Origin of the sequence: Streptomyces sp. NPDC058683, from assembly GCF_042716195.1 — a bacterium.
Taxonomy (GTDB): Bacteria; Actinomycetota; Actinomycetes; order Streptomycetales; family Streptomycetaceae; genus Streptomyces.
Genome location: NZ_JBHXSK010000005.1, coordinates 57,672 through 115,342 on the forward strand (window position 1 = coordinate 57,672; position 57,671 = coordinate 115,342).

The following is a 57,671-nucleotide window of genomic DNA, read 5'->3' on the forward strand; positions in this document are numbered from 1 at the left end:
AGAAGGAGGTCCCCCACCGTCGGTCACTCCTTCGCGGACTCGACCGCGTGGCCGCCGAACTGGTTGCGCAGGGCCGCGATCATCTTCATCTGCGGGGAGTCGTCCTGGCGGGACGCGAACCGCGCGAACAGGGAGGCGGTGATCGCCGGGAGCGGCACCGCGTTGTCGATGGCCGCCTCGACGGTCCAGCGGCCCTCGCCGGAGTCCTGCGCGAAGCCCTTCAGCTTGTCCAGGTGCTCGTCGTCCTCCAGGGCGTTGACCGCGAGGTCGAGCAGCCAGGAGCGGATGACGGTGCCGTCCTGCCAGGAGCGGAAGACCTCGCGGACGTTGTCCACCGACTTGACCTTCTCAAGAAGCTCCCAGCCCTCCGCATACGCCTGCATCATGGCGTACTCGATGCCGTTGTGGACCATCTTGGAGAAGTGCCCGGCGCCGACGCGGCCCGCGTGGACATAGCCGTACGGGCCCTCCGGCTTGAGCGCCTCGAAGATCGGGTGGAGCCGCTCGACGTGGTGCTTGTCGCCGCCGACCATCAGGGCGTACCCGTTCTGCAGGCCCCACACCCCGCCGGAGACACCGGCGTCGACGAAGCCGATGCCCTTGATGCCCAACTCGGCGGCGTGCTTCTCGTCGTCCGTCCAGCGGGAGTTGCCGCCGTCGACCACCGTGTCGCCCTCGGACAGCAGGTCCTTGAGCTCGTCGACGACGGACTGGGTGGCGGTGCCGGCCGGGACCATCACCCAGATCGTGCGTGGCGCGTCGAGCTTGTCGACCAGCTCCGCAAGGCTCTTGACGTCGGAGACGTCGGGGTTGCGGTCGTAGCCGATGACGGTGTGGCCCGCGCGGCGGATCCGCTCGCGCATGTTGCCGCCCATCTTGCCGAGACCGATGAGTCCGAGCTGCATGTCATTCACTTCCTAAGCGTGCGGTACGTCGAGACGAGAGCGCTGGTGGACGGATCGAGGCCGGGGACGTCCGCGCCCTCGGTCAGGGCGGGCTCGATGCGCTTGGCGAGGACCTTGCCGAGCTCCACGCCCCACTGGTCGAAGGAGTCGATGTTCCAGACGGCACCCTGGACGAACACCTTGTGCTCGTACAGCGCGATCAGCTGGCCGAGCACGGACGGGGTCAGTTCACGGGCCAGGATCGTCGTGGTCGGGTGGTTGCCCTGGAAGGTGCGGTGGGTGACCTGCTCCTCCGCGACGCCCTCCGCGCGGACCTCCTCCGCCGTCTTGCCGAAGGCCAGGGCCTGGGTCTGGGCGAAGAAGTTCGCCATCAGCAGGTCGTGCTGCGCCTTGAGTTCACCGCTCAGCTCGGCGACCGGCTCGGCGAAGCCGATGAAGTCCGCCGGGATCAGCTTCGTGCCCTGGTGGATCAACTGGTAGTAGGCGTGCTGCCCGTTGGTGCCGGGCGTGCCCCACACCACGGGACCCGTCTGCCAGTCCACCGGACGGCCGTCCCGGTCCACCGACTTGCCGTTGGACTCCATGTCCAGCTGCTGGAGGTAGGCCGTGAACTTGGAGAGGTAGTGCGAGTACGGCAGCACCGCGTGCGACTGGGCGTCGGAGAAGTTGCCGTACCAGATCCCCAGCAGGCCGAGCAGCAGGGGCGCGTTCGCCTCGGCGGGGGCGGTGCGGAAGTGCTCGTCGACCAGGTGGAAGCCGTCGAGCATCTCGCGGAAGCGGTCCGGGCCGATCGCGATCATCAGCGAGAGGCCGATGGCGGAGTCGTAGGAGTAGCGGCCGCCGACCCAGTCCCAGAACTCGAACATGTTGTCCGGGTCGATACCGAAGTCCGTGACCTTCTCGCCGTTCGTGGACAGGGCCACGAAGTGCCGGGCGACGGCCTTCTCGTCACCGTCGAGACCGTCCAGCAGCCACGTGCGCGCCGAGGTCGCGTTGGTGATCGTCTCGATCGTCGTGAACGTCTTCGAGGCGACGATGAACAGGGTCTCCGCCGGGTCCAGGTCCCGGGTCGCCTCGTGGAGGTCGGCGCCGTCCACGTTGGAGACGAAACGGAACGTCAACTCCCGGGCCGTGAAGGCCCGCAGGGCCTCGTAGGCCATCGCCGGGCCCAGGTCGGAGCCGCCGATGCCGATGTTGACGACGTTCCTGATGCGCTTGCCGGTGTGGCCGGTCCACTCGCCGGAGCGGACGCGGCCGGCGAAGCCGCTCATCTTGTCCAGGACCGCGTGCACCTGCGGTACGACGTTCTCGCCGTCGACCTCGACCACCGCGCCGCGCGGGGCGCGCAGGGCGGTGTGCAGGACCGCCCGCCGCTCGGTGATGTTGATCTTCTCGCCGCGGAACATCGCGTCCCGCAGGCCGAAGACGTCGGCGGCGGTGGCCAGTTCCTGGAGCAGGGCGAGGGTCTCGTCCGTGATCAGGTGCTTGCTGTAGTCGATGTACAGGTCGCCGACGCGTACGACGTACCGCTCGGCGCGTGCCGGGTCCGTCGCGAACAGCTCACGCAGGACCGGCAGTCCCTGGGCGCGGTGGTCCTCCAGGGCGGCCCACTCGGGCCGCCGGGTGAGCCGGGGGGTGTCAGACATCGGAAGCGGTCTCCTTGGTGCCCTCGCCGCGCAGGGCGATGGCGTACATCTCGTCGGCGTCGAGGCGGCGCAGCTCCTCGGCGATCAGTTCGGAGGTGGGCCGGACCTTCAGCGCGAGGGTGCGCGGCGGCTGGCCCGGCAGGGTCAGGGTGGCCAGCGGGCCCTCGGGGCGGTCGATGACGATCTCGCCGGTCGCGGTGCCGAGCCGTACCTTCGTGACGACCGGGCCGGGGGAGACCACGCGGTCCACCTTGACGGCCAGGCGGGCCTCCAGCCAGCGGGCGAGGAGTTCGGCGCTGGGGTTGTCCGCCTCGGCCTCGACGGCCGCCGAGGTCACGGCGACCCGGGCCTGGTCGAGGGCGGCCGCCAGCATGGACCGCCACAGGGTGAGCCGGGTCCAGGCGAGGTCGGTGTCGCCGGGCGCGTAGTTGCGGCCACGGGCCTCCAGGACCTCCATCGGCCGCTCGACGGCGTACAGGTCGGTGATCCGGCGCTGGGCGAGGGCGCCGAGCGGGTCCTTGGACGGGTTGTCCGGGGCCTCCACCGGCCACCACACGACCACGGGGGCGTCCGGCAGCAGCAGCGGGAGCACCACCGAGTCGGCGTGGTCGGAGACGTCGCCGTACGTCCGCAGCACGACCGTCTCGCCGGTGCCGGCCTCGGAGCCGACCCGGACCTCCGCGTCCAGGCGGGAGGAGGTGCGGTCGCGCAGGGTGCGCACATGCCGCTTGATGACGACCAGGGTGCGCGAGGGGTGCTCGTGCGAGGCCTCCTCGGCCGCCTTGATCGAGTCGTAGGCGTTCTCCTCGTCCGTGACGATCACCATCGTCAGGACCATGCCCACCGCAGGGGTTCCGATGGCGCGGCGACCCTGCACCAGCGCCTTGTTGATCTTGCTTGCCGTGGTGTCGGTCAGGTCGATCTTCATGGCCTGCGCCAGCTCCGTCCGTCTCGTGCGAGCATCTCGTCGGCTTCCTTCGGTCCCCAGCTGCCCGACTCGTACTGCGCGGGCTTGCCATGCTTCGCCCAGTACGTCTCGATCGGGTCGAGGATCTTCCAGGACTCTTCCACTTCCTGGTGACGGGGGAACAAATTGGCGTCACCGAGCAGCACATCCAGGATGAGCCGCTCGTACGCCTCGGGGCTGGACTCCGTGAACGACTCGCCGTACGCGAAGTCCATCGTCACGTCCCGGATCTCCATGGACGTGCCCGGCACCTTGGAGCCGAACCGGACGGTCATGCCCTCGTCGGGCTGGACGCGGATGACGATCGCGTTCGCGCCGAGTTCCTCGGTGGCCGTCGAGTCGAAGGGGGAGTGCGGGGCCCGCTGGAAGACCACGGCGATCTCGGTGACGCGGCGGCCGAGCCGCTTGCCGGTGCGCAGGTAGAAGGGGACGCCCGCCCAGCGGCGGTTGTCGATCTCGACCTTGACCGCGGCGTAGGTGTCGGTCTTCGACTTGCGGTCGATACCGTCCTCCTGGAGGTAGCCGATCACCTTCTCGCCGCCCTGCCAGCCCTCGGCGTACTGGCCCCGCACGGTGTGCCTGCCCAGGTCCTCCGGGAGCCGCACCGACTTCAGGACCTTCAGCTTCTCGGTGAGCAGCGCGTCCGCGTCGAACGCGATCGGCTCCTCCATGGCGGTCAGCGCCATCAGCTGGAGCAGGTGGTTCTGGATGACGTCACGGGCCGACCCGATGCCGTCGTAGTACCCCGCCCGGCCGCCGATGCCGATGTCCTCGGCCATGGTGATCTGCACATGGTCGACGTAGGAGCGGTTCCAGATCGGCTCGTACATCTGGTTGGCGAAGCGCAGCGCCAGGATGTTCTGGACGGTCTCCTTGCCCAGGTAGTGGTCGATGCGGAACACCTGGTCCGGGTCGAACACGTCGTGCACGACCCGGTTGAGGTCCTGCGCCGACTCCAGGTCGTGGCCGAACGGCTTCTCGATGACCGCCCGCCGCCAGGACCCGGCCGGCGGGGTGGCCAGGCCGACCTTCTTCAGCTGCTGCACGACCTTCGGGAAGAACTTCGGCGGCACCGAGAGGTAGAAGGCGAAGTTGCCGCCGGTGCCCCGGGAGCCGTCCAGCTCGTCGACGGCGGTCTTCAGCTGCTTGAACGCCGTGTCGTCGTCGAAGTCGCCGGGGATGAAGCGCATGCCCTCGGCGAGCTGCTGCCAGACCTCCTCGCGGAACGGGGTCCGGGCGTGCTCGCGCACCGCGTCGTGGACGACCTGGGCGAAGTCCTGGTCCTCCCAGTCCCGGCGGGCGAAGCCGACGAGCGAGAAGCCCGGCGGCAGCAGACCCCGGTTGGCCAGGTCGTAGACGGCCGGCATCAGCTTCTTGCGGGACAGGTCACCGGTCACCCCGAAGATGACCAGGCCGGACGGCCCGGCGACCATCGGCAGCCGCCGGTCGCCGGCGTCCCGCAACGGGTTGTCCCAGTCGGCGGCGGGCACCACCGGCACCCGCACCTCCTTTTCCTTCTTGCTCATCACGCGTCAACTCCCTTGCTGTTCAAGGACTTCGTGACGGCGTCCAGCAGCTCCTGCCAGGCCACCTCGAACTTGGCGACGCCCTCGTCCTCCAGCTTGCCCACGACCTCGTCGTAGGAGATGCCGAGCCGCTCGACGGCCGCCAGGTCGGCGCGGGCCTGGGCGTAGCCGCCGGTCACCGTGTCACCGCGGACGTCGCCGTGGTCGGCGGTGGCGTTCAGCGTCGCCTCCGGCATGGTGTTGACCGTGCCGGGCGCGACCAGCTCGTCGACGTAGAGGGTGTCCTTGTACGCCGGGTCCTTCACGCCGGTGGAGGCCCACAGCGGGCGCTGCTTGTTGGCCCTGGCACCGGCCAGCGCGGTCCAGCGCCCGCCGCCGAAGACCTCCTCGTAGGCCTCGTACGCGAGTCGCGCGTTCGCCAGCGCCGCCCGGCCCTTGAGAGCGAGCGCCTCGTCGGTGCCGAGGACCGTCAGCCGCTTGTCGATCTCGGCGTCGACGCGGGAGACGAAGAAGGAGGCCACCGAGTGGATCGTGGAGAGGTCCAGGCCCTTGGCGGCGGCCTGCTCCAGGCCGGCCAGGTAGGCGGCCATGACCTCGCGGTAGCGCTCGAGGGAGAAGATCAGCGTGACGTTGACGCTGATGCCGAGGCCGATCACCTCGGTGATCGCCGGCAGGCCCGCCCTGGTGGCCGGGATCTTGATCATCACGTTGGGGCGGTCCACCAGCCAGGCGAGCTGCTTGGCCTCGGCGACCGTGGCCGTCGTCTCGTGGGCCAGCCGGGGGTCGACCTCGATGGAGACCCGGCCGTCCCGGCCGTCCGTGGCGTCGTACACCGGGCGCAGCACGTCGGCGGCGGCCCGCACGTCCTGCGTGGTCATCATCCGCACGGCCTCCTCGACCGTGACGCCCCGCACGGCCAGGTCGGCGAGTTGCTCCTCGTACCCCTCGCCGGAGCCGATGGCGGCCTGGAAGATCGACGGGTTCGTGGTCACGCCCACGACGTTCCGGTCCGCGACGAGCCCGGCCAGGTTGCCGGTGCTGATCCGCTTGCGCGACAGGTCGTCCAGCCAGATCGAGACGCCCTCGTCGGAGAGACGCTTGAGTGCTCCCGCGGTGGCGGTTGCTTCGGTCACAGTGATCATCTTCCTCTACTGAACTGTTTCTGGCTGGTGGATCAGGCGGTACGGGCGGCGGCACGCGACTCGCGGGCCGCGGCGGCCACGTGCTCGGCGGTGAAGCCGAACTCGGCGAACAGGGTCTTGGCGTCGGCGGAGGCGCCGAAGTGCTCCAGGGAGACGATCCGGCCGGCGTCGCCGACGAACCGGTACCAGGTCAGGCCGATCCCGGCCTCGACGGCGACCCGCGCCTTCACGGCCGGCGGCAGGACGCTCTCGCGGTACTCGCGCGGCTGCTCCTCGAACCACTCCACGGACGGCATCGACACCACCCGGGTGCCGATCCCCTCGGCCTCCAGGAGGTCCCGCGCCCCGACGGCGAGGTGCACCTCGGAACCGGTGGCGATGACGATCACCTCCGGGGTCTCGGTCGACGACTCGCGCAGTACGTAGCCGCCCTTGGCCGCGTCCGGGTTCGGCGCGTACGTCGGCACGCCCTGCCGGGTCAGCGCGAGCCCGTGCGGGGCGGGGTGCGTGGCGTGCCTCTTCAGGATCTCGGCCCAGGCCGTCGCGGTCTCGTTGGCGTCGGCCGGGCGGACGACGTTCAGGCCCGGGATGGCGCGCAGCGAGGCAAGGTGCTCGACCGGCTGGTGGGTGGGGCCGTCCTCGCCGAGACCGATGGAGTCATGGGTCCAGACGTAGGTCACCGGGAGCTGCATGAGCGCGGCCATGCGGACGGCGTTGCGCATGTAGTCGGAGAACACCAGGAAGGTGCCGCCGTAGATCCGGGTGTTGCCGTGCAGCGCGATGCCGTTCATCTCGGCGGCCATCGAGAACTCGCGGATCCCGAAGTGGACGGTACGGCCGTACGGGTCGGCCTCGGGCAGCGGGTTGCCCTTCGGCAGGAAGGAGGACGTCTTGTCGATGGTGGTGTTGTTGGAGCCGGCGAGGTCGGCGGAGCCGCCCCACAGCTCGGGCAGCACCGGGCCGAGCGCCTGGAGGACCTTGCCGGAGGCGGCCCGGGTGGCGACGGACGTGCCCTCCTCGAAGACGGGGATCTCGGACTCCCAGCCCTCGGGGAGCTGACCGGCGACGACCCGGTCGAAGAGCTGCGCCTGCTCCGGCCGGGCGGTGCGCCACTCGGCGATGCGCTTGTCCCAGGCGGCGTGCGCCTCGGCGCCCCGGTCGAGCGCCCGGCGGGTGTGGGCCAGCACCTCGTCGGCGACCTCGAAGGTCCGCTCCGGGTCGAAGCCGAGGACGCGCTTGGTGGCGGCGACCTCGTCGGCGCCGAGCGCGGAGCCGTGGGAGGCCTCGGTGTTCCGCGCGTTCGGCGCGGGCCAGGCGATGATCGTGCGCATCGCGATGATCGACGGCCGCCCGGTCTCCGCCTGCGCCGCCTTCAGGGCCGCGTACAGGGCGTGAACATCGACGTCACCCTCGGTGGTCGGCTCGATGCGCTGGGTGTGCCAGCCGTAGGCCGCGTACCGCCCCAGCACGTCCTCCGAGAAGGCGGTCGCGGTGTCGCCCTCGATGGAGATGTGGTTGTCGTCGTAGAGGAAGACCAGGTTGCCGAGCTTCTGGTGGCCGGCCATCGAGGAGGCCTCGGCGGAGACGCCCTCCTCCAGGTCGCCGTCGGAGACGATCGCCCAGATCGTGTGGTCGAAGGGGGAGGTGCCCTCGGGGGCCTCCGGGTCGAAGAGGCCGCGCTCGTAGCGGGCGGCCATCGCCATGCCGACGGCGTTGGCGACACCCTGGCCGAGCGGGCCGGTGGTGGTCTCGACACCGGCCGTGTGGCCGTACTCCGGGTGACCGGGCGTCTTGGAGCCGTGCGTCCGGAAGGCCTTGAGGTCGTCCAGCTCCAGCTCGTACCCGGCGAGGAACAGCTGGGTGTAGAGGGTGAGCGAGGTGTGCCCGGGGGAGAGGACGAAACGGTCCCGGCCGGTCCACTCCGGGTCGGCCGGGTCGTGCCGCATCGCCTTCTGGAAGATCGTGTACGCGGCCGGGGCCAGGCTCATCGCGGTGCCGGGGTGCCCGTTGCCGACCTGCTGCACGGCGTCGGCCGCGAGCAGGCGCGCGGTGTCCACGGCACGCCGGTCCAGGTCGGTCCACTCGAAGCCGTCTGATGTCTGCGTGCTCATCTTCAAGAAGTCCTCGTTAGAAGCGTTCTGGCTGGCCTGACGCGTTCAAAACTAAAAGTCTGACTTTTGGGAGGGAAGGTTGGAGTGTGTCAGCCTGTGGTGAAAGTGGGACACGGATCTTCGACAGGGACGGCACGAGAAGGACATGGCGGACAGAACGCCCGAAGGGGCAGGCGACGGTGACGGAATCAGAACCTTCCCCTTCCCGGTGGATCTGAGCGTCGGCGGTGTCGGCATACAGGTCGGCCCGATGGGGACCGAGCGCATGTGGCACGCCGATGCCCCCCTGGAACGCGTCCACCGCATCGACTTCCACGTGGTCATGCTCTTCACCGAGGGCCCGGTCCGCCACATGATCGACTTCGCCGAGTACCAGGCACAAGCCGGTGACCTGCTGTGGATCCGGCCCGGGCAGGTGCACCGCTTCTCGCGGACCTGCGAGTACCGCGGAAGCGTCCTGACCATGCAGCCCGGCTTCCTGCCGAGGGCGATCGTGGAGGCGACCGGCCTCTACCGCTACGACCTGCCGCCTCTGCTCCGCCCCGACGCACCGCAGCTCACCGCGTTGCGGGCGTCGCTCGCCAACCTGCAACGCGAGTACGAGGACACCGCGACCCTCCCCCTGAGCCTGCACACCTCGGTCCTGCGGCACTCGCTCACGGCGCTCCTGCTGCGGCTCGCGCATCTCGCGGCCAGCTCGGCGGAGGCGGCCCGCCGCCAGGCCGATACGACTTTCACCCTTTTCAGGGACGCGGTGGAGGAGGACTTCGCCACCAACCACAGTGTCAGCGCCTACGCCGACGCCCTCGGCTACTCCCGCCGCACCCTGGTCCGCGCGGTCCGCGCCGCCACCGGGGAGACCCCGAAGGGATTCATCGACAAGCGGGTCGTCCTGGAGGCCAAACGCCTGCTGGCCCACACCGACCTCCCGATCGGCCGGGTGGGCGCGGCGATCGGCTTCCCGGACGCGGCGAACTTCTCCAAGTTCTTCCACCTGCACACGGGCCAGACGCCGGTGGCGTTCCGGGCGGAGCTGCGCTGACACGGCGACGGCGCCGGAGAGAACTCCGGCGCCGCGTGCTCGACTCCCGTGTCAGTGCCCGAAGTCGAACCAGTTCACGTTCACGAAGTCCGCCGGCTGGCCGCTGCTGAAGGTCAGGTAGACGTCGTGGGTGCCGGTCACCGCGCTGATGTTGGCCGGGACCGTCGTCCAGGTCTGCCAGCCGCCGGTGTTGCCGACGGAGAAGCTGCCGACGGGGGCGTTGGACGGGCTGTCCAGGCGTACCTGGACCAGGCCGCTCACGCCGGAGGCCGCGCCGCTCGCCACCCTCGCGTAGAACTGGGTGGCCGCCGTGGACCCGAAGTTGACGCCCTTGTACAGGGCCCAGTCGCCGTTGGCGACGTACCCGATGTCCTGGCCGCCGCCGGTGTCGGTGGTGGTCTCGGTGGTGACGCCGGACTGGCTGTCGTACGACTCGGCCTGGATCGCGCTGTAGGCGTCCCGGTTGCCGGTCGGCGGGGTGGTGGTACCGCTCCCACTGGACTGGAGCACCTGGACGTAGTCGACGACCATCGGGTGGCCGGACTCGGTGGCGCTGGTCGGGCCGCCGCCGAACGCGGCCGGGAAGCCGCCGCCCATCGCCACGTTCAGGATCACGAAGAAGCCGTGGTTGGTGGCGTTCGCCCAGGTGGTGGCGTCCACCTGACTGGCCGTCACCGTCTGGTAGTTGACGCCGTCCACGGAGAAGCGGATCGCCTCGGGGCTCACCGAGCGGTCCCACTCCATCGTGTAGGTGTGGAAGCCGGACTGGCAGGTGGTGTTGGGGCAGGCGGTGGAGTTGCCGATGCCGGTGGTCTCGTTGCAGGGGCCGCCGGGGCTGGTGCCGCAGTGCATGGTCGCCCAGACAGTGTTCAGACCCTGGACGTTCTCCATGATGTCCAGCTCGCCGACGCCCGGCCAGTTCTGGTAGTTGCCCCGGTAGGGCGCGCCCAGCATCCAGAACGCCGGCCAGTAGCCGAGGGCGGCGTTGCCGGTAACGTTCGGCATCTGGATCCGGGCCTCGACGCGCAGCTTGCCGCCGGCCGGGGGCTGGAAGTCGGTGCGGGTGGTCTCGATCCGGCCCGACGTCCAGTTGCCGGACGCGTCGCGGACCGGGGTGATCTTCAGGTTGCCGCTGCCGTCGAGGGCGACGTTGGCGGTGCTGGAGGTCATCGTCTCGACCTCGCCGGTGCCCCAGTTGGCGGGGCCGCCGGGGTAGGAGGTCCCGGTGTCGTACTGCCAGTTGGAGGTGGAGACGCCGGTGCCGGCGGTGCCGTTGAAGTCGTCGAGGAAGACCTGGCTCCAGCCGGACGGCACACCGGGTGCCGAGGCGCTGGCGGGGAGGGTCGCGGTCGTGGCGGCGACGGCCGCCAGACCGATCGTGGCGAGTACGGCGACGAGGGCACGGCGGAAGGAGCGCCGTCGTCTGTGGTGCGCAGGGGGTATACCGGAGGTTTCACTCATGGGGTGCCTCTCGGGTACGGAGTGGGGGTGCGCGGGATGCCTTCGAGAGCGCCGGGAGGCGTTGCTGAGAGCGCTCTCAAAGTGGGCCCAATGTGCTCTCCGTGCCTGCGGTCGTCAAGAGTTAAAACAAAGAATCTCCTTGATTCCCGGGGGAGTTCAGGCGGTGAAGGCGCCCAGGGGTCAGACCGCGCTGCCGGCCTTCCAGTCCGACCAGGACAGGTTCCAGCCGTTGAGGCCGTTGGAGGCCTCGACGGTCTTCTCGCCGGAGTTCTTGACGATCACCACGTCGCCGAGCATCGAGCTCTCGTAGAACTTGTAGCCGGCCACCGAGGAGTCGCTCGCGCCCTTGGCGTCGTGCAGGCCGACACAGCCGTGACTGGTGTTCTGGCTGCCGAACACCGAGGTGGACGCCCAGTAGTTGCCGTGCACGAAGGTGCCGGAGGTGGTCAGGCGCTGGGCGTGCGGGACGTCGGAGATGTCGTACTCGTCGCCGAGGCCGACCGTGGAGGACTCCATCCGGGTCTGCTTGAACCGCTCGCTGATCACCATGATCCCGGACCAGGTGGTGTGGTCGGAGTCGCCGCCCGAGACCGGGTAGCTGGCGTACGTGGCGCCGTCCCGCCTGACCACCATCTGCTTGGCCGACAGGTCGACCGTGGAGATCTGCTCCCGGCCGATGTGGAAGGTGACGTCCTTCGACTGCGTGCCGTAGACACCGTCCGTCCCCTCGACGTCCTTGAGCCGCAGACCGAGGGTGATCTTGGTGCCGGCCGCCCAGTAGGTCTCCGGGCGGAAGTCGAGCCGGGTGTCGCTGAACCAGTGCCCGACGATCTCGACCTCCGGCTCGGCCGTCACCGTGATCGCCTTCTGGACCGCCGCCCGGTCCGCGACCGCGTGCGTGAAGTTGATCGACACCGGCATGCCGACACCGGACGTGGAGTCCGCCTCCGGCGTGAAGTAGCCGAGGAAGGTCTCACCCGGGGACTTCGTGGTGAAGGTGGCCACCGTCTCGTCGGTCGCGCCCTGCGCCTTCGCCGTCACCGTGTACTTCGTGCCGGAGTACGGGTTCTTCGCCGACGTCCACTTCGTCTTCGCGTCGTCGAAGGTGCCCGACAGCGCCGAGCCGTCGTTGCCCGCGACGGTCACGGAGGCCAGCGTGCCGTCGGTCACCGTGACCTCGACCGGGCTGGTGAAGTCGGCCTTCCTGGTGCCGGAGACCGGGGTGACCGTGATCGTCGCCTTCTTGGTCGCGGACTTGACCGAGGCCGTCGCGCCCTTGCCGGCGGTGGCGGCCGAGGCGTCCGCGGAGGAACCGCATCCGGCCAGTGCGGCCCCCGCGGGCACCGCGCCGAGAGCGGCGAGGAGCCCGCGCCGGGTCCACCTCTGCGACTGCCGACCGGACCCGTTCGATATGTGCTGGACGCCCACGACACGCCTTCCTGACTGTCCACCTGTGTCAGGGCATCCTGCGCCGGTTGTATGGGTGGTTCCTTTGAATGGCGGGGATGATCCCTGAGATTCCGATGAGGAGCGCCGGGCGTCCGCGGGCGTCGCCTCGCGGAGGCGGAACGAGTCGACCGGAACCCCGGTTGTCCCCGCCTCCGTTCGTGAACAGAGTATGAACGCCCGACCGGCGGCCTGATTTTCCGGTGAGATCCCCCTCCCGGGATGGCTTTCCCACCTGTCCGATCGGAATAGTTCGGAACAGTGAGGAAGCAGTCCGCCGATCCCTCGCCGGAGGTAATCCGTGACCGACGTCCGCAAGCGGCAGAGCGTGGCCATCGTGGGAGCCGGAGCGGCGGGCACCCTCACCGCCGTCCAGCTCTGCGAGACGGCGCACCGCCGCCGGACCCCTCTCGACCTCGTCCTGATCGACCCGGCCCCGGAGGCGGGCCGGGGCACCGCCTACGCCACCCACGACCCCCGGCACCGCCTCAACGTGCCCGCCGGCAACATGAGCGCCTACCCGGACGACCCCGGGCACTTCCTCCGCTGGCTGTGCCGGCACGGCGAACCCGCCGTCACCGGCGCCGACTTCGCCACCCGCTACCGCTACGGCGCCTACCTCGCCGACACCCTCGGCCAGGCCCTCGTCCGCGCGCACGGCACGGTCGCGGTCCGCCGCATGCGCACCCGCGCGGAGTCCTGTACCGGCACCGCCGACGGCCGGGTGGAACTCCACCTCGCCGACGGGGAACCCCTGGTGGCGGACAGCGCGGTCCTGGCCACCGGCCCCGCCGGGACCACCGCCGGCTGGGCCCCGCCCGCCCTGCGCGCCTCGGACCGATTCGTCGGCACCCCGTGGGCGCCGGGTGCCCTGGATCCCGTACGGGACAGCCCCGAGGACGTCCTGCTGGTCGGCACCGGCCTGACCGCCGTCGATCTCGCCCTCACCCTCGACCGCCCCGGCCGTACCGTGCACGCCCTGTCCCGCAGCGGGCTGCTGCCCCAGCCGCACGCCCTCGGCCCGGCCGGCGCCATGCCCGCCCCGGAGGGCCTCGACGACACCTCGCTGGGCCGACTGCGCCGCGCCGTCTACCGCCATGTGAGCCGCTCGGTGCGCACCCACGGCGACTGGCGCCCGGGCCTGGACAGCCTGCGCCCGCACACCGCACGGCTGTGGCGCAGTCTCTCCCCGCAGGAGCGGGAGGAGTTCCTGGCCCGCGAGGGCGCCCTGTGGAACACCCACCGCCACCGGATGGCCCCCGCCACCGCCGAACACGTCTCCCGCGCCCGCACCGCGCGCCGCCTGCACGTCCACACCGGCACGGTCGCCCGCGTCACGGCCGCCGAATCCGGCGGTCTCGCCGTCGAGCTGTCCAACGGCCATGTGGTGGAGGCCGGCTGGGTGGTCGACTGCACCGGACCCGGCCGCCGTCTCGACACACCGTTGTGGCAGGCCCTGTTCACCGCCGGCCTCGCCGTTCCCGGACCGCTGGGCATGGGCGCCGCCACCCACGACGGACGGCTCCTCGACGCCCAGGGCCGCGCCGCGGTGCCCCTGTTCACGCTCGGTGCTCCGCGCCGGGGCGAGCTGTGGGAGACCACGGCGATCCCCGAGATCCGCGTCCAGGCCGCCGAGCTGGCCCAGCGGCTGCTGCCGCTGCCCGGGCGCAGGCGGGCGTCCCGGCGTCCCGTCGACGGCCACGGGCTGCCCCTGTCCACGCACGCCGAGGCGGCCGCCGCCTACCGCGGCGGTCTCGACCGGGTCCTCAAGGTGCGCTCCGGCGCCGAGGACGCGTTCGCCCGCGCGGTCGCCCTCGACCCCGGCTTCGCGCTCGGCCACGCGGCCCTGGCCCTGCTGGGGCACGAGTGCGCCGCCGCCGTCGACGTGCCCCGCGCCCTCGCCGACGCCCAGCGCTCGGCCCGCGAGCGTGCCGACGAACGCGAGCGGTCCTTCGTGGACGTGGTCACCCGCCGGGTGAGCGGTGACGACGGGGACGAGGCGCTCGTACGGCATCTGCGGGAGCACCCGGGGGACGCGCTGGCGCTCGCGGCGGCCGTGCCCACCATCGCGTTCTCCGGGGTGAGCGACCTGCAGGACGACGACGCCCTGCGGCTGCTCGACCTGACCTCGCCCGCGTACGACGGGCACTGGTTCCACACCTCGCTGCTGGCCTTCCTGCGCCAGGAGCAGGGCCGGCTGCACGAGGCGGGGGAGCTGGCCCACCGCGCGCTGGCCGACGAGCCCGCGTCCGGGCACGCGGTGCACGCCCTGGCGCACGTCCACTACGAGTCCGGGGCGCACGAGGCGGGCCGGGACTGGCTCGACGGCTGGGTCTCCGGGCGCGGGCGGGGCGCGGTGCACCGGGCGCACTTCTCCTGGCACATCGCCCTGCACGAACTCGCCCTCGACGACCCGGCCGCGGTCCGCCGCCGCTGGTTCGCCCAGCTCGCGCCGGGCCGGGTGCGCGGGATGCGGGCGCTGGTGGACTCCGGTTCGCTGCTGTGGCGGGCCCGGCTCAGCGACAGCTGGGACGGGTACCTGCCGGCGGCGGACGTCCTGGGCTCGGTGGCCCGGGAGGTGCTGGAGCGGCCGGCGACCGCGTTCACCGCGCTGCACGCGGCCGTCGCCCTCACCGCCGCCGGCGACCTGCCCGCGCTGCGCAGGCTGCGCGACCACGCGGCGGCCGCCGACCCGGTGCAGCGGGAGGTGATCGCGCCGCTGTGCGAGGCGTTCGCCGAACTCGTAGAGGAGCGCTTCCACGAGGCGGCCCGGGGGCTCGACGCCCTGCTGCCGGTGCTGCGCAGGGTCGGCGGCAGCGCGGCCCAACGGGAGGTCGTGGAGGAGACCTTGCTGTACGCCCTGGTCGCGGGCGGCCGCTGCGACGCCGCCCGGCGCCTCCTGGACGCCCGCCTCGACCGCAAACCGGCGCCCCGCGACCGGCGGTTGCGCGCGGCACTGCCCGCCTGAGCCGACGGCTCGGACCCGGTCCCCGTCCCCGCCGGACACCCGGCAGGGCGGGGACCGGTGCGTTTTGCCCGGATGCGGCTCCGCATCCCCGGACGAGAGGACGCCGGGTCCGTCTGTGATCATTCTGAGGCCGTGAAAGGGGAACCTCCGACCCCGGGATTCCCTCTCACGAGTCGAAACAGAGCGTTCACAGCGTGTGCATGGTCCTGGACGGATGGTCGCCGTCACCATCGGTCCAGCAGCACGCACCGCCGTCACACCGGGGGAACCCCTATGCCCAGCCGCCGCCGTTTCCTCACCGGGGCCGCCGCGGCGCCCGTCGCGCTCGCAGCGGTCACGGCGTGCGAGGACGGGGACGCGGCTCAGCCCGCCCGGCACACCGTCGAGCCGGCCGTGGCGGCACCCGCCGCGCGGACCCCGTCGAACCGGCTCAACTTCGTGGTGGTCCTCGCCGACGACCTCGGCTACGGCGAACTCGGCTCCTACGGCCAGCAGCTGATGCACACCCCGCGCCTGGACACCCTCGCCGCCGAGGGCCTGCGCTTCACCCAGGCCTACGCGGCCGCCCCGGTGTGCGCGCCCTCGCGCTGCTCACTCCTCACCGGCCTGCACAGCGGGCACGCGACCGTACGCACCAACCCCTGGGGGCCGGGCGGCCAGGGCGCCCTCACCGACCGGGACTTCACCTTCGCGGAGGCGCTCGGGGCGCTCGGCTACCGCACCGGCCTGATCGGCAAGTGGGGCTTCGGACCCAACGCCCCCGACCAGCCGAGCCACCCCAACTCCCGCGGCTTCGAGGAGTTCTACGGCTACCTCACCCACCACCACGCCCACGACTACTTCCCCGAGTACCTGTGGCACAACGGCACCCGCGAGGAGATCCCGGCCAACAAGGGCGGCGCCCAGCAGGTCTACGCCCCCGACCTGATCTCCGAACGCGCGCTCGGCTTCCTCCACACCCACCGCGACGAGCCGTTCCTGCTCTACCTCGCCCCGACCGTGCCGCACGCGCCCAGCAAGGACCCGCACCTCGGCGAGTACGCCGACCGCCCCTGGACCGGGCCCAACAGACGGCACGCCGCCCAGGTCACCACCTTGGACACCCTCGTCGGCGACATCACCGACAAGCTCACCGCGCTCGGCCTCGCCGACCGCACCGTCGTACTGGTCACCAGCGACAACGGACCGCACGAGGAGGCGGGCACCGACCCCGAACTCTTCGACGGCAACGGCCCGTTGCGCGGCTTCAAGCGGAACCTGTACGAGGGCGGCATCCGCGTCCCGCTCATCGCCTGGTCCCCGCGGCACGTCCCGACCGGCACCACGGACCGGCCCACCCCGCTCACCGACCTGCTGCCCACCCTCGCCGACCTCGCGGGCGCACCCGCCCCCACCGACGTCGACGGCCTCTCCATCGCCCCCCTCCTGCGCGGCTCCGCGCACCCGGCCCGCCACGACAGCCTGTACTTCTACCGCAACCACGCGGGCGTCACCGCGCGCCAGAACACCGTCGACCACGGCCGGGGCGACCGGGTCGCCGAGGCGCTGCGGCGCGGCGACCTCAAGGCGATCCGGTTCGCGCCGGGCCAGAGCCGGCGGGCCCCGGACGACCAGTGGGACGTGGAACTGTACGACCTCGCCCGGGACCCCGGCGAGGAGCACGACCTCGCCGCCGCCCGCCCCGCCCAGGCGGACGCCCTGGTGAAGCTGATGCGCGAGTCGTGGGCACCGGTGTACCCGCGCAAGCCCTTCGGCGTGACCCTCGAAGTCACCGGCGGTGGGGCCGAGTTCACGGTCACCGCGACGCTCGCCAACGGCTCCGCCCGGCCCTGGAACGCCGCCCGGCTGACCCTCGACGTCCCGAGCGGCTGGGTGGTGCACGCCCGGGACGCGGCCACCACGGCCCGCCTGGACGCGGGCGAACACCTCACGGCTCACTGGCAGCTCACCCGCCCCCAGGTCTCCACCGTCACGACGCTCACCTGCCGGGGCACGGCCCACCACGCGGACGACGAGGTGACGTACACGGCGACGGCGACGCTCGGCTGACCTCGCGTCTCCGTCAGGGCACCGGTTCGATCACGTGTCGGAAACGGCTCCCGTCGGCCGTCGGCCGGCGGGGCAGCCTGAGGGCATGGGGGACGACAGACCGCGGGACCATCGGCTCGAGCGGACCGTGCGCCGTGGCGGACCGGGCCCGCTCATACCGGAACACCGGACGGCCAGGGGGAGTTCGCTCGGGAAGGGCGGGGTCGCGGGCGGTCTGTGGAACTGCTGCCTGGCCGTGCTGGTGGCCGCTCTGCTGGTGGTGTGCGGCTGCTGGGTGTGGGTCGGTGCCATCGCGCCCGCCCACTACCGGCAGCAGGCCCGCGACGCCATGCGGACCTCCGCCGCCGAGACCGCGATCCGGCTGCGGAAGTCCGCTGCCGACGGCACCCTGCTCGGCACCGAGATCGACCGTGACGTCATCAGCGGCGGCCCGACGACGAGCGGCGCCAAGGGGGTGTACCGGCAGGGTCGTACCGTCACGGTGATCGCCGAGTTCACCGGCATCGCACCGGCGGCGATCATGGGGACCACCGAGGTCACCGGCTGCTACGAGTTCGACGTCCGGCCACCCGCCGTCTCGATGCGCGGGGTTTCCGACCAGAGCTGCCGCGACCTGGCCGCTCAGGTGTACCGGCCGCCGGCCGAGGTCGCCGCCGACGTGGTCGCCGAACTGCGTGCCGCCTTCGGCCGGGGCGGCCCGGCGGCTGCCTCCGACGCCGAGGTGTGGTCGACCCGGGGTATCCGACTGACGGCGAGGAAGACGGCCGGAGGCCTGCTGACCGCCCGCGCCCTGCTGCTGAGGGCCGGAGCCGCCGGGCCGGACTGCTACGAGTTCCGGGCCCGCGCCGGGTCCGTGACCGCCAGGAAGCTGAGCCGCCAGGCCTGTTACGACTCCGTCTGACCCCGGACATGCGCCGGCACCGCCCACCACTGGTCCGGCAGGTCCACGACCGGGGCGTCCGGACCGGTGTCCAGGTAGCGGGCGAGACGCAGCAGGTACGCCGCGATGCCCGCCGCGCCCTGCATCCATGCCGTGCCCGGCGGCAGCAGCGGGGTGTCGATGCGGTGCTCCACGAACCGCCAGCGGGCGCCCGCCCCGTCCCTGACCGCCCGCTCCACCAGCGCGTCACCCATCCGCACCGCGGCGCCGGCCAGCGTGTTCGCCCTCGGCGTCCCCGCGCAGTCCTGGGCCGCGTCCAGGAGGATGTCCCCGACGCCCGCGGTGCCGCAGCAGCGGCCGTCGTTGTCCCAGAAACCGGGGCGCAGGCGCTCCGGGACCCCCGAGGCGAGGACCGAGGTCAGGCAGCGCTGTCGCAACGCGTCGACGTCGTACCCCGCCACCTCGGTCACGCCCGCGTGGGCGAGCGCCGCGAACAAGTGCGAGGTGCCCGCCGGGCCGTGGCACCACGTGTACGTGACCGGTTCCACCTCCCGTGTCGACGGCGGGATCGTGTGCGGGACGACGAAGCCGTCGTCCGTCGGCGAGCCCACGGACAGTACGTGTCGGGCCCCTTCCACGGCGGCCGCGACGAAGTCCTCCCGGTGCAGCGCCGCACCCGCCACCGCCAGCGCTGTAGCCACCCCGGCGGTGCCGTGCGAGTAGTTCGGGTATCGCCTCTGCGTGCTCGGCGCGATCCCCCAGTCCAGGCCCGCCGCCGTACGGTCCGCCGCGCCCAGCAGAGCCTCGCAGCCCGTTGTCGCGATCGCCTCCGCGTGCTCGCCGCCCGCCCAGACCGCTGTCAGCACCACGCCCGCGCTGCCCATGATGATGTCATTGAGGGGCGTGTCGGAGCCCGGTTCGAAGGCGATGGTGGACTTCCAGCCCTCCGGGGTCGCCAGCTCCGCCAGCCGCCGCAGCGCGACCGACTCCCGGCCCGGGGCGAGGAGCCGGAGCGCCACCGCGTAGCCCGCCAGACCGTCGGCGTACAGCGCCGGTTCCGTCCGGCCCGGCGCGACCGCCGACAGTCTGCTCACGATGCCGTTCGCGAGGGCCCGTTCCCGGTCGCTCGGCTCCCGGTACCGCGCGATCTCCGCCAGCACCGGGGCGAGTCCGGCTGTCCCGGAGTACAGCGAGTCGCGGTCCTTCGCGGGGGCCGGGTCCGGGTCGTTCTCCGGCACGTTCTCCGGCAGCCACGGGCCGTCGTCCTCCCGCACCTGATCCAGCACCCACGACCAGGCAGCCTCGCCCAGCTCCCGATACGTCGCACTCGTCGTCACCCGGTCACGCTACCCGGCCTGTTCCGGCCGTTCCGGCCGCCAGCCCAGCGCCCGGGAGATCCCGCGGGCCGCCAGCCGTACCGCCGGGAGCAGCGCCGGTACCTGGGCGTCGGTCTGGGGCACCACCACCGAGACGGCCGCGACCACCCGCCCCGCCGACCCGCGCACCGGAGCCGCCACCGACAGCGCGTCGTCGGTCACCTGACGGCTGCTCACCGCGGCACCCGTGCGCCGCACTTCGGCCAGCGAGCGGCGCAACCGGCCCGGATCCGTGATGGTGTACGTCGTGAAGGCGGCCAACGGCCCCGCGCAGTACTCCTGTTGGAACCCGGGCGCTTCGTGTGCGAGCAGGGCGAGGCCCACCCCCGTCGCGTGCAGCGGCCAGCGGGCGCCCACCCGGATGTGCACGCCCACCGCCGAACGCCCCGACAGCCACTCGATGTAGACGACCTCGGACCCGTCCCGCACCGCCAACTGCACGTTCTCATGGGTCGCTTCGTACAGGTCCTCCAGGTACGGCAGCGCGATCTGGCGCAGCGCGAGCCCCCGGGGTGCCAGCGCGGCCAGCTCCCAGAGCCGCAGCCCCACATGGTAGAAACCGTCCGCGTCCCGCTCCAGCGCGCCCCAGGCGGTGAGCGCGCCGACCAGGCGGTGCGCGGTGGTCAGGGAGAGGCCGGCCCGGCGGCTGATGCCGCTGAGGCTGAGGGCCGGATGCCCGTGGTCGAACGCGGCCAGCACCGCCAGCAGCCGGTCGGGCGCGGAGCGGGCGGCGGCGGTCATGGCCGGTCGGCGACGCGCAGCAGCAGATGGTGGAGCGTCCGGCGCTCGGTGGGGTCGAGCGGGCCCAGCAGATCGTTCGTGACCCGCTGGCCCGCCTCGTCGGTGTCCCGCAGGAAGGCGCCGCCGGCCTCGGTGAGGACGACGATCCGGCTGCGGCGGTCGTCGGGGGAGGGGCGCCGCTCGGCGAAGCCCAGCTTCTCCAGGTCGTCGACCAGGCCGACGATCGCGCTCGGGTCGTAGCCGAGCCGGGTGCTCAGCTCCCGCTGGAGGGCGCCCTCCGAGGTGGCGAGGAAACGCAGCACCGCGTAGTGGCGCAGCCGCACCCCCGACTCCTGCAGGAACGTGTTGAAGAGCTGCCCCGAGCGCAGACCCAGGCGGTACAGCAGATAGCCCGTGTCCGCGTGCAGCCCGCGCATCCACGGCTCGTCCGCGTCGATCGAGGTCGGGTTCTCGGTGTGCTGGCGGGTGATGGCCGTCTCCCTGGTCCGGGCCCCGGCGGCGGGGCGGTCTGTGGCGCAGATTCCAGCATGGCGCACCCGTGGGTGGGCAACAACTATTGACGACAACAATTATTGCTCTTAGCTTCGATCTCAAAGCCGCACCCGTCGCATCCGGGAAGCCGCAGCCGCCGTACCTGCAAGCCGCACCCGTCGTACCTGCAAGCCGCACCCGCCGTACCTGCAAGCCGCACCGCACCCGTCGTACCCGAAGGGACATCGCCCGTGCCCAGCATCGATCTCACCGGCAAGGCCGCCGTCGTCACCGGCAGCGGCCGGGGCCTCGGCCTCGCCTACGCCCACGCACTCGCCGCCCACGGTGCCTCCGTGGTCGTCAACGACGTGGACGAGGCCGTCGCCGAGCAGGCCGTGAAGTCCATCACCGCGGCCGGCGGCACCGCCGTCGCCGAGGTGGTCCCGGTCGGGACGAGCGAGGCCGCGGACCGGCTGGTCGCCCGGGCCGTGGCGGAGTTCGGCCGCCTCGACGTCCTGGTCACCAACGCGGGCATCCTGCGCGACAAGGTGCTGTGGAAGATGACCGACGACGACTTCGACGCGGTGCTCACCACCCACCTCAAGGGCACCTTCACCTGCGCCCGCGCCGCCGCCGTCCGGATGCGCGAGCAGGGCGAGGGCGGCACCCTGATCCTGGTCGGCTCCCCGGCCGGCCAGCGCGGCAACTTCGGCCAGACCAACTACGCCGCCGCCAAGGCCGGCATCGCCGCCATGGCCCGCACCTGGTCGATGGAGCTGGGCCGGGCAGACATCACGGTCAACGCGATCGTCCCGGTGGCCGCCACCGCGATGACCGAGACCATCCCCGCCTTCGCCCCGTACGTCGAGGCCATGAAGAACGGCGAACCGCTCCCGGACTTCCTGCGCAAGGGCGAGGGCTTCGGCACCCCCGAGGACTGCGCGGCCCTCGTCCCCTTCCTCGCCTCCGACGCCGCCCGCTCCGTCACCGGCCAGGCCATCGGCATCGGCGGCGACAAGGTGGCACTCTGGTCGCACCCCCAGGAGATCCGGACCGCCTACGCGGACGGCGGCTGGACCCCGGAGACCCTGGCCGACGCGTTCCCCACCTCGGTCGGCGCCGAGCTCCAGACGGTCGGCATCCCGGCGCCCGCGTTCCCGGAGGCGTGATGGACATCGAGGCACTCACGGCGATCGACGTCCACACGCACGCCGAGGTCTCCGCCAAGGGGCACTCCTCCCTGGAGGACGACCTGCACGAGGCCTCCTCCGCCTACTTCAAGGTCGAGGGCAAGCGGAAGCCGACCATCGAGGAGACCGCCGCCTACTACCGCGAGCGGAACATGGCCGCCGTGATCTTCACGGTGGACGCCGAGTCCGCGACCGGCACCGCACCCATCCCCAACGAGGAGATCGCCGAGGCCGCCGCCGCCAACGCGGACGTGCTGATCCCCTTCGCCTCCGTCGACCCCTTCCGCGGCAAGGCCGGTGTCCGCCAGGCCCGCCGGCTGGTCGAGGAGTACGGGGTGAAGGGGTTCAAGTTCCACCCGAGCATCCAGGGCTTCTTCCCCGACGACCGTGCGGTGGCGTACGGCCTCTACGAGGTGATCGAGGAGACGGGCACCATCGCCCTCTTCCACACCGGCCAGACCGGCATCGGCGCCGGCGTCCCGGGCGGCGGCGGGATCAGGCTGAAGTACTCCAACCCACTGCACGTGGACGACGTGGCGGCCGACTTCCCGCACCTGAAGATCATCCTGGCGCATCCGTCCTTCCCCTGGCAGGACGAGGCCCTTGCGGTCGCCGGCCACAAGCCGGGCGTGCACATCGACCTGTCCGGCTGGTCGCCGAAGTACTTCCCGCCGCAGCTGGTCCAGTACGCCAACACGCTGCTCAAGGACAAGGTGCTGTTCGGCTCCGACTTCCCCGTCCTCACCCCCGACCGCTGGCTCGCCGACTTCGCGAAGCTCCCGGTCAAGGACGAGGTCCGGCCGAAGATCCTCAAGGAGAACGCCGCCCGTCTGCTCGGGCTGACCAAGCCGTAAGGGGCCGAGATGCGCAACGAGGGACTGGGGTCGTGGCCCGCACGCCGGGCCCGCAAGACCCCGCACCGCACGGCGCTGGTACACGGTGAACACTCCACCGACTACCGCACGTTGTACACGCGCACCACCCGCCTCGCCCACGCCCTGCGCGCCCGGGGCGTCCGCCGCGGCGACCGCATCGCCTACCTCGGCCCCAACCACCCCGCCTACCTGGAGACCCTCTTCGCGGCCGGCACCCTCGGCGCGGTCTTCGTCCCGCTCAACACCCGCCTGGCCGGCCCCGAGATCGCCTACCAGCTCGCCGACTCCGGCACCAGGGCACTGCTCTACGGCCCCTCGCACGCCGGTCTCGTCGCGGGCCTGCCCGGCACCACCGACGTCCGGACGTACGTCGAGGTCGGCGCCGAGTACGAGGAGGCGCTGGCGTCGGCGGCGGACGACCCGATCGACGAGCCCGTCACCCCCGACGACACCTGCATCATCATGTACACCTCGGGGACGACCGGCCGCCCCAAGGGGGCGATGCTCACGCACGCCAACCTGACCTGGAACGCGGTCAACGTCCTGGTCGACACCGACCTGATCGCCGACGAACGCGCCCTGGTCTCGGCCCCGTTGTTCCACACGGCGGGCCTCAACATGCTCACCCTGCCGGTCCTCCTGAAGGGCGGCACCTGTGTCCTGGTGGAGACCTTCACCCCGGAGACGACCCTCGACCTGATCGAGGAACACCGGATCACCTTCATGTTCGGGGTGCCGACGATGTTCGACCAGGTGGCCCGCCACCCGCGCTGGCCGGACGCCGACCTCTCCTCCCTCCGCATCCTCACCTGCGGCGGCTCCCCGGTCCCGACCCCGCTGATCGCGGCGTACCAGGAGCGCGGGCTGACCTTCCTCCAGGGCTACGGCATGACGGAGGCCGCGCCCGGCACCCTCTTCCTCGACGCCGAGCACGCGATCAGCAAGGCGGGCTCGGCGGGCGTGCCGCACTTCTTCAGCGATGTACGCGTGGTGCGGCCCGACCTGACCCCGGTCGACGTCGGCGAGCCCGGCGAGGTCGTGCTCCGCGGCCCCCATGTCATGCCCGGCTACTGGGGGTTGCCGGAGGAGACCGCGGCCTGTTTCGCGGACGGCTGGTTCCGCAGCGGGGACGCGGCCCGGGTCGACGCGGACGGTTACGTCTTCATCGTCGACCGGCTCAAGGACATGATCATCTCCGGTGGCGAGAACATCTACCCCGCCGAGATCGAGGACCTGCTCCTCACCCACCCCGACATCGTGGAGTGCGCGGTGATCGGCGTGCCGGACGACAAGTGGGGCGAGGTGCCCCGGGCGGTGGTCGTCCCCCGCGAGGGCGCCGTCCTCGACCCCGACGAGGTGCTGGCCTCCCTGTCCGGCCGGCTCGCCAAGTACAAGCTCCCCAAGTCGGTGGTGCTCGCGGACGAGCTCCCGCGCACCGCCTCCGGAAAGCTCCTCAAGTCCCGTGTGCGCAAACGCTACGGCTCCGCCACCTCATAGCTAAGGAAAGCGACATGAGCGTCACCGTCAACGGCCTCGACGAACTGAAGAAGCTCTCGGGCAGCGACCTGGGCACCAGCGAGTGGATCGAGGTCACCCAGGACCGCATCGGCACCTTCGCCGACGCGACCGGCGACCACCAGTGGATCCACGTCGACCCCGAGCGCGCGGCCGCGGGCCCCTTCGGCGCCCCGATCGCCCACGGCTACCTCACCCTCTCCCTGTTCATCCCCCTGTTCACCGAGCTGCTGGACGTCCAGGGCGTCACCACCAAGGTCAACTACGGCCTGAACAAGGTGCGTTTCCCGTCCCCGGTGAAGGCCGGCTCCCGTATCCGCCTGGCCGCCCGGCTGGCGGAGGTCGAGGAGGTGCCGGGCGGCGTGCAGATCGCCGTCGACGGGACGATCGAGATCGAGGGCGGCGCCAAGCCCGCCGCCGTGCTGCAGAGTCTGTCGCGGTTCTACGCCTGATCAGGTGGGCCTGCGCAGGGCCCGGATCCGCTGCTGCGCGGCACTGGCCGCGTTCTTGAGCTCGATACGGGCGTGTTCCTGCGCCATCGCGGCCGCCAGCTGCGTGTTGAGCGCGGTGATCTCGACCCTTCCGGCGGCCGGCACCGCGGGCAGCACCGTGGGCAGATAGCGGTCCAGGCGCTCCACGACGGCCTGGAGTTCGGGGCGGATCGCCTCCGTCGCCTGCGCCGCGTCCTCGAGGAGGTGGCGCAGGCCGTGCAACGGCTCGAAGTCCGCCGCGCGACACGGCTTGTGGGCCCATCCGCACAGCATCTCGACGAGCCGCCTGAGGTAGGTCGAGGCGTCTTCGAAGTCCTGGGCGTCGTCGTCGGCCCTGCGCATCCGCTTCACCCAGGCCAGCGCCTTGCGGTGGTGGAGCAGCGCGAGGATGCCGAGAGCGGCCGCGGCCGCGCCCGAGGCGGCGCTCACCAGGACGGTGCCCGTGCCGGCGGCGGCCAGCGCGGTGGAACTGAACATCATGGCGGTGATCCGTTCATGAAAACGCACGAACACCCTTCGGGGAGGGGCTGGCAACGTTCGCGGCGTGGGGACGGGTGAGCGGGTCGGGCGGGGGGCTACGAGCGCGCGGCGACGGTGCGGAGCAGCGGAAGGTCCGTCACCACGAACTGCCGGTACCCGCTGCGCAGGATGCCGTCCGTGGGCAGACCGCTGTCCTTGTCGGGGGTGCGCAGCCGGCGGAGTGTGTTCTCCACGGTCGAGACACCGAGCAGCAGGGCGTCCGCGATGTCCTTCTGGCTCGGGCCCAGGATCGTGATGTGGCCGGGGGCGGCGGAGTCGGTCGTGCCGGCGATCTCGGCGAGATGGACGAGCAGCGCGCCGACCCGCGCCAGCGGCGTCCGGGTCATGGTGCCGTAGATCTTCTCGTCGGTGCGGTTGCGGTCCTCCAGGCTGCGCAGCAGGGCCAGTTGGATCTGCGGGCGCTTGCGCAGCAGGAGGTTCATGCGCTGCACGGGGCAGGGCATGACCCACGTCGTGGTGAGGCAGGTCGTCCTGACCTCGGAGCCCGGCTCGATGAGCTTGGCCTCGCCGAGCAGTTGGCCGATGCCACGGAAGCGGGTGATCCTGGGCGCGCCCTCGGCGGCGCCGAAGGGGTGGCGCTCCTGGCGGACGCAGCCGCCGAGGACGATGTGCACCTGTTCGTCCGCCGGCCCGATGGGCAGTTCCTCGTCGCGCTCGTAGACACGGCTGACCGCGCCCCACTCGCTGACCAGCAACGGCCAGTCGCCGCCGGGGAGATGGGCGAGAAAGCTGCCGAGAGGCATGGGCTGGCGTCCGTTGAGGACGTCGCCGGTGCGGAAGGCGTCGACCCTGGGGACCATCGGTCAGGCCCCGGTCACGCGGGCCGCGGTCACGGGCGGGCGGCCGGGCCGCCGTACCGGGTCGTGGTCGTCACGCAGCGTCAGATGCGACGCGATGTCCCGGTGCGGGCGCGGGACGGGAGGGGTGCCGAAGCCATCGGCGATGGCGGTGTTCATCGGTCTGAGGTCCTTCTTTAGTGCGGTTGGGATCCCGGGCGTGACGCTGGCTGCGGCACACCCGGACGACGGGTCCAGGTCCTCTCCCTCGCGTTGTCGGCCCGGGTGGTAAGTCCGGGCTGCGAGGCGAAGACTTTTGACAAGCTACCCCCCTGCCCGAGGAAATCGCCAGTCACGGATGACAGAGAGCAAAGCTTCCTGTCGCGGCTCCCCGGGAAATCGTCGCCCTCACGAGAGGGAGTTCCCGTACGGGGTTGGAGAGGGCTGTGGTCTCCATCACACCGGCCTGGGGGAGGGTGATCGAAACGGGTTTTTCCGAGGGTGAACCATTGAAAGCCTATGCGGCACCGCGTACGAATATTTCCCGCAGATGAGCGGCGACCGGCCCAGGTGTAAACGCGCGGAAAAATGAGGAGGCCCCGGGGAACCACCCCCGGAGCCTCCCGGAAAGGACCTGGACCCGTCGAGGTTCAGACCGTCACCCAGTAAACACCACGTGCTAGGAAAAGGTCACACGGGGTGGCAACTCCCCGGGTCGGAGCCCCCATGGGGAGGGGTTTGCCTCGTCGACTTGCGTGGCGGGGCCGACGGCGCCGCAGGGGCCGTCCTGTCGGACGAAAGGTCTGCATTGCCGCTTTGATGCGGTTATGCTCCGCCTCTTGTGTCGTTCGTCGTGTGGGTAAGTGCGTGAGTGGTGAATGACGATCGCTTGAGGATCGCTCCAGACCGCTCGATGAGGGGTCCGCTTGCCGCGGAGCGCTTCCGTCCGCGCGTTCGATGTATGCAGTATGTGGTCGCCCGCTGCATAAATCTACGCGACGGAGGGGGCGGTTTTCCGGCGTACATTCGGTTGCTTTCTGTCGCCCCGAACGGCCTCGGCCGCTTTTCCCGGGACTTCGGCCCGCTTTGTTGTGAATGCAGGTCCTGGGAATTTGTCGACCTTATTACGGGATCCGTCCCGCGTTCCCGGAATGACGTCCCGCCGGGAATCCGCAATGTTCCCCGTGCTGCCCGGCCGGCGCCGAAACGGCGGTGCCGGGACACCGCAGGCAATCGTTCTCCAACTCTGTGTAGCGAGTCGGACACGATTCACGCATGCCTGCCATGCCCCGGCGGTCACGCAAGGTGAGCAAATGGACGACGAATCGTCAGGAACCCACGACGTCCACGAAGATGGGGTTGGAATAGAACCACGTGTCCGCCCACGGGTCGCCGTTCCCCGGCTCGTGGGGGACCGGGCCGTGCGGGTCGATCGACGCGCCCAGGTAGCCCGCGCCGTTCCGCTTGCCGTCGCTGCCCCGCAGCCGGACGTAGAAGGACTCGTCCCCCGCGGTGAGCGGGATGCGCAGGGTATAGGTGCCCTTGCGGCCGGACACGTCCTTCGTCTGGACGACCCTGGTGTCGGGCGCCTGCCAGGTGTCACGGTCGCCCACCCGGCCGCGCACCGCGCCCCGGATGACGTCGACGTGCGCCAACTGGGGCAGGATGCCCTGCGCGTTGACCCGGGACGCGGTCGTCACCGTCACGTTCAGGGTGATCCGCTCGCCCTTGCGGACCCGCAGCCGGCCGCCGAGGGTGACGCCGTTGCCGTGGTCGCAGTCCCGCTTCAGACGGACGTCCAGCCCGTCCAGCAGATGCCCGTGGTCCAGCCAGACCCGGCCCGCGCGCAGGCCCGCCATCACCGCGCGGTACCCGTAGCGGGTGACACCGACGTGCGTGCGGCTGAACTCGCCGGGCCAGAAGTCGCTGCCGGGCTGCGGGGTGTCGGTGTTCACCGGGTCGGGCAGCTTGCCGGTGTTGTCGAAGTTCTGCCCCGGCAGCCAGTCGCCGTTCTTCCAGGTGTCGAAGACCGTGCGGTGATTGTCGGAGTTGGTGGTGATGGTGAACAGGCGACCCTCCGACAGCATCGCGTCCCACAGGCCGCCCACCGTCGCCGTAGCCCAGTCGAAACCGCCGTACGTCAGGTACGCGTCCGCCGGGTAGCCCGCCCAGGACTGGGCGGAGGGCTTGTTCTCGTACTCGCCGCGGATCGAGGTGGCGCCGCGCCAGCCGGGGATCGCGGCACCCTGGGCGCCGGGCGCGCCCTCCATGCCGATCATGATCTCGGGGGCCGCGTCCCGCCAGTCGCGGATCTCGTACGGCGAGTCGATGCCGAGCCGCAGCGGGTGGTTGGCGAGGACGAGGATGTCGTCGACATAGCCCGTACGGCGCTGCTCGGCCAGCCACTTGATGGCCTTGACGGCGTGCGCCTGGTTGCGCGCGGTGTCCGCGTCGGCCACGCCGCCCTTGTCGTAGCCGAGCAGCTTGCCGTCGTAGGCCAGCTCGAACCGGGTGAGCAGGTCGGTCTCGTGGCGGCCCGGCGCGGCGAACACGGTGGCGTGCTCGGCGGCCGGGATGTACCACTCCAGGCCCTGGAAGATCAGCTGGCGCGGGTTCTCCCGGCGGGCCTTGAGGATCTCCGCGTGCTCCAGCTTCGCGCCGTAGGAGGCGTGCCCGAAGTTGGAGTGCTCGTTGAACACCATCCAGTCCAGGCCGTACTTCGCGGCGGCCTGCGCCTGCTGGGAGAACGTGTACTTCGCGTCGTGGCTGTACACGGAGTGGACGTGGTGGTCGCCGACCAGGTAGGCGAGGCGGGGGTCGTCGCCGCCGAGGCCCCGCCCGGTGGACGCCAGCGCGGGGGTGGCCGCCGACCCGAGCGCGAACGCGGCGCCGAACAGGCCGGCGCGGCGCAGGAGTCCGCGTCTCGACATGCCCTGGGCGTCCAGGTCGGCGGGGGAGACGGCAGGATCGGCCCAGCTGGGCAGCTGCTGCTCGGTCATGATGATGATCCTCGTAACGGGCGTCAGTGGGTCATGAAGGAGGAGACGGGCAGCGCCCGGGAGACGATCCGGACGTCGCCGAGGCGGCCGTGCAGGATCTGGTCGATCCGGTCCGCGTACTCGTAGCCGCCGAGCAGCCACGGCTTCCCCGACGAGGCGATGCCGATCGCGGCGGCGTGCGGGTTGCGGGCCACCGGGCAGCCCTGGACGTACATCGTGGTGTGCCGTCCGTCGTTGACGACGGCCAGGTGCCACCAGGTCTCGCGGGCGGTCTCGTCACCCCAGTTGGTGACCAGCTGCTGCTGGTTGAGCGGGTGCATCGCCCACTGCGGGCCCGGCCCGTCGGAGATGGACAGGGTGGCGAGCGGCTCGTCGGGGTCGTCGGTGACCGTGCCGACCGAGCCGTTGCGGCCGGTCCGGCTGACCAGGCCCGACCAGGCGTTGTGCGAGGCGTCCCAGTCGGCGGGCAGCCGGTAGAACACCTCGATGGTGTAACCGTCCTTGAACGTCGCCGAGTTGAGCGGGGCGCCGTCGATCGTCCGCAGGTACGCGCCCTTCAGCGGCGACTTGAAGCCGGTGAACTCCAGGCTGCCGTGGCCCGGCTGGTCCGGGTGGTGGTCCGCCGACCAGCCGAGGGTCCCGCCGCCCACCGAGACCACGGTGAGGTCGTTGCCGTGGCCGGACAGGTCACGGACCGTGCCGGAGACCGCCGAGTCGAACCGCCAGTAGGCGGCCGTGCCCCGGACCAGCAGCTGCGAGGCGGGCCGCGCCGGACGGGCCGGCACCGGGGCGAAGCCGGCGAAGCGGTCCTCGAAGTCGATGTCGACGGAGAAGCGGTCGCCGTCGCCGCTGAGCTCCGTCTCCTGCCGCTCCAGCTCGTTGAGGCCCTTCTTGGCCCTGCCGAGGATCCACGGCGACACCGTCTCCACGTCGATGACGTTCCGGTCCAGGTCGAAGTGGTAGAGGCGGATCATCGCGGCGCCGCCGAAGTAGCGGTTCTGGTAGTTCGTCAGGTGCAGGTGGACGTCGTGGCCGGCCGCGTTCTTGCGGGTGGCGCGGCGGGCCGGCCAGAAGTGGCCGTTCAGGGTGAGGAAGATCTGGTCGTGCTCGTTCACCAGCTGGTCCCACAGCTGCTGCCCGTAGTCCGACAACGTGTCGTCGTCGACGACCAGTTCGTGCGTGGTGAGGATGACCGGCGCCTTCGGGTGCTGTGCGATGACGTCCTTGGCCCAGGCGTAGCCCTTCGCGGACAGCCGCCAGTCCAGCGCCAGCACCAGCCACTCGCGCCCGGCCGCCCGGAACAGGTGGTAGGTGTTGTAGCCGTCCGAAGAGGCCCCGCCGAAGGTCGGCTTGTCCTTGAAGCGCTGCGGCCCGAAGGCGTCCAGGTACGGCGACGGGCCCCGCTGGTCGTCCGTGGACGACCTGATGTCGTGGTTGCCGGCCAGCACGCTGTAGCCGACCCCGCGCCGGTCCAGGATCCCGAACGCCTTGCTGATCGCCGCGAACTCCGCCTCGGCGCCGTTCTGCGTGAGGTCGCCCAGATGGCTCAGGAAGACGATGTTCTCGTCGGACTCACCGCCCTGCTCCAGCAGATACCGCAGCGACGCCTCGATCGGCGCCGGGTTGATGCTCGGCCCGTCGAAGAGGTACTGGGTGTCGGGCATCACCGCGAGGGTGAAGCGACGGCTCTCCGGGTCGGGACGCCGGGCGGAGCCGGAGGACGCCTCGGCGACGGCCGGCAGCGCGACCCCGGCGGTGGCGGCGGCGCCGAGGAGCGCGGTGGCCCTGAGGAAGTTGCGTCTGCCGGCTCCGGCCTGCGCGGCCTCGCCCTGGACGTGGTCATGCGACGTACACACGTGTGCTCCGTGGATAAGGAGAAGTGACGGCGAAGGGCGTGGGGGGATCTCAGAGGACGCGCAGGGTCCAGCTCCAGCGGTGGACGCCCGGTGCGACGAGGTAGGAGGGGAAGGTGTCGGGGCCGCACGAGGCCGTACCGAGGCCCCGGTGTGCGGCGTCGATGTGGACCACACAGCCGGCCCGGGGCACGAGTTCGTCGTGGTGGGTGACGGCGGTGAGGTCCTCGGCGCGGTAGCGGGTGACGGATACCTGGCGGGGCTCGTCCAGCTCGACCGCGAGTCCGGTGGCGTCCGGCGCCGACAGCGTGAACCGTCGTACGCCATGGCGGCCGCCGCTCTCCTGGGGCCGCAGATACGGGGTGAACAGCTCGTCCACCGGGAGGGAGTGGTGGCCGACGGGGGCACCGGCGGCACGGTCCGGGTACGACTCCCAGGGACCCTGACCGAACCACTCCAGCAGATCCAGCCCGGCGACCGTCTCGAAGACCGAGCCGACCCGGGCCACGTCGTCGAACTCCTCGGGCAGCTCGGCCGACTCGTCGACCCGGATGCCGCCCTCGACCGCGGTGAACTCCTGCCGGTGCCGCACCACTCCCGTCGTACCGGCGTACTCGGAGACCACGGCCACCCTCCCCCAGCCTTCGGCCGGGGGGACCCCCATCTCGCTTCGCTCGTGCTCCTGCCGCACCGAGACCACCTTGCGCACCAGGCTGTCCAGACCCCAGGCCCGCCAGCGCAGCGCGATCCCGCCCAGCTCGTCGTTGTCCGTGGGCGCCCGCCACAGCGAGAGCGCCGGCGCGGCCGTCAGCAGCGGGTGCAGCAGCAGACCCTCGCCGTCCACCTCGACGGCGGGTCCCGCAGGCACCGGCCGCCTGGGCGTGTCCGCCGCCCGGATCCTGATCTGCGGTGCGCAGATCTCCGTACCGGCCGGCGCCCAGGCCTGGTCCTCGGCCGTGGTCACCCGCAGCGTCAGCCATGCCTCGCCGCCGTCCGCCGGCACCTCGAAGGGCAGCGGCACGGCCGCGGTCTCGCCGGGGCACAGCTCGGGCAGCTCGGCCGGCCCGGTCAGGGTGCGCCCGTCGGCCAGCGCCAGCTCCCAGCTGCCGGCCAGCCAGTCGAAGCCCCGGAAGTGCTGGTGGTTGGCGAGCACGATGCCCTCGTGCTTGAAGCACCGGATGCGGACCGGCGCCGCGATCTCCCGGTGCTCGTACATCGCGGGCTTGGGGGTGCGGTCGGGGAAGACCATGCCGTCCGCGACGAACGCCCCGTCGTGCAGGGCCTCGCCGAAGTCGCCGCCGTACGCCCAGCGGTGGCCGGGCGCGGTGACACCGTTGTCGTACAGTCCGGCGCCCGTGCGCCCGACCGGTCTGCCATCGCTCACCCGCTGGAGAATTCCGTGGTCCCAGAACTCCCAGATGAACCCACCCTGAAGACCCGGAGTGGACTCGATGGCGGCCCAGTGGTCGGCCAGCGTGCCGTTGCTGTTGCCCATCGCGTGCGAGTACTCGCACTGGATCAGCGGCTTCGTCTGCTCTCCCGACAGCGCGTGCGCCACGCAGTCCTCCAGCGGCGCGTACATCGGGCAGGCGATGTCGGAGGCGACGTCCGGGTCCGCCCAGCCGCGCTTGGCCGCCCCCTCGTACTGGATCGGCCGGGTCGGGTCGTGCCGGCGCACCCAGCCGGCCGCCGCGTCGTGGTTCGCCCCGTAGTCGGACTCGTTGCCCAGCGACCAGATGATGACCGACGGATGGTTCTTGTCCCGCAGCACCATGCGCGAGACCCGGTCCACGAAGGCGTTCAGATGGCGCGGGTCGTCCGCGATCTCGTGCGCGTGGTCGTGGGACTCGATGTCGGCCTCGTCGACGACGTAGAAGCCCAGCTCGTCGGCGAGGTCGTAGAGGGCGGGGTCGTTCGGGTAGTGCGAGGTGCGGATCGCGTTGAAGCCGAACCGCTTCAGCACCACCAGGTCCGCGCGCATGTCGTCGTACGACACCGTCCGCCCGGTCAGGGGGTGGAAGTCGTGCCGGTTGACGCCCCGGACGAACACCCGCTCGCCGTTGACCAGCAGGTCCCGGCCGGCGATCTCGACGTCCCGGAAGCCGACGCGGTGGTACGACGTGTCGGCGACCGTGCCGTCCGCGCGGTGCAGCCGGACGGTCAGCCCGTACAGCTCGGGCTGCTCCGCGTTCCAGGTGCGCACCTCGGGCACGGCGGCGTGGATGCGGGCCTCGCCCAGGAAGTCGGAGACCCGGTCGTCCTCGGCGTTGAGCCGGTCGAACTCGGCGTCCTGCGCGAGGAGTTCACCGTCCAGGTCGCCGGTGACATACCAGCCGTCCGGCAGCGCACCGCCGTGGTCCCGTACGACGCAGTCCACCCGCAGCTCGCCGTCCCGCCGAGCCCGCACGGTCACGTCCGCGAGATACAGCGGGTCGGTCGCGTACAGCAGCACCGAGCGGGTGATCCCGCCGTGCCACCAGTGGTCCTGGTCCTCGATGTGCGAGGCGTCCGACCACTTGACCACGGTCAGCCGCAGGACCGACCGCTCGCCGGGGCGCACGGCCCCGGTGAGGTCGAACTCGGCGGCGAGGTGGGAGTCCTTGGAGATGCCGACGGGCCGCCCGTCCACGTGCACGAGCAGCACGCTCTCGGCGGCGCCGACCTGGAGGACGACCCGGCGGCCGGTCCAGTCGGCGGGGATGTCCAGCTCGTGCTCGTAGACCCCGGTCGGGTTGGCGGCGGGCGCCCGCGGCGGGAACTGAGCGAACGGCATCCGGACGTTCGTGTACTGCGGACGGTCGTCCGTGTCCTGCATCGTCCACACGCCCGGGACGAAGGCGGTCGACCACCTGTCGTCGGCCGTCGCCGCGTCCGGAGCCGGCAGCAGCTGGAAGCGCCACTCGCCGTCCAGGGACAGCGCCCCCGGACGGCGGTCGACCGCGTTCATCGGCAACCGCCCCCAGGAGGTCACCTCGGGTGCCTCCCAGGGGCGGACGGCCACCAGCGGGTCCGTCACTTGATGGCTCCCTTGGCCAGGTCGCCGATGATCTGACGGGCGCCGATCGCGAACACGATCAGCAGGGGCACGAGGGCGAGGAGCGCGCCGGTCATGACCATTCCGTAGTCGGTGGTGCCGTGGGTGCCGTTGAGCTGGGACAGCGCGACCTGGAGGGTGACGTTGTCCGGGTTGGTGAGGGCGATCAGGGGCCAGGCGTAGTCGTTCCACTGGCCCATGAAGGTGAAGATGCCGAGGAAGGCGAGGCCCGGCCGGACCACCGGGAGGGCCACGTGCCAGTACTGGCGGAGGAAGCCCGCGCCGTCGATGCGGGAGGCGTCGAGGAGTTCGTCGTGGATGGCGCCCTTCATGTACTGGCGCATCCAGAAGATGCCGAACGCGTTGGCCGCCGCCGGCACGATCAGCGAGGTCATCGAGCCGATCCAGCCCAGCTTCGCCATGATCACGAACTGCGGTATCGCGGAGAGCTGGGCCGGCACCATGAAGATGACCATCAGCAGGGCGAACAGCACGTTCTTGCCCGGGAAGGCGAACTTGGCGAAGACGAAGGCCGCCAGCGAGTCGAAGAACAGGACCAGGAAGGTCACCGAACCCGCGACCAGCAGCGAGTTCCCCATCGACCCGAAGAAGTCGATGTTGTCGAAGAGGCTGCGGGCGTTCTCCAGGAAGTGCGAGCCCGGCAGCAGCTTCGGCGGGTAGGAGAAGATCTCCGACGAGGCGTGCGTCGACATGATCACGGCCCAGTAGAACGGGAAGGCCGAGAGCAGCAGACCGACGACCAGGACGGCGTGCAGGGCGATACCGCGGCCGCGGGTGCCCTTGATGGCCCTGGGGCGGGTTGTGCGGATGGATGCCATGGTGTGCGGCCTCCCTAGTCTTCGCCCCGGCGCTGCACCAGGCGCCAGTTGATGATCGAGAAGATGATGACGACGAGGAAGATGCCCCAGGCCACGGCGGCGCCGTAGCCGAAGTCGTTGTTGTCGAAGGTCTGCTGGAAGAAGTAGAGGACCATGGTCTGGCCGGCGTGGCCCGGACCGCCCGCGAACGTCGAGTCGTTGGAGGTGGTCTGGAGCAGCACCTGTGGTTCGGAGAAGCTCTGCAGACCGGTGACGGTCGACACCACGAGCACGAACAGCAGCACCGGCCGCATCATCGGCAGCGTGATCCGGAAGAAGGTCTGCATCGGCCCGGCGCCGTCCATCCGGGCCGCTTCGTACAGTTCGCCGGGGACCGTCTGGAGTCCGGCGAGGAAGATGATCGCGTTGTAGCCGGTCCACTGCCAGGTCATCAGCGTGGCGATGGCGACCTTGATGCCCCACGGGGTGTTCAGCCAGGCGACCTGGTCGAGGCCGACCGCCTGAAGGAAGGCGTTCACCAGGCCGAAGTTGGTGGAGAACACCGAGCCGAAGATGATCGCGATCGCGACCACCGAGGTGACGTTCGGCAGGAAGTAGGCGAAGCGGTAGACGTTCTTGAAGCGGACCGCCGAGTTGAGCATCACGGCCGTCACCATCGCCAGGAAGATCATGGGGAAGGTGGCGAGCGCCCAGATGACGATCGTGTTCCCGACCGCGGTCCAGAAGTCGGTGTCGCTGAGCAGGTACTGGTACTGCGACAGGCCCGCCCACTCCATCGAGCCGAGGCCGTCCCAGCGGTGCAGGGAGACGTAGAGCGAGAAGCCGACCGGGATCAGGCCGAAGCAGAGGAAGAGGAGGTAGAAGGGGGAGATCGCGGCGTAGAGGTGCCAGTACTTGCGGAATCCGGTACGGGGACCGGCCGCGGTGGTCCGTTCCACGGTCGCCGTGGGCTTCTCCAGTGCGGTGGCCATCAGTAGCTCACCCCCAGGTGCTCGGCGATGCGCCGGCATTTGCTCATGGCGTCCTTCCAGGCCTGCTCGGGGTTCTTGCCGAGGACGCCGACGTTCTTGATCTCGTCCTTGAGGGGCTGCGAGAGCGCCACGTCGAACGGGCTGTTGTAGGCGACCGCGATCTTCTGCGCGGCGGGCCCGAAGACGTCCATCGTCACCTGGCCGCCGAAGAACGGGTCGGGCGCGCGCAGGGTCTTCAGGTCGTACGACGCGGGGGTGGACGGGAAGAGTCCCGCGTCGACGAAGCCCTGTGCCTGGTTGCCGGCGTTCAGCATCCAGGTGATGATCCGGAACGCCTGCTCGGGCTCGCGGCACTCCTTGGTGATCGACAGGAACGAACCGCCGTTGTTGGACGGCCGTACCGGCATCTGGGCCACCCGCCATCTGCCCTTGGTCTTCGGTACGCCGGTCTTGATGTCGTTGGTGGCCCAGGAGGCGTTGAGCTGGCTGGGCAGCTTGCCGTCCTGGAGCGCGGACAGCTGGTCCGGCGTGCCGCTGACCAGGTCCGAGACGATCCCCCGCCTCTTGGCCTCCACGGCCAGTGCCCAGGCCCGGCGGACGTGGTCCTGGTCGCCGATGAAGTGCCGGTCCTTGTCGACGTACCGCCGGCTGCCCTGCTGCACCACGTTCTCGAAGACCGCGTTGACGTCGGAGAGCAGACAGGTCCCCGGGATCCGCTTCTTCAGCTGCTCGCCGGCGGCGAAGAACTTCTCCCAGGTGTTCAGCTCGGCGCTGACGTCGTCGGGTTCGTAGGGCAGTCCGGCCTTCCGGAAGACCTGGTACTGGTAGAAGTGGGCGACCGGGCCGCAGTCGATCGGGAAGCCGACCATGGTGCCGTCGTCGGCGATGCCCTGGTCCCACTTCCAGGACAGATACTGGCTCTTGTACTTGTCCGCGCCCAGCGTGCGCAGGTCCACGAACTGGTTCGCGTTGGGCAGATAGGACGCCATGTCCTCGCCCTTGAGACCGGCGATGTCCGGGATGCGGGCCCGGCCGGTCATGGTGGTGAGCAGCTTCGACCGGTAGTAGCCGCCGATCTTGATGGCCTGCAGGTCGACGTCCGCGTCGTAGCGGGCCTTTGCGTTCTTGATGACCGTGTCGCCGAGGCCGCCGTCCCAGTACCACAGGACCATGTTCCGGCCGGTGGAACCGGTCGGAACGGCACAGCCGGATGCCAGGCCGCCGAGCGCCGTGGCGGCCGTACCGGCCAGGCCCGCGCGCAGCAGGCCTCTACGTGAGAGCCGCACAGCTCCCACCGCCTTTCGGATCTTTCGGATCTGTTCGGGACTTTCACATGGAGCGTGGGGGGTGGCGTGGGGCTCAGTACTGCCGTGCGGGGGGTGTGACGGGTGCGTGGCGGACGGGCGGGCCGGGGTCGGCCGGCAGCCGGTCCATGAGGAAGCCGTAGGCGCGTTTCAGGTCGGGGTCGGTGAGCGAGCGCCACCAGCGGTCGACGCCGTACCAGCCGGGGGCCGCCAGTGCCCCGCCGTGGTGGCCGACGGAGAGACCGGCGGCGAGTACGGCGAACCTGAGCCGTTCGTCCAGCGGCCAGCCGCCGAGCGAGGCGGCGACGAAGCTCGCCCCGAAGACGTCACCGGCGCCCGTCGCGTCGAGGACGTCCACGGCGAGGGCCGGGACCTCCGCGAACTCGCCGGTGGTCTGGTCGACGGCCACCGCGCCGTCCCCGCCGCGGGTCACCACGGCCACCGGGACCAGTTCGGCGAGGGTGCCGAGGGCCGCCACCGGGCTGTCGGTGCGGGTGTAGGCCATCGCCTCGGTCTCGTTGGGGAGGAAGGCGTGGCACAGGGCGAGCTGGTCGAGGAGGTCACGGGACCACTGCTGGGTGGGGTCCCAGCCGACGTCGGCGTAGATACGGGTGCCGTTCGCGGCGGCCTTGGCGATCCACTCGCGGGGTTCGGCCTCGATGTGGACGAGGGCGGTGCGGGCCTCGGGCGGGTCGCCCATCAGCACGTCCTGCGAGTACGGCGGCTCCGAGCCGTGGGTGACCAGGGCCCGGTCCTGTCCGTGGGCCAGGGCGACGGTGACCGGGGTGGGCCAGCCGTCCGCGACCCGGGAGAGGGAGAGGTCGACGCCTTCCTGCCCGGCGAGGACCTCCTGGCAGTACGCGCCGTAGAAGTCGTCGCCGAAGACCGTGGCCAGCGAGGTCCGCAGGCCGAAGCGGGACGCGGCCACCGCGAGGTTGGCGATGCCGCCGGGGCCGCAGCCCATGCCGGCCGTCCAGATCTCCTCGCCCGGTGTCGGCGGCTTCCCGAGCCCCGTGAGGACGAGGTCGTAGAAGAGCAGCCCGGTCAGCAGCACATCGGGCATGTCGTCGTCCACACGCCACCCTCTCGTCAAAACTCGTCAATTTCGATGACGGGAATCGTGCGCTGCCACGCGAGATTGGTCAATACCCGAGCAGAACTGAGCATGGAAATGATTGAAGATGACGAGTAGTGTTCAGCGCGTGCTGGCAGAACGACGACATCAACTCATCCTGCGGGCCCTGCGCTCGGGCGGCCCCGCGGCCGTGACCGATCTCTCCGAGCAACTGGGTGTGAGCCCCGCCACCGTCCGGCGTGACCTGCTGAAACTGGAGGAGGAGGGGCTGCTGACGCGGGTCCACGGCGGTGCCGTCGCCGACGAGGGCGACCAGCCCTTCGCCGAGGTCGCCGAGGTGCGGATCGCGGAGAAGGACGCCATAGCGGCGCGCGCGGCGGCCCTGGTCGCGGACGGCCAGTCGGTCCTCCTGGACATCGGCACCACCGCCTACCGCCTGGCCCGCCAGCTGCACGGCCGCCGGCTCACCGTGATCACCAGCAACCTGGTCGTCTACGAGGAGCTCGCCGACGACGAGGGCATCGAGCTGGTGCTGCTCGGCGGCATGGTCCGGCGCGAGTACCGCTCCCTGGTCGGCTTCCTCACCGAGGACAACCTGCGCCAGCTGCACGCCGACTGGCTCTTCCTCGGCACCAGCGGGGTGCGCCCCGGCGGGCAGGTGATGGACACGACGGTGGTGGAGGTGCCGGTCAAGCGGGCGATGATCAAGGCGAGCGACAAGGTGGTGCTGCTCGCCGATGCCGCCAAGTTCCCGGGTACGGGCATGGCGAAGGTCTGCGGTCCCGAGGACCTGGACCTGGTGGTGACCAACGCGCCGGTCGACCCGGCGACCCGGTCCGCCCTGGAGGAGGCCGGTGTCGACGTGGTCCTGGCAGGAAAGGCTCTAGCGTGAAACTGACGATTCTGGGCGGCGGCGGATTCCGGGTGCCGCTCGTGTACGGGGCGCTGCTGACGGACCGGGCCGAGGGGCGGGTCACCGAGGTCGTGCTGCACGATCTCGACGCCGGCCGGCTCTCCGCGGTCGCCCGGGTCCTGGCCGAACAGGCGGCCGGCGTCCCCGACGCCCCCACGGTGACCGCCACCACCGACCTCGACGACGCCCTGCGCGGGGCCGACTTCGTCTTCTCCGCGATCCGTGTCGGCGGCCTGGAGGGCAGGGCCGACGACGAGCGGGTGGCCCTCGCCGAGGGCGTCCTCGGCCAGGAGACGGTCGGCGCGGGCGGCATCGCCTACGGCCTGCGGACCGTCCCCGTCGCCGTCGACATCGCCCGCCGGGTGGTCCGCCTCGCCCCCGACGCCTGGGTCATCAACTTCACCAACCCCGCGGGACTGGTCACCGAGGCCATGTCCCGCCACCTCGGCGACCGCGTCATCGGCATCTGCGACTCCCCGGTCGGCCTCGGCCGCCGTATCGCCCGGGTGCTCGGCGGGAACCCGAAGGAGGCCTGGATCGACTACGTCGGCCTCAACCACCTCGGCTGGGTCCGCGGTCTGCACATCGCCGGCCGCGACGAGCTCCCGCGCCTGCTCGCCGACCCCGACCTGCTCGGTTCCTTCGAGGAGGGCAAGCTCTTCGGCGTGGACTGGCTCCAGTCCCTCGGCGCGATCCCCAACGAGTACCTGCACTACTACTACTTCAACCGCGAGGCCGTCCGCGCCTACCAGCAGGCCGAGAAGACCCGCGGAGCCTTCCTGCGCGACCAGCAGGCGCGCTTCTACGCGGAGGTCCGGGACCCCGGTGCGAAGGCCCTGGCGGCCTGGGACCGCACCCGCGCCGAGCGCGAGGCGACCTACATGGCCGAGAACCGGGAGACCGCCGGCGCCGGCGAGCGCGACGCCGACGACCTGTCCGGCGGCTACGAGAAGGTCGCCCTGGCCCTGATGCGGGCCATCGCCCGTGACGAGCGCACCACCCTGATCCTCAACGTCCGCAACCGCGGCACCCTCGCGGTGCTCGACGGCGAGGCCGTCATCGAGGTGCCCTGCCTGGTCGACGCCAACGGCGCGCACCCGGTCGCCGTCGCCCCGCTGCCCGACCACGCCACCGGCCTTGTCTGCTCGGTCAAGGCCGTCGAGCGCGAGGTGCTGGCCGCCGCCGAGTCCGGCTCCCGTACGACGGCCGTGAAGGCGTTCGCCCTGCACCCGCTGGTCGACTCGGTGAACGTGGCCCGGCGGCTGGTGGAGGGGTACACCGAGGTCCACCCCGGCCTCGCGTATCTTAAGTAACCAGCCGCTCGGAAAGCGCTTTCCATCCCTCTTCTGGAGACTTCCATGCACGACGAACGCCGCCGGATCGAGGAGCGCGTAGAGCGCCTCCACAACCAGCGCATCAAGCCCGCGATCTACGCGGCCACCGTCCCCTTCGAGGTGTCCGCCTGGCAGGCCCCCGGGGAGCCGGTGCCCTTCGAGGAGGCCGCGGCCGCCCCGTACGAGCCGTTCGCCATGGACACCCTGTGGGGTCCGCCGTGGGGGACCACCTGGTTCCGGATGCGCGGGCAGGTGCCCGCCGAGTTCGCGGGCCGCCGGGTCGAGGCCGTCATCGACCTCGGCTTCGTGGGCGACTGGCCGGGCAACCAGGCCGAGGCCCTGGTCCACCTCACCGACGGGACCCCGCTCAAGGCGGTCAACCCCCTCAACCAGTACGTACGGATCGCGAACCCGGCGACCGGCGGCGAGGTGATCGACTACCTGGTCGAGGCCGCCTCCAACCCCGACATCCTGGCGAACGACTTCGCGGCGCCGACCCCGCTCGGCGACGTGCTGACGGCCGGCGACAAGCCGCTCTACACCTTCAAGCGGGCCGACATCGCCGTCCTGGACGAGGAGGTCTTCCACCTCGACCTGGACGTCCAGGTGCTGCGCGAGCTGATGCTGGAGCTGGGCGAGCACGACCCGCGCCGGCACGAGATCATGCACGCCCTCGACCACGCGATGGACCTGCTCGACCTGGACGACATCTCCGGGTCGGCCGCCGCCGTGCGCGAGGCCCTGAAGCCGGCGCTGTCGAAGCCCGCGAACGCCAGCGCGCACCGCATCTCCGGCGTCGGCCACGCGCACATCGACTCGGCCTGGCTCTGGCCGATCCGCGAGACCAAGCGCAAGACCTCCCGGACCTTCTCCAACGTCACCTCGCTGGCCGAGGAGTACGAGGAGTTCGTCTTCGCCTGCTCGCAGGCCCAGCAGTACGAGTGGGTGCGCGACAACTACCCGCAGGTCTGGGCCCGGATCCAGGAGTCGGTGAAGAAGGGCCAGTGGGCACCGGTCGGCGGCATGTGGGTGGAGTCCGACGGCAACCTGCCGGGCGGCGAGGCGGTCGCCCGCCAGTTCGTCCACGGCAAGCGGTTCTTCATGGAGCACTTCGGGGTCGAGACCAAGGGGGTGTGGCTGCCGGACTCCTTCGGCTACAACGCGGCCTACCCGCAGATCGCCAAGCTCGCCGGCAACGAGTGGTTCCTCACCCAGAAGATCTCCTGGAACCAGACCAACAAGTTCCCCCACCACACCTTCTGGTGGGAGGGCATCGACGGCACCCGCATCTTCACCCACTTCCCGCCCGTCGACACCTACAACGCCCGCTTCAGCGGCGCCGAGATGTCCCGCGCGGTCCGCAACTACGCCGAGAAGGGCGGCGCCACCCGCTCGCTGGCCCCGTTCGGCTGGGGCGACGGCGGTGGCGGCCCCACCCGCGAGATCATGGAGCGGGCGCGCCGCCTCAAGGACCTGGAGGGCTCCCCGAAGGTCGAGGTCGAGCACCCGGACGCCTTCTTCGCCAAGGCCCGCGCCGAGTACGAGGACGCCCCCGTCTGGGTCGGCGAGCTCTACCTGGAGCTGCACCGCGCCACCTACACCTCCCAGGCCCGCACCAAGCAGGGCAACCGGCGCAGCGAGCACAAGCTGCGCGAGGCCGAGCTGTGGGCCACGACGGCCGCGCTGCACGCGCCCGGCTACCGCTACCCGCACGACAAGCTCGACCGGCTCTGGAAGACGGTCCTGCTCCACCAGTTCCACGACATCCTGCCGGGCTCCTCGATCGCCTGGGTGCACCGCGAGGCCGAGGCCGAGTACGCCCGTGTCGCCCAGGAGCTGGAGGCGCTCACCGCGGAAGCGGTCACCGCGCTCGGCGGCGGCACCGCCCGGGTCTTCAACACCAGCCCCTACGACCGCGCCGAGGTCGTCCGTGACGGCGCGGGCACGCCGGTGTACGTGGCGGTGCCGGCGAGCGGCAGCGCGCCGCTGACGGGTGACGTCGAGGCTCCGCAGCCGGTGACCGTCGCCGGCCGGGTGCTCGACAACGGCCTGGTGCGCGTGGAGATCGCGGAGGACGGCACGCTGTCGTCCGTCCGCGACCTCCGGGCCGGCCGCGAGGTCCTCGCCGGCCAGGGCAACCTGCTCCGCCTGCACACCGACCTCCCCAACTACTGGGACGCCTGGGACGTCGACAAGCACTACAAGAACCGCTACACGGACCTGCTGGACCCCTCGGAGATCACGGTCGTCGACGCGGACCCGCTGCTCGGCGCGATCCGCGTCACCCGCGCCTTCGGCAACGGCTCGAAGGTCACCCAGACGATCACCGTCCGCGCGGGCAGCCCGCGCATCGACTTCGAGACGGACATCGACTGGCACGAGGCGGAGAAGTTCCTCAAGGCCGGGTTCCCCGTGGACATCCGCGCCGCGCACTCCTCCGCGGAGATCCAGTTCGGCCATGTCCAGCGGCCCACGCACACCAACACCACCTGGGAGGCGGCCCGCTTCGAGGTCCCCGGTCACCGCTGGGTGCACCTCGCCGAGCCCGGCTACGGCGTCGCCGTCATCAACGACTCGACCTACGGCCACGACGTCTCCCGCACGGTCCGCGAGGACGGCGGTACGACCACCACGGTCCGCCTCTCCCTGGTCCGCGCCCCGCGCGTCCCGGACCCGGGTGCCGACCAGGGCCGCCACCGCTTCACCTACTCCCTCCTGCCCGGCGCGAGCATCGAGGACGCGGTCGCCGCGGGCTACGCCCTCAACCTCCCGCTCCGGGTGGCCGATGCGGCGGGCGCGCCGGAGCCGGTCGTCTCCGTCTCCGGCGCGGGCGTGACCATCGAGGCGGTCAAGCTCGCCGACGACGCCTCCGGCGATGTCGTGGTCCGGCTCTACGAGTCGCGCGGCGGCCGTGCCGAGGGCGTGCTGCGCACCGGTTTCCCGCTCGCCGGCGCCCAGGTGACCGACCTGCTGGAGCGGCCCCTGGAGACGGCGGACACCGAAGGGGACACGGTCGCCGTGACGCTGCGGCCCTTCCAGATCCTGACGCTCCGTCTGCAGCGGGCGGGCACCGGCCGGTAGCCCCGGAGGCGGGCCCGGCGGTCGTGCGCTGGGCCCGCCCCCTTGCATCCCCAACTGACCTTGTACGTAACGGGAGTCCAGCCGTGCCCATGCAACCGTGGTTCACCGACGCCAAGTTGGGCATCTTCGTCCACTGGGGGATCTACGCCGTCGACGGCGTCCAGGAGTCCTGGTCGTTCTACGACGACATCGTGCCGCACGACCAGTACATGTCCCAGCTCGGCCGCTTCACCGGCGCGAAGTACGACCCGCGCGCCTGGGCCGACCTGTTCGCCCGCGCCGGCGCCAGGTACGCGGTGCTCACCAGCCGTCACCACGACGGAGTGGCGCTGTGGGACACCGAGTTCGGCGATCTCAGCCTCGGCAGGGACTACATAACCGGCTACGCCGACGCCCTCCGCGAACAGGGCCTCAAGGTCGGTCTCTACTACTCGCACTCCGACTGGAACCACCCCGACTACGCCAGCACCCGCAAACCGGGCCGCCCGCCCGAGCAGGAGGACAACCGGTACTCCGAGTGCTCGGCCGAGGACGAGGACCTCGAGGCCTGGGAGCGGTTCATCGTCTACCGTGACGGCCAGGTACGCGAGTTGGCCTCCCGCTACCGGCCCGACCTGATGTGGTTCGACGGCGAGTGGGACCGCAGCGAGGAGCAGTGGCGGATCAGGGAACTCGCCGCGCTCGTCCGCTCCTACTCACCGCATGTCGTCTTCAACGCCCGGATGCTCGGCGAGGGCGACTACGCGACACCGGAGCAGGGCGCACCCGTCGAACCCCCCACCGGGCCCTGGGAGCTGTGCCTCACCATCAACGACTCGTGGGGCTTCCAGCACCACGACCACAACCACAAGTCGCTCAGCCAGCTGATCCGCTACTTCACCGAGACCATCGGCGGTGGCGGCAATCTCCTCCTGGACGTCGGCCCGATGGAGGACGGCACCATCCCGCAGCCGCAGGTCGAGCGCCTCGAAGGCCTGGGGGAGTGGATCCAAAGACACGCCGAGGCCGTGTACGGCACGGTCCGCGGGCTGCCGGCCGGGCACCACTACGGGCCCAGCACCCTCTCCGCCGACGGCCGCACCCTCTACCTCACCCTGTACGACGTCCCACGCGCCGAGATCGGCGTCCGCGGGCTGGTCACCCCGGTCCGGAAGGTGAGCGTGCTCGGCACCGGCACCGAACTCGCCCACCGTGTCGTCGGCGGACTGCACGAGGCGGTCGGCGTGCTGTGGATCGACCCGCCGGCCGCGGCCGACCTCGACCCGTACGCCACGGTCCTCGCCGTCGAGCTGGACGGGGAGCTGGAGCTGTACCGGGGATCCGGCCGGTTCTGATCCTGTTCTGGTCCCGTTCTGATCCGGTTATGAGTCGGTTTGAAGGTAAAGGTCGGGAATTCTCATATGAAGAATTAAGAGAACGGTAAGTCGGCTGGTCACGGCGGGTTTTCGGGTCGCCGTGACCCCTCTGGTTCTCCTCTTGGACATCTTGAGTTCGCCTGTCGCCCCTGGGATGCGGAACGGCAGGGACGAGAGAAAGGCATCACCGTGCGAGACCCGCGAATGTCAGCGATCGCCAAGGGGCTCAAGCGCCGGGGACGGCTCATGGCGCAGGCGGTGAGTCCTCCGCGCAAGACCCTGGACGCGATCCCGACGCAGCGACCGGCCAAGCCGCAGCCCACCGGCGGTTACGTGGCCCCGCGCGCCCCGCGCCTGGTGGAGGCCCCGGTCTTCGTCCTCTCCTCGGTGCGCTCCGGTTCCACGCTGCTGCGCGTCCTGCTGAACAGCCACAGCCGCATCCGCGCCCCGCACGAGATGCACCTGCGCACGGTCCACGTCCGGATGTCCCGGGAGTTCACCGCGGACGCCATGAAGGAGCTCGCCCTCGACCGCGAGGAGCTGGAGCACGTCCTGTGGGACCGGGTGCTGCACCTGGAGCTCAGCCGCAGCGGCAAGGACGTCATCGTCGACAAGACCCCGCCCAACACCCTCATCTGGCCCCGGCTGCACCGATGTTGGCCCGACGCCCGGTTCGTCCTGCTGCTGCGCCACCCCGGCGCCGTCATCCAGTCCCTGACCAGCCGCCGCGCCGACCCCGACCACGAAGGGATCCGCGCCGAGGTCCTGAGCTACGCCGAGAAGCTGGAAGAGGCCCGGCAGCAGCTCCCCGGCGCCCATGTGATCACCTACGAGGACCTCACCGCCGAACCGGAACGGGTCACCCGCGGCCTGTGCGCGTACCTCGGCGTCCCGTGGGAGAGCGGCATGCTCGACTACGGCAAGCAGGACCACGGCACGTTCAAGCCGAAGCTCGGCGACTGGAGCAGCGAGATCAAGTCCGGCCGTATCCAGGCCGCGCGCCAGGCCGACCCCACCGCCGAACTCCCGCCCCGGCTCGCCGAGATAGCGAAGGCGTGGGGGTACCCGGTCTAGGCACCCCCACGCCACCGCTGCCGATGCTCAGCCGGTGAAGCCGGCCGTGATCGAGGTGAACTGCCAGTTGCTCTGGCTGATCCCGGAGCAGTTGCTCACCACGCCACCGCCCGCGCAGCCGCGGTCCCGGTTCACGGCCCAGAACGCGAGCCGGGCGATGTGGTGCGAGTTCCCCCAGTCGCGGATCTGCGTCCAGATCGCCGGGGTCGTGGTCTCCTGCTGGTCCGACAGACCGTTCATGCCGGAGATCCCGATGTGCGCGTAGGCCGTCGCGTCGTCCCACCCGAAGGTGGACTTCAGCTTGGTCTTCAGCCCCTCGGCCGCCGCCACGGTGTTGCCGTACATGTCGGCGCCGCCGCCGAAGTCGAACGGCATGATCGTGAAGACGTCGATGTTCGCGCCGAGCGACTGGGCCTGCTCGATGAGCCGGTTGCCGTAGTACGTCGGCCCGGTGGTGGAGGTGCCGAAGGTGACGATCGTCCGCAGGCCGGGGTTGTTGGCCTTGACCGTCTTCAGGGCGGTCAGGATCTTCGCCTGCACGGCCTCGTTCTCGAACTCGTCGGTGTTCTCGATGTCCATGTCGACGGATGTGAGACCGTAGGCGTCGATCACCTTCTGGATCGCCCCGGCCAGCGCGCTCGCGGACGAGCAGTTGGCGCCGAGCTTGCTGCCCTGCCAGCCGCCGAACGACGGGGTGATGTCACCGCCGGCCGCCTTGATCTGGTTGATCGCGGTCTGGTCGACGCCGCCGGTCAGCGCCCGGCTGCCGTCCCAGGCCGGGGTGCAGCCGCCCGAGTCCAGCACGAAGGCCATGGTGAACGACTTGATGCCGGTCGCGCTCATCACGGTCGAGGGGCTCGGCGGATCGCCCCAGCCCTCGAAGAGGTAGGGCGCGGCCTGCTTGAAACCGGTCCCGCCGCCGCTGCCCGCGTCGGTGGTCACGGACACGGAGTTGGAGGCGGCCGACACGTTCCCGGCCGCGTCCCGCGCCTTCACCGTGAACGTGTACGCCGTGCTGGCCGACAGCCCGCTCACCGTGCCGGAGGTCCCGGAGACGCTCGTCGCCAGGGTCGACCCGCGGTAGATGTCGTACGCCGTCACCCCGACGTTGTCCGTCGCGGCCGACCAGGACAGCGACACGCTGGACGAGGTCTTGCCGGTGGAGGTGAGGCCGCCGGGCGCGGTGGGTGCCTGGGTGTCGGAGCTGCCGCCGGGCCCGTCGAGGCTGATGTCGTCGGCGTAGTAGGTGCCCTGCGCGTACCAGCCGTGGACGTAGATCTGGGCGCTGGTCTGCGAGGCCCCGGTGGTGAAGGAGACGCTCAGCTGGCTGTACTGGGACGGCGAGCTGGTCCAGGTGGAGGCGCCGCCGGTCACCCCGAGATAGACGTACGAGCCGCGGACCCAGCCGCTGAGCGAGTACGTGGTGTTGGGCTGCACGGCGACGGTCTGCGTGCACTGGGCGGTGTCACTGGAACTCACGGCCCCCGCGAGGGCCTTGGACCCGCCGTGCACGGGGGAGGAGACGGCCGAGCCCAGGTTCCCGGTGCAGGACCAGGGCGAGAGGCTCCCCGACTCGAAGCCGGGGTTGGAGAGGATGTTGGCCGCCTGCGCGGTACCGGGAAGCGCGATGGCCCCGGCGAGCGCGAGGGCGGCGGACCCGAGCAGTGCGAGTATCCGACGTCTGGAACGTCTGAGCGAGTTGCGCACGCGATCTCCCTGATGGAATGGGGGTGTTCGGGAGTTGCACGAAGGTGCAGGGGGGTGCGCAACAAAGTTGGTATGGACCAATCCCGCTGTCAAGGACGCGTGCGTGAATTGGTCCATACCGGTGAGTCGAGGCGCCCCGAAAGGGGCGCGGGGCTGTGTTTGATTTGCGGCTCCGCCGCGTGGGCGCGATCAGCCACAACGGACCCGCAGTCGGCCGAAAGCCTAGAGCGGCAACACCTCAGCCGCTTCGTTCACGGCCTCCACCGCCGCAGGCATCGGCGCGGGCAGCACCATCTCCTCGGCCTCCTCCCGCTGCACCGGAATCGACGGCAGCACATGCCTCGGCCCCGACACCACCGCGTAGTCCTGCCCCAGGAACGGCGGCTCGATCACCCCGGGGTCCTCGCCCAGTGCCAACTGCACGGCCGCCCAAGGTGCGTTGACCCCGCAGAGCGACAGCTGGTGCAACCCCCCGGCGGGACGCGTGTTGACGTCGAGCAGCACCGGCTCGTCGCCGTACATCCGGAACTGGATGTTCGACAGATAGTGCAGGCCGAAACCCTCCGCGATCAGCCGGGCCGGCTCCAGCCACCGCTCGTCCAGCGTGAAACCGCGGCGGCGGCCCTTCTTCGTGCGGCCCACCGCCAGCCGGACCCGGTTGTCGGGCCCGGTGAGGCAGTCCACGGACACCTCCGGCTCCTCCAGCCTCGGCATCACCAGCCAGTCCACCGGCTGGTCGGCCCGGCGCAGCGCGTCGAGGACCAGGTCGAGCTGGACGTACGGCCCGGGGAACCCGTTGAGGTGAAAGAGCGAGAAGGGGGCGCGCGTGATCACCCGGAAGCCGACGCCACCCGCACCGGCGGCCGGCTTGAAGCAGGCCTTGTGCCCGTCGGCCTCCAGCTTCTCGACCGCGGCGGTCAGTTCGTCCGCCGTGCGGACCCGCCACCACGGCGGCACCGGGACCCCGACCGAAGCGACGGCCTCGTACGCGGTCGCCTTGTCCTCGAAGACCGCCGTGCCCTCCGGCGTCGGCGCCAGCAGGGCCGTACCGACCGCCTCGAAGTCGGCCCGGTGGGCGACGATCGCCGACTGGTGCAGCCGGGGCACGAAGACATCGATGCCACGGCGCTGGCACTGGTCGAGCGCGTACTCGACATAGGCGGCCGGGGAGAGACCCTCCGGTTCCAGATCGGCGGTGTCGGCGGCGGCCAGCACGGGGGAGTCGGCGTCACCGTGCGTCGCATGGATCTCGACCGCCCGGTCGCTGGGATTTTTCCGCAGCTGATCCATGAAGAACACGTTCTCCGCGTACGTGCGGTTGAGCCAGACGCGTACGCGAGAGCGCATTAATGCCGCCTTCCGGGGTTTTCGGGCAGGGCTCAGCGGGCCCGTGCCCGGGCAGGGTGGTTGGAGGGTCACCAAACCGCCCTGGACGAAGGGAAGTTCGTGGCGGAGGTGTTGTGGGGATCATACGGCTTTCAAGGGGCCCCGCGTGCAACGCCAGTGTTACGGATTTCCCGGGACTGTCCACGCGCGTTTTCCTGCACCGTCCACGTCGGTTTCCTTGACTGGCGGCCACCGGCCGGCGACCTGTCGAGGCCCGGCCGTCGATTGACCGCCGACAGGCCGACAGGTGCCCTTGTTCCGTGGACCCGTCATGTGTTGAGGTGGGTGGTGACGACGTGATCGGAAGGGGTACGGGTGGAGTCCACGGCCGGTGCCGGGCAACTGCTGGCCATCAGCGACCTGCACATCTCGTATCCGGAGAACCGCGAGCTCGTCGAGAAGATGCGCCCCGAGACGGATGACGACTGGCTGATCGTGGCCGGCGACGTCGCGGAGACCGTCGCCGACATCCGCTGGGTCCTGGAGACCTTCGCCGGCCGCTTCGCCAAGGTGCTGTGGGCCCCCGGCAACCACGACCTGTGGACCCACCCCAAGGACCCGGTCACCCTGCGCGGTGTCGCCCGCTACGAGCATCTCGTCGACCTCTGCCGGGAACTCGGCGTGGTCAGCCCCGAGGACCCCTATCCCGTCTGGGAGGGCCCGGGCGGCCCGGTGGTCGTCGCACCGCTCTTCCTGCTGTACGACTACTCCTTCCTACCGGCCGGCTGCGCCACCAAGGAGGAGGGTCTCGCCTACGCGCACGGCACCGGCATCGTCTGCAACGACGAGTACCTGCTGCACCCCGACCCCTACCCGACCCGCGAGGACTGGTGCCGGGCCCGGGTCGAGGCCACCGAGCGCCGGCTCGCCGAACTGCCCGAGGAACTGCCGACCGTGCTGGCGGGCCACTACCCGCTGGACCGGCACCCCACCGACGTCCTGTGGTACCCCGAGTTCGCCATGTGGTGCGGCACCACCCGCACCGCCGACTGGCACCGCCGGTTCCGCGTCGACACCATGGTCTACGGTCATCTGCACATCCCCCGGACCACCTGGCACGACGGCGTCCGCTTCGAAGAGGTCTCCGTGGGATACCCCCGCGAGTGGCGCAAGCGCTCCCAGCCCCCTGGTCAGCTGCGCCGTATTCTGCCGATGGAGGTCGGAACCGGTGATCGAGGAGCTGCTCCCGGACTCGGTGGTGGCCGTGGAGATGCTCGGTGACGAGGCGATCCGCGAAGCCCCCCTCTACCCCGAGGAGGCGGCGCTCGTCGCCCGTGCCGTGCCCAAGCGCCGTCGCGAGTTCTCCGCCGTGCGCGCCTGCGCCCGGCGCGCCATGGAGAAGCTCGGGGTCCCGCCGCAGCCCGTCGTGAGCGGCGAGCGCGGCGCACCGCGATGGCCGGACGGGCTGGTCGGCAGCATGACCCACTGCGAGGGCTACTGCGCCGCCGCCCTGGTCCGCGCCACCGACCTCGCCTCCCTCGGTATCGACGCCGAACCGCACGCCCCGCTGCCCGCGGGCGTCGCGGAGTCCGTCCTGCTGCCCTCGGAGCAGGAGCGGCTGCGCCGGCTCGTGGCCGAGCGGCCCGGCGTGCACTGGGACCGTCTGCTGTTCAGCGCCAAGGAATCCGTCTACAAGGCGTGGTTCCCCCTCACCGGGAAGTGGCTGGACTTCATGGAGGCCGACATCGAGCTCGTCCCGGAGCCCGGCGAGCGGCCGCACGGCACCCTGCACGCCCGCCTGCTGGTCCCCGGCCCCCAGGTCGGCGGGGAGCGGTTGCAGGTCTTCGAGGGCCGCTGGAGCGTGGGGCACGGCATGCTGACCTCGGCCGTGGTGGTGCCGCACCCCTGACCGTGCCCCCGGTCGTGCTCCGCCGGCTCAGGTGGGTGGGCACCAGTCGTGCAGGAGGCGGAAGAACGCCTCCTCGTTGCCGGTGAGTCCGGCCCGGGCCAGGGCCTCCTCGGCCTCGGCGAGCACGGCCGGCGGGACCACGAAGGGGCGAGCGCCGTCCGGCGGTCCGTCGAAGGCCGCGCGGACGGTGTGCAGCAGCCGCAGATAGGCCTGGACGGCGGTGCGCTCACGGTCGGTCAGTACGGCGGTGGGCATGGCTCGGCTCTCCCCGTCGGTCGTCACGGTCACGCGCCCGGACGGCGCGGCCGCACCGCGTGTGCGGTGCGCACCCACCAGCTTGCCGTCCGCCACTGACAACGCCTGCCCGCTACGCCTCGGTTCGCCCGCTCAGCCGACGCGGAACCGCACCGCGAGCCCCCTTAGGGAACGTCTCCTCGCCCGCCCGCACCGGAATCCGGCCGGGCCCGGCTTCACTTCCCCGGATAGCCCAACGAGGCTTCGATGCGGCCCGCCACGTCGTGCCGCCGCACCGGGCCGCGCAGCGCCGAACCGGCGAGCCAGGTCCGGCACTTGCTGGCCAGCAGCAGCCCGAAGGTCTCCGCGTCCTGTTCCTCGGCCTGGTCGAAGCGGGTACGGGCGGCCACCCGGCGGACGGCGGCCTGGACCGCGGCCCGGTCGGAGACCGCGCCGTAGCCCGTGCCTTCGTCGATGAGCCGTGCCGCCACCGCGACCCCCTCGACGTCATGGCCGTGGTGGTCGGCGTGCATGTGCCACAGCTCGTGGCCGAGGATCACCAACTGGTGGTCGGGAGCGGTGCGTTCCTCGACCACGACCAGGTCGCGGTCGGTCAGGTCGAGCCAGAGCCCGCTGGCCGTGCCGGGCGGGAAGACGGCCGTACGGAACAGGACCGGGCGGCCGCGGCGGCGGCTCATCGCGTCGCACAGCGCCCGGTACAGCTCCTGCGGCGGGGCGGGCGCGGGCAGGGTCAGCTCCCCGACCAGCTTGCCGCTCAGCCGGCGCATGTCCCTGTCGATGGCCATCTTCTCCCGTTCCCCCTCAGCTCACGACTCGGGCCGCTTGACGCTTTCCAGGAGCATGTCCAGCCATTCCGCGACCTTGTCCCGGTGCTGGTCGGTGGGCAGCTGGGCGGCCCGCCAGGCGATCCCGCGCACCCCGTGGTCCTGCAACAGCCGCTCCAGGGGGTCCGCCGCGGCCTCGGCCGCCGCCCGCTCCCGGTCGGCCAGCTTCTGCAGCAGCTCCTGCTCGACGCGCTGGAGGGCACCGGCCAGCGCCTCGGGGTCCGCGGCGGTGAGGAATCCGGCGTGCACCCGGAAGAAGCGCTGGAGGGCGTCGCAGTGCTCCATGGTCGGCCGCCGGTCGCCGTTGAGCAGGGCGCCGGCCTGCTGCCGGGACATGCCCGCGCCGTCGGCGATCTCCTGCTGGGTGTGCTTGCGGCCGTTGGGCTTGAGGCGGGTGCGGCGCAGCAGGTCGAGGCGTTGCAGGAAGCGTTCCTGGACATCGGGTTCGCCCGCGGGCCGGCCGCTGAGCAGGGCCTTGACCACGGACTCGGGGACACCGCAGGCGTGGGAGAGCCGTCCGACGTCGTAGACCTCGGCGTACGCCACGCCGAGCCGGTCGGCGAGCGCGGTGACGCGGGAGACGACGGCCGGCAGCTGGGCGGTCGCCGTGGCGCCCGGATCCTCGTAGCCATCCGTCACCGACAGAACTCCTACGTCTCTCAGAGGAATCAGGGGCTTCGCACGAGCGGTCGCCGTGGTCTGCCCGGCGTGGACCTCCCGGAGATTAGCGGGTCGTTCGAACTCACATCCAGGTGTCGCCACAACTGTGGCCAATTTCGGCCGTCAACAGGCATGAAATGCCACGATAGTTGACATGCCTCCGGGTGGGGCAGCAGGATCACATCGCCGCGAGAAGGCCGCATAGGCAAGAGGGGTGACCTCCCGATGGCATATCAGGCAGGTGGGCGGCGGCCGGCGCCGCGGCCCGTCCCCGAAAGTCTTGAGGCCCAGGCATATCTCCAGGACTACGCGTTGCTGCTGGACGCGGTCCCTTTCCCGTCCCTGGTGGTGGATCACCGCTGGGACGTGGTGCTGGCCAACGGCGCGTTCGAGACACTTTTCCGAGGGGTCGCCCCGCATCCCAGCGCCATGCCCGGGGACAACTTCCTCCGGTTCGTCCTGTTCCACCCGGACGCCGGCTCGGTGCTCGGCGCGCACGAGTCGGGCTGGTGCCTGCCGATGCTGGCCCAGTTCAAGACCACCCTGGAGCGGTACGCCCACGACCACGAACTCCAGTCGATCCGCCGGGAGATCGCCCAGGACCCGATCATGGAGGCCGCCTTCCGGTACGGTCTGCCGCACTGGCTGCGCGCGGTCGGCGAGGAGGGCGCCCGGCTCGACGGGGCCGTCCGGCCGGTGCTGCACCCGGACCCCATGCTGGGCGCCACCGAGTGCCGGGTGGTCGGCGAGACCGCCAGAACCCTTGAGGACATGGGCTACGCGCGTTACACCCTGGTGCTGCGCGCCGCCCCCCGCCCCGCCGCCCCGCGCCGCGCCCGCCGGCCCGGCGGCCTGGGCGCCCATCTGACCGTGGTCCCCGCCCCCGACGCCTGACCCGGCACCGTCGGCGTTCAGGTCGCCGACGGCGCCGGGCCGGTCGTCCGTACCGGCTCCGGCCCGCACCCGCCACCGTCGGCCGCCCGGACGCGGTCCCGTCTCACGCCGGGGCCACCGCCAGGACGAGCGGCACGCCCCGGCAGGGCACCAACCGCAGCGCGCCGAACGCGCCGGCCCGTCCGCTCTCCAGCACGGCCGCGAAGTCCGGCCCCCGGGTCAGCGAGCCGGCCAGATGCGCCGGGTCCGCCGACGCCGCCACCCGGCCGCGCGCGTTGACCAGCCGGGCGGGGCCGGGCAGCGCCCGCAGCAGGGGCAGCGCGGCCGCCTCGAAGTGCCTCAGATACACGTCGGCGGCGGCCACGCCCAGGAAGCGGCCCGCCCGTTCCACCGGTGCGGACAGGGTGAGGCTGTACTCGTCCGAGCAGAGGTAGTCGACGTACGGCCCGGCCACCGCCCGCCGCCCGGTGTCCCGGGGCAGCGTGAACCAGTCCCAGTGCGTGTAGTCGGAGTAGGCCGAGGTGCGCGGGTCGAGGTCGAGGAGCAGCGGCCGTACGTCCCCGCCGCCGTCGCTCTGCCACCACTCCAGCCAGGCCGGCACGTCGCCCAGCAGTCCGGGCGCGGCCACGAAACCAACGCCGGAGACCAACTCCTGCCGGGTCAGGCGCAGATGGAGCCCGGGGCGCAGCGCGGCGAGGTCCGCGGTCACCGGCCGGCGGCCGTCGGCGGCCACCCGGGCCAGCAGCGCGGCGGTGTCGGCACGGGTCTGCGCGACGGCGTCGAACACCGCCTCCAGGGCGTGGCCGACCCGCTCGGCCACATACTCCTCGGCGGCGGCCGGCGTCCTGGTCACGGGAGTGGCGGGGACGGTGCCGCGGCTCATGCTGCCCTCCGGCGGACGGGGGAGCGGGCGCGGTACGGCTACAGGGTCAGCCGCAGGGCGATGAGCCGCGCCGTCGAGTCCCGCACGCACCGCTCGGCCAGCTCCCTGGCCGATGCGTCCGCCCCATCCTGCACGGCCGAGATTACGGACCGGTGACGGTCCGCCACCTCTTCACGATATTCGTCGTCGCCGAGCACAAGGCACAGCAGCGCCCCGACGTCCGTCTGGAGCGCCACCTGTTCCCGGGTGAGCCGGGCCGACTGGGCGGCGGCCGCCAGCTCCACCTGGAAGCGGCCGTACAGCCGGCAACGCGCCGACGTGTCCCGGGCCCCCCGCAACTCCTCGGTGGTCCGGCGGAGCTGGTCCAGGTCGTGGTCCTCGGTGCGCTGTGCGGCGAGGTGCGCGGCGGTGCCGGACAGGGCCGCCCAGTGGTCGCCGAGGTCGCGCAGCTCCTCGGGGCTCCAGCCGCGCAGCCGCTCCAGGAGCCGCTCCCGGCCGGGGGTGTCCGGCAGGGAGACGAAGCTGCCGCCGCCGCGGCCCCTGCGGGTGACGACCAGGCCCTGCTGGCGCAGGGCCATCAGCGCCTCCCGCAGGGTCACCGTGGACACCCCGAGCTGTCCGGCCAGCTCCGTCTCGCCGGGCAGCTGCTCGCCGTCGGCGAGCAGGCCGAGTTCGATGGCGTCGCCGATCCGGCGTACGACGGCGTCCACCCGGGCCCCGCTGTCCACCGGGGCGAAGACGGCCTTTCGGGCGCCGCCGTCCGTCTGCTGCTGTTCCACGGCCCACCACCCTATGCGTTGACCCAAGCTTTACCTCAGCAGGGTCTTGAGCTTTGAACTATGACTTCATATCTTTCCGTTCACCACGTGCAACGCAGGAGAGCACCAGAAAGGTTCCCGCCCATGGAGGCCAGCGCGATCCGGTTGCGGGATCTGCGGAAGTCGTTCGGCGACACCAGCGCCGTGGCAGGAGTCGACCTGGAGATCCGCGACGGCGAGTTCTTCTCGATGCTCGGCCCCTCCGGCTCCGGCAAGACCACCGTCCTGCGCCTGATCGCCGGCTTCGAGAGCCCCACCTCGGGCGTGGTCGAACTCGCCGGACAGGACGTCACCCGCCGCGCCCCCTTCGAACGGGACGTGCACACCGTCTTCCAGGACTACGCCCTGTTCCCGCACATGAACGTCGAGCAGAACGTGGCCTACTCCCTCAAGGTCCGCCGCATCGCCAAGGCCGAACGCCTGGTCCGCGCCCGCAAGGCCCTCGCCGAGGTCCGCCTGGACGGCTTCGGCGGCCGCCGCCCCGCCCAGCTCTCCGGCGGCCAGCGCCAGCGCGTCGCCCTCGCCCGCGCCCTCGTCGGACGCCCCCGCGTCCTGCTGCTCGACGAGCCCCTCGGCGCCCTCGACCTCAAGCTGCGCGAGCAGATGCAGCTCGAACTCAAGGCCCTGCAACGCGAGGTGGGCATCACCTTCGTCTTCGTCACCCACGACCAGGAGGAGGCCCTGACGATGAGCGACCGCGTCGCCGTCTTCCACCAGGGCCGTATCGAACAGGTCGGCACCCCCGCCGAGATCTACGAACGCCCCGCCACCGCCTTCGTCGCCTCCTTCGTCGGCACCTCCAACCTGCTCACCGGGGACACCGCCCGGCGGGTGCTCGGCGAGAGCGGCACCCACAGCATCCGGCCCGAGAAGATCCGGGTCCTGAAGGAGACCGCGGGCCCGGGCGAACCCGGCCACGCCGACGCCGTCGGCACCGTCGCCGAGGTGGTCTACCTCGGCGACGCCACCCGCTTCCTGGTCGACCTGGACGGCGGCGGCCGGCTCACCGCGCTCCAGCAGAACCTCGACACCTCCGCCGAGGACGTCGCCGCCTACCGCGGCACCCGCGTCCGGCTGCGCTGGCAGCGCCGGCACACCGTCCACGTCCCCGACTGACCCGCCGTCCCTCACCTCTGGAGTACGTCGTGCGCCTCCCCCGTCCCCGCACCGCGGCCGCCGTCGTCGCGCTGCTGCTGGCCGCCACCGCCTGCGGCTCCTCCGGCTCCGGCTCGTCCACCGGGCTCAACCCGCCCGACCTCAAGCCCCTCGCCGATCTCGGCAAGAGCGAAGGCGAGGTCAACCTGATCGCCTGGGCCGGCTATGTCGAGGACGGCTCCGACGACCCCAAGGTGGACTGGGTCACCGACTTCGAGAAGCAGACCGGCTGCCAGGTCAACTCCAAGGTCGCCGCCAGCTCCGACGAGATGGTCAAGCTGATGAAGACCGGCCAGTACGACGCCGTCTCCGCCTCCGGCGACGCCTCCCTGCGCCTGATCGCCTCCGGCGACGCGGCCCCCGTCAACACCAAGCTCGTACCGAACTACAAGGATGTCTTCAGCGGTCTGAAGAACGGCGCCTGGAACTCGGTCAAGGGCCAGATGTACGGCATCCCGCACGGCCGCGGCGCCAACCTGCTGATGTACAACACCCAGAAGGTCAGCCCCGCGCCCACCTCCTGGTCGGCCGTCTTCGACGACGCCGGCACGTACAAGGGCCATGTCACCGCCTACGACTCGCCGATCTACATCGCCGACGCGGCCCTGTATCTCAAGGCCACCAAGCCGGAGTTGAAGATCAAGGACCCCTACGCGCTCGACCAGAAGCAGTTCGACGCGGCCGTCGCCCTGCTGAAGAAGCAGAACGCGGACATCGGCGAGTACTGGAGCGACTACCTCAAGGAGATCTCCGCCTTCAAGAGCGGCGACTCCGTGATCGGCACCAGCTGGCAGGTCATCGCCAACCTGGCCGCCGACGAGGGCGCCAAGGTGAAGGCATTCGTGCCCGCGGAGGGTTCGACCGGCTGGTCCGACACCTGGATGGTCTCCGCCAAGGCCAAGCACCCCACCTGCGCCTACAAATGGCTCGACTGGATCGTCTCCCCGAAGGTCAACGCCGAGGTCGCCGAGTACTTCGGCGAGGCCCCGGCCAACGCCAAGGCCTGCGACCTGACCAGCGACAAGAACTTCTGCGCGACCTACCACGCGGCCGACGAGAGCTACTGGAAGAACATCGCCTTCTGGAACACGCCCATCGAGCAGTGCCTGGACGGCCGCACCGACGTCAAGTGCGTGCCGTACGCGAAGTGGGTGCAGGCCTGGACCGAGATCAAGGGCTGATCCATGGCCCTGCTCACCCGGACCGCGGGGGCGCTGCACCGGCGCCCCCGGCTCCGCCTCGCCCTGCTGCTGACCGCCCCGCTGCTGTGGCTGGCCGTGCTCTACCTGG

Annotated in this window: 48 protein-coding genes (2 of these 48 cut by a window edge); 19 read left to right on the top strand and 29 right to left on the bottom strand. The window is 71.2% G+C overall.

The features are described from left to right. The 7 genes in view from ACFWXC_RS07055 to tkt are tightly spaced (at most 32 nt apart) and all read right to left on the bottom strand, a layout consistent with a single transcriptional unit that may run on beyond the window. A protein-coding gene (locus ACFWXC_RS07055; protein WP_384474307.1) for a histidine phosphatase family protein crosses the window boundary here: on the bottom strand, window positions 1-17 show its start. It extends 577 nt beyond the left edge of the window; the window shows 17 of its 594 coding nt (coding positions 1-17); it begins with the start codon at window positions 15-17; the stop codon falls past the left edge of the window. A 6-nt stretch (window positions 18-23) separates the two neighbouring features. Continuing rightward, the gene (gene gnd / locus ACFWXC_RS07060) at window positions 24-905 is read right to left on the bottom strand and encodes a phosphogluconate dehydrogenase (NAD(+)-dependent, decarboxylating) (RefSeq protein ID WP_384474310.1); all 882 of its coding nucleotides are present in this window, start codon (window positions 903-905) and stop codon (window positions 24-26) included. A gap of 5 nt (window positions 906-910) precedes the next feature. Further along, entirely contained in the window at window positions 911-2,551 is a 1,641-nt protein-coding gene (pgi, locus tag ACFWXC_RS07065; protein WP_384474313.1) for a glucose-6-phosphate isomerase, read from the bottom strand. Then, window positions 2,544-3,479, bottom strand: a complete 936-nt coding sequence (gene opcA / locus ACFWXC_RS07070) for a glucose-6-phosphate dehydrogenase assembly protein OpcA (RefSeq protein WP_384474316.1) — start codon at window positions 3,477-3,479, stop codon at window positions 2,544-2,546. The genes pgi and opcA overlap by 8 nt, the downstream gene beginning before the upstream one ends. Then, on the bottom strand, window positions 3,476-5,044 hold the full coding sequence (gene zwf, locus ACFWXC_RS07075; protein WP_384474319.1) for a glucose-6-phosphate dehydrogenase: 1,569 nt from the start codon (window positions 5,042-5,044) through the stop codon (window positions 3,476-3,478). The genes opcA and zwf overlap by 4 nt, the downstream gene beginning before the upstream one ends. Continuing rightward, window positions 5,044-6,186 (bottom strand): transaldolase, encoded by a 1,143-nt coding sequence (tal, locus tag ACFWXC_RS07080; RefSeq protein ID WP_384474322.1) that lies wholly within the window; start codon window positions 6,184-6,186, stop codon window positions 5,044-5,046. Before tal ends, zwf begins: the two co-directional genes overlap by 1 nt. Window positions 6,187-6,218: 32 nt before the next feature. Next, entirely contained in the window at window positions 6,219-8,297 is a 2,079-nt protein-coding gene (gene tkt / locus ACFWXC_RS07085; protein WP_384474325.1) for a transketolase, read from the bottom strand. 145 nt (window positions 8,298-8,442) lie between these two features. On the opposite strand from tkt, the gene ACFWXC_RS07090 reads away from it, so the two are divergent. Beyond that, entirely contained in the window at window positions 8,443-9,339 is an 897-nt protein-coding gene (locus ACFWXC_RS07090; RefSeq protein ID WP_351730680.1) for an AraC family transcriptional regulator, read from the top strand. 51 nt (window positions 9,340-9,390) lie between these two features. Here the strand turns inward: ACFWXC_RS07090 and ACFWXC_RS07095 are convergent, their stop codons facing one another. Continuing rightward, window positions 9,391-10,800 (bottom strand): glycoside hydrolase family 16 protein, encoded by a 1,410-nt coding sequence (locus ACFWXC_RS07095; protein ID WP_384474330.1) that lies wholly within the window; start codon window positions 10,798-10,800, stop codon window positions 9,391-9,393. A 180-nt stretch (window positions 10,801-10,980) separates the two neighbouring features. Then, window positions 10,981-12,228 (bottom strand): Ig-like domain-containing protein, encoded by a 1,248-nt coding sequence (locus tag ACFWXC_RS07100; protein WP_384474333.1) that lies wholly within the window; start codon window positions 12,226-12,228, stop codon window positions 10,981-10,983. Window positions 12,229-12,547: 319 nt separating this feature from the next. On the opposite strand from ACFWXC_RS07100, the gene ACFWXC_RS07105 reads away from it, so the two are divergent. From ACFWXC_RS07105 to ACFWXC_RS07115, 3 genes are all read left to right on the top strand, one after another. After that, window positions 12,548-15,214: an FAD/NAD(P)-binding protein gene (locus ACFWXC_RS07105; RefSeq protein ID WP_384474336.1), complete on the top strand. Its 2,667-nt coding sequence runs from the start codon at window positions 12,548-12,550 to the stop codon at window positions 15,212-15,214. Window positions 15,215-15,487: 273 nt separating this feature from the next. Beyond that, window positions 15,488-17,263, top strand: a complete 1,776-nt coding sequence (locus ACFWXC_RS07110) for a sulfatase-like hydrolase/transferase (RefSeq protein WP_384474339.1) — start codon at window positions 15,488-15,490, stop codon at window positions 17,261-17,263. An 85-nt stretch (window positions 17,264-17,348) separates the two neighbouring features. Beyond that, window positions 17,349-18,164 carry a hypothetical protein gene (locus ACFWXC_RS07115; RefSeq protein WP_384474342.1) on the top strand — a complete coding sequence of 272 codons (816 nt, stop codon included), beginning with the start codon at window positions 17,349-17,351 and terminating at the stop codon, window positions 18,162-18,164. On the opposite strand, the gene ACFWXC_RS07120 is transcribed toward ACFWXC_RS07115, so the two are convergent. The 3 genes from ACFWXC_RS07120 to ACFWXC_RS07130 are packed head-to-tail and all read right to left on the bottom strand — an operon-like array spanning window position 18,149 to window position 20,676. Next, window positions 18,149-19,480 (bottom strand): lanthionine synthetase LanC family protein, encoded by a 1,332-nt coding sequence (locus tag ACFWXC_RS07120; RefSeq protein WP_384474345.1) that lies wholly within the window; start codon window positions 19,478-19,480, stop codon window positions 18,149-18,151. The two genes, ACFWXC_RS07115 and ACFWXC_RS07120, sit on opposite strands and share 16 nt — an antisense overlap. A 9-nt stretch (window positions 19,481-19,489) precedes the next feature. Then, the gene (locus ACFWXC_RS07125; protein WP_384474347.1) at window positions 19,490-20,260 is read right to left on the bottom strand and encodes an IclR family transcriptional regulator; all 771 of its coding nucleotides are present in this window, start codon (window positions 20,258-20,260) and stop codon (window positions 19,490-19,492) included. Next, window positions 20,257-20,676 carry a MarR family winged helix-turn-helix transcriptional regulator gene (locus tag ACFWXC_RS07130; protein ID WP_384474879.1) on the bottom strand — a complete coding sequence of 140 codons (420 nt, stop codon included), beginning with the start codon at window positions 20,674-20,676 and terminating at the stop codon, window positions 20,257-20,259. The genes ACFWXC_RS07125 and ACFWXC_RS07130 overlap by 4 nt, the downstream gene beginning before the upstream one ends. A gap of 306 nt (window positions 20,677-20,982) precedes the next feature. Here ACFWXC_RS07130 and ACFWXC_RS07135 point away from each other — a divergent pair, with 306 nt between their 5' ends. From ACFWXC_RS07135 to ACFWXC_RS07150, 4 genes are read left to right on the top strand one after another with little or no spacing between them, the layout of a single operon-like run. Further along, entirely contained in the window at window positions 20,983-21,900 is a 918-nt protein-coding gene (locus ACFWXC_RS07135) for an SDR family NAD(P)-dependent oxidoreductase (RefSeq protein WP_384474350.1), read from the top strand. Continuing rightward, entirely contained in the window at window positions 21,900-22,775 is an 876-nt protein-coding gene (locus ACFWXC_RS07140) for an amidohydrolase family protein (protein ID WP_384474353.1), read from the top strand. The genes ACFWXC_RS07135 and ACFWXC_RS07140 overlap by 1 nt, the downstream gene beginning before the upstream one ends. 9 nt (window positions 22,776-22,784) lie before the next feature. Continuing rightward, window positions 22,785-24,293: a long-chain fatty acid--CoA ligase gene (locus ACFWXC_RS07145; protein ID WP_384474356.1), complete on the top strand. Its 1,509-nt coding sequence runs from the start codon at window positions 22,785-22,787 to the stop codon at window positions 24,291-24,293. 14 nt (window positions 24,294-24,307) lie between these two features. Next, complete coding sequence (locus tag ACFWXC_RS07150; RefSeq protein WP_384474359.1) at window positions 24,308-24,763, top strand: MaoC family dehydratase; 456 nt, start codon at window positions 24,308-24,310, stop codon at window positions 24,761-24,763. On the opposite strand, the gene ACFWXC_RS07155 is transcribed toward ACFWXC_RS07150, so the two are convergent. From ACFWXC_RS07155 to ACFWXC_RS07200, 10 genes are all read right to left on the bottom strand, one after another. After that, a complete protein-coding gene (locus tag ACFWXC_RS07155; protein ID WP_384474362.1) occupies window positions 24,764-25,282 on the bottom strand; it encodes a hypothetical protein in 519 nt (172 codons plus the stop codon). Window positions 25,283-25,377: 95 nt separating this feature from the next. Next, window positions 25,378-26,142, bottom strand: a complete 765-nt coding sequence (locus tag ACFWXC_RS07160; protein WP_384474365.1) for a Crp/Fnr family transcriptional regulator — start codon at window positions 26,140-26,142, stop codon at window positions 25,378-25,380. A gap of 3 nt (window positions 26,143-26,145) precedes the next feature. Next, window positions 26,146-26,298: a hypothetical protein gene (locus ACFWXC_RS07165; protein ID WP_384474368.1), complete on the bottom strand. Its 153-nt coding sequence runs from the start codon at window positions 26,296-26,298 to the stop codon at window positions 26,146-26,148. A 1,148-nt stretch (window positions 26,299-27,446) separates the two neighbouring features. Next, window positions 27,447-29,117, bottom strand: a complete 1,671-nt coding sequence (locus ACFWXC_RS07170; RefSeq protein ID WP_384474370.1) for a PHP domain-containing protein — start codon at window positions 29,115-29,117, stop codon at window positions 27,447-27,449. Window positions 29,118-29,140: 23 nt separating this feature from the next. Next, complete coding sequence (locus tag ACFWXC_RS07175; protein ID WP_384474373.1) at window positions 29,141-30,973, bottom strand: LamG-like jellyroll fold domain-containing protein; 1,833 nt, start codon at window positions 30,971-30,973, stop codon at window positions 29,141-29,143. A 49-nt stretch (window positions 30,974-31,022) separates the two neighbouring features. Then, entirely contained in the window at window positions 31,023-33,986 is a 2,964-nt protein-coding gene (locus ACFWXC_RS07180) for a glycoside hydrolase family 2 TIM barrel-domain containing protein (RefSeq protein WP_384474376.1), read from the bottom strand. Continuing rightward, window positions 33,983-34,843: a carbohydrate ABC transporter permease gene (locus tag ACFWXC_RS07185; RefSeq protein ID WP_384474380.1), complete on the bottom strand. Its 861-nt coding sequence runs from the start codon at window positions 34,841-34,843 to the stop codon at window positions 33,983-33,985. The genes ACFWXC_RS07180 and ACFWXC_RS07185 overlap by 4 nt, the downstream gene beginning before the upstream one ends. Window positions 34,844-34,857: 14 nt before the next feature. After that, window positions 34,858-35,814 (bottom strand): carbohydrate ABC transporter permease, encoded by a 957-nt coding sequence (locus ACFWXC_RS07190; RefSeq protein WP_384474384.1) that lies wholly within the window; start codon window positions 35,812-35,814, stop codon window positions 34,858-34,860. Further along, the gene (locus tag ACFWXC_RS07195; protein WP_384474387.1) at window positions 35,814-37,100 is read right to left on the bottom strand and encodes an ABC transporter substrate-binding protein; all 1,287 of its coding nucleotides are present in this window, start codon (window positions 37,098-37,100) and stop codon (window positions 35,814-35,816) included. The genes ACFWXC_RS07190 and ACFWXC_RS07195 overlap by 1 nt, the downstream gene beginning before the upstream one ends. A gap of 73 nt (window positions 37,101-37,173) precedes the next feature. Beyond that, a complete protein-coding gene (locus tag ACFWXC_RS07200) occupies window positions 37,174-38,193 on the bottom strand; it encodes a carbohydrate kinase family protein (protein ID WP_384474390.1) in 1,020 nt (339 codons plus the stop codon). A 127-nt stretch (window positions 38,194-38,320) separates the two neighbouring features. On the opposite strand from ACFWXC_RS07200, the gene ACFWXC_RS07205 reads away from it, so the two are divergent. From ACFWXC_RS07205 to ACFWXC_RS07225, 5 genes are all read left to right on the top strand, one after another. Continuing rightward, window positions 38,321-39,085: a DeoR/GlpR family DNA-binding transcription regulator gene (locus tag ACFWXC_RS07205; protein WP_384474882.1), complete on the top strand. Its 765-nt coding sequence runs from the start codon at window positions 38,321-38,323 to the stop codon at window positions 39,083-39,085. Beyond that, entirely contained in the window at window positions 39,082-40,419 is a 1,338-nt protein-coding gene (locus tag ACFWXC_RS07210; RefSeq protein ID WP_384474393.1) for a 6-phospho-beta-glucosidase, read from the top strand. The genes ACFWXC_RS07205 and ACFWXC_RS07210 overlap by 4 nt, the downstream gene beginning before the upstream one ends. 45 nt (window positions 40,420-40,464) lie before the next feature. Next, window positions 40,465-43,521: an alpha-mannosidase gene (locus ACFWXC_RS07215; protein WP_384474396.1), complete on the top strand. Its 3,057-nt coding sequence runs from the start codon at window positions 40,465-40,467 to the stop codon at window positions 43,519-43,521. A gap of 83 nt (window positions 43,522-43,604) precedes the next feature. Then, complete coding sequence (locus ACFWXC_RS07220) at window positions 43,605-44,855, top strand: alpha-L-fucosidase (protein WP_384474400.1); 1,251 nt, start codon at window positions 43,605-43,607, stop codon at window positions 44,853-44,855. A 225-nt stretch (window positions 44,856-45,080) separates the two neighbouring features. Continuing rightward, window positions 45,081-45,950, top strand: a complete 870-nt coding sequence (locus tag ACFWXC_RS07225; RefSeq protein WP_384474403.1) for a sulfotransferase family protein — start codon at window positions 45,081-45,083, stop codon at window positions 45,948-45,950. Window positions 45,951-45,977: 27 nt separating this feature from the next. On the opposite strand, the gene ACFWXC_RS07230 is transcribed toward ACFWXC_RS07225, so the two are convergent. Together ACFWXC_RS07230 and ACFWXC_RS07235 are read right to left on the bottom strand one after the other, a co-directional pair. Beyond that, a complete protein-coding gene (locus ACFWXC_RS07230; RefSeq protein WP_384474406.1) occupies window positions 45,978-47,657 on the bottom strand; it encodes a carbohydrate binding domain-containing protein in 1,680 nt (559 codons plus the stop codon). Between the two features lie 222 nt (window positions 47,658-47,879). After that, window positions 47,880-49,004 carry an ATP-grasp domain-containing protein gene (locus tag ACFWXC_RS07235; protein WP_384474409.1) on the bottom strand — a complete coding sequence of 375 codons (1,125 nt, stop codon included), beginning with the start codon at window positions 49,002-49,004 and terminating at the stop codon, window positions 47,880-47,882. Between the two features lie 354 nt (window positions 49,005-49,358). Here ACFWXC_RS07235 and ACFWXC_RS07240 point away from each other — a divergent pair, with 354 nt between their 5' ends. Beyond that, window positions 49,359-50,264, top strand: coding sequence for a metallophosphoesterase family protein (locus tag ACFWXC_RS07240; protein ID WP_384474412.1), 906 nt, complete (start codon window positions 49,359-49,361; stop codon window positions 50,262-50,264). Next, window positions 50,212-50,892, top strand: a complete 681-nt coding sequence (locus ACFWXC_RS07245; protein ID WP_384474415.1) for a 4'-phosphopantetheinyl transferase — start codon at window positions 50,212-50,214, stop codon at window positions 50,890-50,892. The genes ACFWXC_RS07240 and ACFWXC_RS07245 overlap by 53 nt, the downstream gene beginning before the upstream one ends. A 27-nt stretch (window positions 50,893-50,919) precedes the next feature. Here ACFWXC_RS07245 and ACFWXC_RS07250 read toward each other — a convergent pair whose 3' ends face one another. The 3 genes from ACFWXC_RS07250 to ACFWXC_RS07260 form a co-directional block, all read right to left on the bottom strand. Then, entirely contained in the window at window positions 50,920-51,147 is a 228-nt protein-coding gene (locus tag ACFWXC_RS07250) for a hypothetical protein (RefSeq protein WP_384474885.1), read from the bottom strand. A 215-nt stretch (window positions 51,148-51,362) separates the two neighbouring features. Then, complete coding sequence (locus ACFWXC_RS07255; RefSeq protein WP_384474416.1) at window positions 51,363-51,932, bottom strand: toxin-antitoxin system, toxin component; 570 nt, start codon at window positions 51,930-51,932, stop codon at window positions 51,363-51,365. Between the two features lie 21 nt (window positions 51,933-51,953). Beyond that, on the bottom strand, window positions 51,954-52,610 hold the full coding sequence (locus tag ACFWXC_RS07260; protein ID WP_362573247.1) for a helix-turn-helix transcriptional regulator: 657 nt from the start codon (window positions 52,608-52,610) through the stop codon (window positions 51,954-51,956). 246 nt (window positions 52,611-52,856) lie between these two features. On the opposite strand from ACFWXC_RS07260, the gene ACFWXC_RS07265 reads away from it, so the two are divergent. After that, entirely contained in the window at window positions 52,857-53,525 is a 669-nt protein-coding gene (locus ACFWXC_RS07265) for a hypothetical protein (protein WP_384474420.1), read from the top strand. A gap of 103 nt (window positions 53,526-53,628) precedes the next feature. Here the strand turns inward: ACFWXC_RS07265 and ACFWXC_RS07270 are convergent, their stop codons facing one another. Together ACFWXC_RS07270 and ACFWXC_RS07275 are read right to left on the bottom strand one after the other, a co-directional pair. Further along, on the bottom strand, window positions 53,629-54,408 hold the full coding sequence (locus ACFWXC_RS07270) for a cache domain-containing protein (RefSeq protein WP_384474423.1): 780 nt from the start codon (window positions 54,406-54,408) through the stop codon (window positions 53,629-53,631). 38 nt (window positions 54,409-54,446) lie between these two features. Then, a complete protein-coding gene (locus ACFWXC_RS07275; RefSeq protein WP_384474426.1) occupies window positions 54,447-55,187 on the bottom strand; it encodes a FadR/GntR family transcriptional regulator in 741 nt (246 codons plus the stop codon). A 123-nt stretch (window positions 55,188-55,310) separates the two neighbouring features. Here ACFWXC_RS07275 and ACFWXC_RS07280 point away from each other — a divergent pair, with 123 nt between their 5' ends. The 3 genes in view from ACFWXC_RS07280 to ACFWXC_RS07290 are tightly spaced (at most 29 nt apart) and all read left to right on the top strand, a layout consistent with a single transcriptional unit that may run on beyond the window. Beyond that, a complete protein-coding gene (locus ACFWXC_RS07280) occupies window positions 55,311-56,342 on the top strand; it encodes an ABC transporter ATP-binding protein (RefSeq protein ID WP_384474429.1) in 1,032 nt (343 codons plus the stop codon). A 29-nt stretch (window positions 56,343-56,371) separates the two neighbouring features. Further along, on the top strand, window positions 56,372-57,562 hold the full coding sequence (locus tag ACFWXC_RS07285) for an ABC transporter substrate-binding protein (protein WP_384474432.1): 1,191 nt from the start codon (window positions 56,372-56,374) through the stop codon (window positions 57,560-57,562). 3 nt (window positions 57,563-57,565) lie between these two features. Beyond that, window positions 57,566-57,671, top strand: the 5' portion of a protein-coding gene (locus ACFWXC_RS07290; protein WP_384474435.1) for an ABC transporter permease. It continues 758 nt past the right edge of the window; 106 of the gene's 864 nt are visible here — the first part of the coding sequence; it begins with the start codon at window positions 57,566-57,568; its stop codon lies beyond the right edge, outside the window.

Bases quoted from the DNA above. Each gene is read 5' to 3' on its own strand.
- ACFWXC_RS07150 (WP_384474359.1), top strand. From the start codon at position 24,308: ATGAGCGTCACCGTCAACGGCCTCGACGAACTGAAGAAGCTCTCGGGC.
- tal (WP_384474322.1), bottom strand. From the start codon at position 6,186: ATGATCACTGTGACCGAAGCAACCGCCACCGCGGGAGCACTCAAGCGT.
- ACFWXC_RS07250 (WP_384474885.1), bottom strand. From the start codon at position 51,147: ATGCCCACCGCCGTACTGACCGACCGTGAGCGCACCGCCGTCCAGGCC.
- ACFWXC_RS07265 (WP_384474420.1), top strand. From the start codon at position 52,857: ATGGCATATCAGGCAGGTGGGCGGCGGCCGGCGCCGCGGCCCGTCCCC.
- ACFWXC_RS07170 (WP_384474370.1), bottom strand. From the start codon at position 29,117: ATGACCGAGCAGCAGCTGCCCAGCTGGGCCGATCCTGCCGTCTCCCCC.
- ACFWXC_RS07280 (WP_384474429.1), top strand. From the start codon at position 55,311: ATGGAGGCCAGCGCGATCCGGTTGCGGGATCTGCGGAAGTCGTTCGGC.
- ACFWXC_RS07190 (WP_384474384.1), bottom strand. From the start codon at position 35,814: ATGGCCACCGCACTGGAGAAGCCCACGGCGACCGTGGAACGGACCACC.
- ACFWXC_RS07185 (WP_384474380.1), bottom strand. From the start codon at position 34,843: ATGGCATCCATCCGCACAACCCGCCCCAGGGCCATCAAGGGCACCCGC.
- ACFWXC_RS07215 (WP_384474396.1), top strand. From the start codon at position 40,465: ATGCACGACGAACGCCGCCGGATCGAGGAGCGCGTAGAGCGCCTCCAC.
- zwf (WP_384474319.1), bottom strand. From the start codon at position 5,044: ATGAGCAAGAAGGAAAAGGAGGTGCGGGTGCCGGTGGTGCCCGCCGCC.
- ACFWXC_RS07165 (WP_384474368.1), bottom strand. From the start codon at position 26,298: ATGAACACCGCCATCGCCGATGGCTTCGGCACCCCTCCCGTCCCGCGC.
- ACFWXC_RS07225 (WP_384474403.1), top strand. From the start codon at position 45,081: ATGTCAGCGATCGCCAAGGGGCTCAAGCGCCGGGGACGGCTCATGGCG.
- ACFWXC_RS07095 (WP_384474330.1), bottom strand. From the start codon at position 10,800: ATGAGTGAAACCTCCGGTATACCCCCTGCGCACCACAGACGACGGCGC.
- tkt (WP_384474325.1), bottom strand. From the start codon at position 8,297: ATGAGCACGCAGACATCAGACGGCTTCGAGTGGACCGACCTGGACCGG.
- ACFWXC_RS07160 (WP_384474365.1), bottom strand. From the start codon at position 26,142: ATGGTCCCCAGGGTCGACGCCTTCCGCACCGGCGACGTCCTCAACGGA.
- pgi (WP_384474313.1), bottom strand. From the start codon at position 2,551: ATGTCTGACACCCCCCGGCTCACCCGGCGGCCCGAGTGGGCCGCCCTG.
- gnd (WP_384474310.1), bottom strand. From the start codon at position 905: ATGCAGCTCGGACTCATCGGTCTCGGCAAGATGGGCGGCAACATGCGC.
- ACFWXC_RS07235 (WP_384474409.1), bottom strand. From the start codon at position 49,004: ATGCGCTCTCGCGTACGCGTCTGGCTCAACCGCACGTACGCGGAGAAC.
- opcA (WP_384474316.1), bottom strand. From the start codon at position 3,479: ATGAAGATCGACCTGACCGACACCACGGCAAGCAAGATCAACAAGGCG.
- ACFWXC_RS07115 (WP_384474342.1), top strand. From the start codon at position 17,349: ATGGGGGACGACAGACCGCGGGACCATCGGCTCGAGCGGACCGTGCGC.
- ACFWXC_RS07125 (WP_384474347.1), bottom strand. From the start codon at position 20,260: ATGACCGCCGCCGCCCGCTCCGCGCCCGACCGGCTGCTGGCGGTGCTG.
- ACFWXC_RS07270 (WP_384474423.1), bottom strand. From the start codon at position 54,408: ATGAGCCGCGGCACCGTCCCCGCCACTCCCGTGACCAGGACGCCGGCC.
- ACFWXC_RS07110 (WP_384474339.1), top strand. From the start codon at position 15,488: ATGCCCAGCCGCCGCCGTTTCCTCACCGGGGCCGCCGCGGCGCCCGTC.
- ACFWXC_RS07140 (WP_384474353.1), top strand. From the start codon at position 21,900: ATGGACATCGAGGCACTCACGGCGATCGACGTCCACACGCACGCCGAG.
- ACFWXC_RS07155 (WP_384474362.1), bottom strand. From the start codon at position 25,282: ATGATGTTCAGTTCCACCGCGCTGGCCGCCGCCGGCACGGGCACCGTC.
- ACFWXC_RS07255 (WP_384474416.1), bottom strand. From the start codon at position 51,932: ATGGCCATCGACAGGGACATGCGCCGGCTGAGCGGCAAGCTGGTCGGG.
- ACFWXC_RS07130 (WP_384474879.1), bottom strand. From the start codon at position 20,676: ATGCGCGGGCTGCACGCGGACACGGGCTATCTGCTGTACCGCCTGGGT.
- ACFWXC_RS07090 (WP_351730680.1), top strand. From the start codon at position 8,443: ATGGCGGACAGAACGCCCGAAGGGGCAGGCGACGGTGACGGAATCAGA.
- ACFWXC_RS07145 (WP_384474356.1), top strand. From the start codon at position 22,785: ATGCGCAACGAGGGACTGGGGTCGTGGCCCGCACGCCGGGCCCGCAAG.